The sequence below is a fragment of the Micromonospora sp. ZG13 genome (genome assembly GCF_059359355.1).
Genome location: NZ_JCADBQ010000002.1, coordinates 283,218 through 340,888, shown reverse-complemented (window position 1 = coordinate 340,888; position 57,671 = coordinate 283,218). Strand labels below are relative to the sequence as shown.

The 57,671-nt window shown below is 73.2% G+C and carries 48 protein-coding genes, 1 pseudogene and 1 riboswitch (2 of these 50 cut by a window edge); of the genes and pseudogenes, 23 read left to right on the top strand and 26 right to left on the bottom strand.

What is annotated here, in order from left to right; all coding sequences use genetic code 11:
• Positions 1-408, top strand: partial view of a phytoene/squalene synthase family protein gene (locus AC5L34_RS05430; protein ID WP_494823956.1) — the final stretch only. Its footprint begins 531 nt before the window's first position; the window shows 408 of its 939 coding nt (coding positions 532-939); its start codon lies off the left edge, out of view; it ends in the stop codon at positions 406-408.
• Positions 409-478: 70 nt separating this feature from the next.
• Here AC5L34_RS05430 and AC5L34_RS05425 read toward each other — a convergent pair whose 3' ends face one another.
• Positions 479-1,543 carry a serine hydrolase domain-containing protein gene (locus AC5L34_RS05425; RefSeq protein WP_441173715.1) on the bottom strand — a complete coding sequence of 355 codons (1,065 nt, stop codon included), beginning with the start codon at positions 1,541-1,543 and terminating at the stop codon, positions 479-481.
• Positions 1,544-1,635: 92 nt separating this feature from the next.
• Here AC5L34_RS05425 and AC5L34_RS05420 point away from each other — a divergent pair, with 92 nt between their 5' ends.
• The 8 genes from AC5L34_RS05420 (at position 1,636) to AC5L34_RS05385 (ending at position 16,836) form a co-directional block, all read left to right on the top strand.
• Positions 1,636-3,090, top strand: a complete 1,455-nt coding sequence (locus tag AC5L34_RS05420) for a dihydrolipoyl dehydrogenase family protein (RefSeq protein WP_441173714.1) — start codon at positions 1,636-1,638, stop codon at positions 3,088-3,090.
• Positions 3,091-3,201: 111 nt separating this feature from the next.
• Positions 3,202-4,203, top strand: coding sequence for a LacI family DNA-binding transcriptional regulator (locus AC5L34_RS05415; protein ID WP_363892374.1), 1,002 nt, complete (start codon positions 3,202-3,204; stop codon positions 4,201-4,203).
• Positions 4,204-4,898: 695 nt separating this feature from the next.
• The gene (locus AC5L34_RS05410; protein ID WP_441173713.1) at positions 4,899-6,278 is read left to right on the top strand and encodes an ABC transporter substrate-binding protein; all 1,380 of its coding nucleotides are present in this window, start codon (positions 4,899-4,901) and stop codon (positions 6,276-6,278) included.
• A gap of 80 nt (positions 6,279-6,358) precedes the next feature.
• Complete coding sequence (locus AC5L34_RS05405) at positions 6,359-7,318, top strand: carbohydrate ABC transporter permease (protein WP_441173712.1); 960 nt, start codon at positions 6,359-6,361, stop codon at positions 7,316-7,318.
• Between the two features lie 12 nt (positions 7,319-7,330).
• Positions 7,331-8,218 (top strand): carbohydrate ABC transporter permease, encoded by an 888-nt coding sequence (locus tag AC5L34_RS05400; protein ID WP_441173711.1) that lies wholly within the window; start codon positions 7,331-7,333, stop codon positions 8,216-8,218.
• A gap of 102 nt (positions 8,219-8,320) precedes the next feature.
• On the top strand, positions 8,321-9,997 hold the full coding sequence (locus AC5L34_RS05395) for a glycoside hydrolase family 13 protein (RefSeq protein WP_494823954.1): 1,677 nt from the start codon (positions 8,321-8,323) through the stop codon (positions 9,995-9,997).
• A gap of 141 nt (positions 9,998-10,138) precedes the next feature.
• Positions 10,139-13,006, top strand: coding sequence for a galactose-binding domain-containing protein (locus tag AC5L34_RS05390; protein WP_494823952.1), 2,868 nt, complete (start codon positions 10,139-10,141; stop codon positions 13,004-13,006).
• Between the two features lie 137 nt (positions 13,007-13,143).
• Positions 13,144-16,836: a discoidin domain-containing protein gene (locus AC5L34_RS05385; protein ID WP_494823950.1), complete on the top strand. Its 3,693-nt coding sequence runs from the start codon at positions 13,144-13,146 to the stop codon at positions 16,834-16,836.
• Positions 16,837-17,051: 215 nt separating this feature from the next.
• Here the strand turns inward: AC5L34_RS05385 and AC5L34_RS05380 are convergent, their stop codons facing one another.
• Both AC5L34_RS05380 and AC5L34_RS05375 read right to left on the bottom strand, forming a co-directional pair.
• Positions 17,052-17,816 (bottom strand): crotonase/enoyl-CoA hydratase family protein, encoded by a 765-nt coding sequence (locus AC5L34_RS05380; RefSeq protein WP_441173707.1) that lies wholly within the window; start codon positions 17,814-17,816, stop codon positions 17,052-17,054.
• A 42-nt stretch (positions 17,817-17,858) separates the two neighbouring features.
• Positions 17,859-18,776, bottom strand: coding sequence for an EamA family transporter (locus tag AC5L34_RS05375; RefSeq protein ID WP_441173706.1), 918 nt, complete (start codon positions 18,774-18,776; stop codon positions 17,859-17,861).
• A gap of 121 nt (positions 18,777-18,897) precedes the next feature.
• Positions 18,898-19,072, top strand: a riboswitch (cobalamin riboswitch).
• Positions 19,073-19,122: 50 nt separating this feature from the next.
• Here AC5L34_RS05375 and bluB point away from each other — a divergent pair.
• Together bluB and AC5L34_RS05365 are read left to right on the top strand one after the other, a co-directional pair.
• Positions 19,123-19,752, top strand: a complete 630-nt coding sequence (gene bluB / locus AC5L34_RS05370; protein ID WP_494823948.1) for a 5,6-dimethylbenzimidazole synthase — start codon at positions 19,123-19,125, stop codon at positions 19,750-19,752.
• Between the two features lie 109 nt (positions 19,753-19,861).
• Entirely contained in the window at positions 19,862-20,713 is an 852-nt protein-coding gene (locus AC5L34_RS05365) for a Rieske (2Fe-2S) protein (RefSeq protein ID WP_441173704.1), read from the top strand.
• 444 nt (positions 20,714-21,157) lie between these two features.
• On the opposite strand, the pseudogene AC5L34_RS05360 reads toward AC5L34_RS05365, so the two are convergent.
• The 12 genes and pseudogenes from AC5L34_RS05360 to AC5L34_RS05305 form a co-directional block, all read right to left on the bottom strand.
• Positions 21,158-22,165, bottom strand: a pseudogene (locus AC5L34_RS05360) (LysM peptidoglycan-binding domain-containing protein); the annotation flags it as partial.
• Between the two features lie 15 nt (positions 22,166-22,180).
• Positions 22,181-22,612, bottom strand: coding sequence for a pilus assembly protein TadG-related protein (locus tag AC5L34_RS05355; RefSeq protein WP_441173703.1), 432 nt, complete (start codon positions 22,610-22,612; stop codon positions 22,181-22,183).
• Positions 22,609-23,088 (bottom strand): TadE/TadG family type IV pilus assembly protein, encoded by a 480-nt coding sequence (locus AC5L34_RS05350; protein ID WP_494823946.1) that lies wholly within the window; start codon positions 23,086-23,088, stop codon positions 22,609-22,611. The genes AC5L34_RS05355 and AC5L34_RS05350 overlap by 4 nt, the downstream gene beginning before the upstream one ends.
• Complete coding sequence (locus AC5L34_RS05345) at positions 23,073-23,501, bottom strand: TadE/TadG family type IV pilus assembly protein (RefSeq protein ID WP_494824199.1); 429 nt, start codon at positions 23,499-23,501, stop codon at positions 23,073-23,075. The genes AC5L34_RS05350 and AC5L34_RS05345 overlap by 16 nt, the downstream gene beginning before the upstream one ends.
• Before the next feature lie 69 nt (positions 23,502-23,570).
• A complete protein-coding gene (locus AC5L34_RS05340) occupies positions 23,571-23,774 on the bottom strand; it encodes a hypothetical protein (protein ID WP_250102226.1) in 204 nt (67 codons plus the stop codon).
• Between the two features lie 26 nt (positions 23,775-23,800).
• Positions 23,801-24,673 (bottom strand): type II secretion system F family protein, encoded by an 873-nt coding sequence (locus AC5L34_RS05335; protein WP_494824197.1) that lies wholly within the window; start codon positions 24,671-24,673, stop codon positions 23,801-23,803.
• A gap of 8 nt (positions 24,674-24,681) precedes the next feature.
• Positions 24,682-25,629 (bottom strand): type II secretion system F family protein, encoded by a 948-nt coding sequence (locus AC5L34_RS05330; RefSeq protein ID WP_441173701.1) that lies wholly within the window; start codon positions 25,627-25,629, stop codon positions 24,682-24,684.
• Complete coding sequence (locus AC5L34_RS05325) at positions 25,590-27,125, bottom strand: TadA family conjugal transfer-associated ATPase (RefSeq protein ID WP_441173700.1); 1,536 nt, start codon at positions 27,123-27,125, stop codon at positions 25,590-25,592. The genes AC5L34_RS05330 and AC5L34_RS05325 overlap by 40 nt, the downstream gene beginning before the upstream one ends.
• On the bottom strand, positions 27,115-27,915 hold the full coding sequence (locus tag AC5L34_RS05320; protein WP_441173699.1) for a CpaE/TadZ family protein: 801 nt from the start codon (positions 27,913-27,915) through the stop codon (positions 27,115-27,117). Before AC5L34_RS05320 ends, AC5L34_RS05325 begins: the two co-directional genes overlap by 11 nt.
• Positions 27,916-27,917: 2 nt before the next feature.
• Complete coding sequence (locus tag AC5L34_RS05315) at positions 27,918-28,577, bottom strand: SAF domain-containing protein (RefSeq protein ID WP_494823944.1); 660 nt, start codon at positions 28,575-28,577, stop codon at positions 27,918-27,920.
• Entirely contained in the window at positions 28,574-29,560 is a 987-nt protein-coding gene (locus AC5L34_RS05310; RefSeq protein ID WP_494824196.1) for a hypothetical protein, read from the bottom strand. Before AC5L34_RS05310 ends, AC5L34_RS05315 begins: the two co-directional genes overlap by 4 nt.
• Positions 29,561-29,574: 14 nt before the next feature.
• Positions 29,575-30,141, bottom strand: a complete 567-nt coding sequence (locus tag AC5L34_RS05305) for a hypothetical protein (RefSeq protein WP_441173697.1) — start codon at positions 30,139-30,141, stop codon at positions 29,575-29,577.
• Between the two features lie 613 nt (positions 30,142-30,754).
• Between AC5L34_RS05305 and AC5L34_RS05300 the strand changes: the two genes are divergently transcribed.
• On the top strand, positions 30,755-31,507 hold the full coding sequence (locus AC5L34_RS05300; protein WP_494824194.1) for a prepilin peptidase: 753 nt from the start codon (positions 30,755-30,757) through the stop codon (positions 31,505-31,507).
• A gap of 68 nt (positions 31,508-31,575) precedes the next feature.
• Here the strand turns inward: AC5L34_RS05300 and AC5L34_RS05295 are convergent, their stop codons facing one another.
• Entirely contained in the window at positions 31,576-32,214 is a 639-nt protein-coding gene (locus AC5L34_RS05295) for a phosphatase PAP2 family protein (protein WP_441173696.1), read from the bottom strand.
• Positions 32,215-32,386: 172 nt separating this feature from the next.
• Between AC5L34_RS05295 and AC5L34_RS05290 the strand changes: the two genes are divergently transcribed.
• Positions 32,387-34,792, top strand: coding sequence for a glycoside hydrolase family 65 protein (locus AC5L34_RS05290; protein ID WP_494823941.1), 2,406 nt, complete (start codon positions 32,387-32,389; stop codon positions 34,790-34,792).
• Positions 34,793-34,824: 32 nt separating this feature from the next.
• Positions 34,825-35,316, top strand: a complete 492-nt coding sequence (locus AC5L34_RS05285; RefSeq protein WP_494823940.1) for a GNAT family N-acetyltransferase — start codon at positions 34,825-34,827, stop codon at positions 35,314-35,316.
• Here AC5L34_RS05285 and AC5L34_RS05280 read toward each other — a convergent pair.
• A complete protein-coding gene (locus AC5L34_RS05280; RefSeq protein ID WP_089002580.1) occupies positions 35,260-35,766 on the bottom strand; it encodes a DUF8243 domain-containing protein in 507 nt (168 codons plus the stop codon). The genes AC5L34_RS05285 and AC5L34_RS05280 overlap by 57 nt on opposite strands.
• Positions 35,767-35,888: 122 nt before the next feature.
• Entirely contained in the window at positions 35,889-36,497 is a 609-nt protein-coding gene (locus AC5L34_RS05275; RefSeq protein ID WP_494823938.1) for a TetR/AcrR family transcriptional regulator, read from the bottom strand.
• Positions 36,498-36,616: 119 nt separating this feature from the next.
• Between AC5L34_RS05275 and AC5L34_RS05270 the strand changes: the two genes are divergently transcribed.
• From AC5L34_RS05270 to AC5L34_RS05255, 4 genes are all read left to right on the top strand, one after another.
• A complete protein-coding gene (locus AC5L34_RS05270) occupies positions 36,617-37,483 on the top strand; it encodes an SDR family NAD(P)-dependent oxidoreductase (RefSeq protein WP_494823936.1) in 867 nt (288 codons plus the stop codon).
• Positions 37,484-37,633: 150 nt separating this feature from the next.
• A complete protein-coding gene (locus AC5L34_RS05265; protein WP_494823935.1) occupies positions 37,634-39,133 on the top strand; it encodes a SulP family inorganic anion transporter in 1,500 nt (499 codons plus the stop codon).
• Between the two features lie 164 nt (positions 39,134-39,297).
• Positions 39,298-39,684 (top strand): MerR family transcriptional regulator, encoded by a 387-nt coding sequence (locus AC5L34_RS05260; RefSeq protein ID WP_494823933.1) that lies wholly within the window; start codon positions 39,298-39,300, stop codon positions 39,682-39,684.
• A gap of 146 nt (positions 39,685-39,830) precedes the next feature.
• Positions 39,831-40,499: a hypothetical protein gene (locus AC5L34_RS05255; RefSeq protein WP_441173691.1), complete on the top strand. Its 669-nt coding sequence runs from the start codon at positions 39,831-39,833 to the stop codon at positions 40,497-40,499.
• Positions 40,500-40,559: 60 nt separating this feature from the next.
• On the opposite strand, the gene AC5L34_RS05250 is transcribed toward AC5L34_RS05255, so the two are convergent.
• The 7 genes from AC5L34_RS05250 to AC5L34_RS05220 all read right to left on the bottom strand — a co-directional run bounded on the left by AC5L34_RS05250 (position 40,560) and on the right by AC5L34_RS05220 (position 48,103).
• Positions 40,560-41,486 (bottom strand): oxidoreductase, encoded by a 927-nt coding sequence (locus tag AC5L34_RS05250; protein ID WP_441173690.1) that lies wholly within the window; start codon positions 41,484-41,486, stop codon positions 40,560-40,562.
• A gap of 158 nt (positions 41,487-41,644) precedes the next feature.
• A complete protein-coding gene (locus tag AC5L34_RS05245; protein ID WP_441173689.1) occupies positions 41,645-42,391 on the bottom strand; it encodes an SDR family NAD(P)-dependent oxidoreductase in 747 nt (248 codons plus the stop codon).
• Positions 42,392-42,421: 30 nt separating this feature from the next.
• Positions 42,422-42,616 (bottom strand): ferredoxin, encoded by a 195-nt coding sequence (locus tag AC5L34_RS05240; RefSeq protein ID WP_089003763.1) that lies wholly within the window; start codon positions 42,614-42,616, stop codon positions 42,422-42,424.
• A gap of 17 nt (positions 42,617-42,633) precedes the next feature.
• A complete protein-coding gene (locus AC5L34_RS05235; RefSeq protein ID WP_357716998.1) occupies positions 42,634-43,875 on the bottom strand; it encodes a cytochrome P450 in 1,242 nt (413 codons plus the stop codon).
• Positions 43,876-44,020: 145 nt separating this feature from the next.
• Positions 44,021-44,851 carry an alpha/beta fold hydrolase gene (locus tag AC5L34_RS05230; RefSeq protein ID WP_494824193.1) on the bottom strand — a complete coding sequence of 277 codons (831 nt, stop codon included), beginning with the start codon at positions 44,849-44,851 and terminating at the stop codon, positions 44,021-44,023.
• Positions 44,852-44,873: 22 nt separating this feature from the next.
• Entirely contained in the window at positions 44,874-46,148 is a 1,275-nt protein-coding gene (locus tag AC5L34_RS05225; RefSeq protein WP_494823931.1) for a nucleotide disphospho-sugar-binding domain-containing protein, read from the bottom strand.
• A gap of 281 nt (positions 46,149-46,429) precedes the next feature.
• Complete coding sequence (locus tag AC5L34_RS05220; protein WP_494823929.1) at positions 46,430-48,103, bottom strand: (2,3-dihydroxybenzoyl)adenylate synthase; 1,674 nt, start codon at positions 48,101-48,103, stop codon at positions 46,430-46,432.
• Positions 48,104-48,647: 544 nt separating this feature from the next.
• On the opposite strand from AC5L34_RS05220, the gene AC5L34_RS05215 reads away from it, so the two are divergent.
• The 4 genes from AC5L34_RS05215 (at position 48,648) to AC5L34_RS05200 (ending at position 55,871) form a co-directional block, all read left to right on the top strand.
• The gene (locus AC5L34_RS05215) at positions 48,648-53,975 is read left to right on the top strand and encodes a type I polyketide synthase (protein ID WP_494823928.1); all 5,328 of its coding nucleotides are present in this window, start codon (positions 48,648-48,650) and stop codon (positions 53,973-53,975) included.
• A gap of 370 nt (positions 53,976-54,345) precedes the next feature.
• Positions 54,346-54,810, top strand: a complete 465-nt coding sequence (locus AC5L34_RS05210; protein ID WP_357716983.1) for an SgcJ/EcaC family oxidoreductase — start codon at positions 54,346-54,348, stop codon at positions 54,808-54,810.
• Between the two features lie 25 nt (positions 54,811-54,835).
• Positions 54,836-55,291 (top strand): SgcJ/EcaC family oxidoreductase, encoded by a 456-nt coding sequence (locus AC5L34_RS05205; RefSeq protein WP_357716980.1) that lies wholly within the window; start codon positions 54,836-54,838, stop codon positions 55,289-55,291.
• A gap of 100 nt (positions 55,292-55,391) precedes the next feature.
• Positions 55,392-55,871, top strand: coding sequence for an SgcJ/EcaC family oxidoreductase (locus AC5L34_RS05200; protein ID WP_494823926.1), 480 nt, complete (start codon positions 55,392-55,394; stop codon positions 55,869-55,871).
• 215 nt (positions 55,872-56,086) lie between these two features.
• On the opposite strand, the gene AC5L34_RS05195 is transcribed toward AC5L34_RS05200, so the two are convergent.
• Positions 56,087-56,458: a YciI family protein gene (locus tag AC5L34_RS05195; protein ID WP_441173684.1), complete on the bottom strand. Its 372-nt coding sequence runs from the start codon at positions 56,456-56,458 to the stop codon at positions 56,087-56,089.
• Between the two features lie 115 nt (positions 56,459-56,573).
• On the opposite strand from AC5L34_RS05195, the gene AC5L34_RS05190 reads away from it, so the two are divergent.
• Positions 56,574-57,671, top strand: partial view of a DHA2 family efflux MFS transporter permease subunit gene (locus AC5L34_RS05190; RefSeq protein WP_494823925.1) — the 5' portion only. 423 nt of this gene lie beyond the right edge of the window; 1,098 of the gene's 1,521 nt are visible here — the first part of the coding sequence; the start codon lies at positions 56,574-56,576; its stop codon lies off the right edge, out of view.

Below are 57,671 nucleotides of genomic sequence, written 5' to 3'. Positions count from 1 at the left end.
CTCGATCGGGGGCGCACCTACCTGCCCGACGACGACCTGGCCCTGTTCGGCGTCACCCGCGAGGAATTGGCCGAGGCGCGCGCCCGGGGCCGGGCCACGCCGCGGATCCGGGAGCTGATCGCGTACGAGGTGAGCCGCGCCCAGGCGCACTACACCGCGGCGGCCCCCGGGATCACCCTGCTGGCGCCCGCCTCGCAGGCCTGCATGCGCACCGCGTACGCGCTCTACGGCGGGATCCTCGACGAGGTGGCCGCGCGGGACTACGACGTCTTCGCCGACCGGGCGCTGGTGCCGCAGCGCCGCCGGCTGACGGTGGCCGCCCGCGCCCTGATCACCCCCGCCGGCACCCCCGTGGTGATCCCCGGACCCGCGCTGGCGCCCGGCCCGCCGATCCCGTCCACCCCGTGACGGTCCCCTGCCGCTGACCGGCCACCCCCGGTTCGTCGGAGGCGACCGGATGGTCAGCGGTGGGCGACCGTCAGAGGCAGGAGTGCAGGGCCTCCACCAGGGTGTCGACGCGGTCGTGGTCGGCCAGGCGCGAGGTGGCGTAGGCGAAGGTGTAGCCGCGCCCGGGGTCGGCCCAGGCGGAGCTGCCGCCGATCCCGCCCATGCCCCAGCTGCCGTCCTCCTCCCACTGCATGCCCAGCGTCCACCGGGTACGCCGGCCGAGCAGCAGGTCGTCGCCGTCGTACTGGACCCGGGTCGCCTCAGCCACCAGCTCCCGGCTGAACAGCCGCACCCCGTCGAGGACGCCGCCGGCGAGCAGGCCCGCGTACAGGCGGGCCAGGGCGCCGGCGGTCGAGTGCAGGTTGACTGCCGGCACCTCGGCGCCGCGCCAGAGCGGGCTGTTCACCACCGTCAGGTCCCGGCCGCCGGGCGGGTTGTCCAGCGCCCGTGCCCAGAGCGAACCCGGCTCCCCGGCGACCCGATCCGGCCAGCCCGGATCGCCGTAGCGCAGCTCGGCGCAGCGCCGCTGGTCCGCCTCGCCGAGACCGAAGCCGAGGTCCAGCCGCCACGGACCGGCGATCTCCTCGGCCAGGAAGCGGCCCACCGACCGCCCGTCGACCCGCCGCACCAGCTCGCCCACCAGGTGCCCGTACGTCCAGGCGTGCTCGCCCGCGACGGACCCGGGCGGCCACTCGGGCTCGGCGGCGGCGAGGTCGGCGCAGAGCAGGTCCCAGTCGGCGACGGCGGCGGCCGGCCGGGGCACCGGGAACGCCGGCAGCCCGGCGGTGTGCGTCAGCACCTGGCGGACGGTGGCCGGGGCGCGGAAGCCGGGCCAGTGCTCGGCGACGGCGTCGTCCAGGTCGAGCCGGCCCCGGTCGACCAGCGCCAGCAGGCAGAGGGCGGCCACCGGCTTGGCGACGGAGTAGACGTTCACCAGCGTGTCCGGCAGCCACGGCCGTCCCGGTGACCGCTCGCCGCCGACGACGTCGACCACGGGCTCGCCGTCGTACCAGATCGCCAGGCCGGCCCCGGTCTCCCGGCCCTCGGCGAGCAGTTCGGCGAAGCGGTCGTGGACGGCGGAGAAGCGTGCGCGCATCCGGCCACGGTAGGAGGTCGGGACGTCGGCGGGCAGCGCAATTCCGGCGCGGCCGGCTGGCCGGCCGCCGGGCGGTGCGCGATGCTGGCGGCATGGCTGATCCGGAACTGGTGGACGTGGTCGTGGTCGGGCTCGGGGTCGGCGGCGAGGAGGTGGCCGGGCGGCTCGCCGAGGCGGGGCTGAGCGTCGTCGGCGTCGAGCGCGACCTGGTCGGCGGGGAGTGCCCCTACTGGGGGTGCGTGCCGAGCAAGATGATGATCCGCGCGGCCAACGCGATCGCCGAGGCCCGCCGCGTCGACGGGCTCGCCGGCTCCACCGAGGTGCGGCCCGACTGGGCACCGGTGGCGAGGCGGATCCGCGAGGAGGCCACCGACACCTGGGACGACACCGTGGCGGTGCAGCGGTTCACCGGCAAGGGCGGCCGGTTCGTCCGGGGCACCGCCCGACTCGACGGCCCCGGCCGGGTGCGCGTGGGCGAGCGGGTCTTCCAGGCCCGGCACGGGATCGTGCTCGGCACGGGCACCAGGCCGTCCGTGCCGCCGGTCGACGGCCTGGCCGACACGCCGTACTGGACCAACCGGCAGGCGATCGAGGTCGAGGAGCTGCCGGAGTCGCTGCTGGTGCTGGGCGGCGGCGCGATCGGGCTGGAGCTGGCGCAGGTCTTCGCCCGGTTCGGCGTACGGGTCACCGTGGTCGAGGCGCTGGACCGGGTGCTCGCCCTCGAGGAGCCGGAGGCGTCCGAGGTGGCTGCCGCCGCGCTGCGCGCCGACGGGGTGGAGATCCACACCGGGGTACGGGCGGAGCGGGTCGGCCACGACGGGCGCGCCTTCACCCTGCGCGGGGCGGGTGGGGCGGAGTTCACCGCCGATCGGCTGCTGGTGGTGACGGGCCGCCGGGCGCACCTGGACGAGCTGGGTCTGGACACCGTCGGGGTGGACGCCGGCCGGCGCTACCTGACCGTGGACGACCGGCTGCACGTGACCGAGGGGATCTGGGCGGTCGGCGACGTCACCGGCGAGGGGGCGTTCACGCACGTCGCGATGTACCAGGCCGGGATCGTCGTCGCCGACGTGCTCGACCACGCCCGGCGCGCCGACGCCGGGGCCGATCCCAGCGGCACCGCGAGCGCGACGGGTGGCGCGGCGGGTACCGGGGCGGGCGGTTCCGCTCGTGCGGTGCCGCGTGCCGACTACCGGGCGCTGCCCCGGGTGACGTTCACCGACCCCGAGGTCGGCGCGGTCGGCCTCACCGAGCACCAGGCCCGGGAGCGGGGCGTCAACGTGCAGGTCGGCCTGGCCCGGTTGCCGTCGTCGGCCCGGGGCTGGATCCACAAGGCCGGCAACGAGGGCTTCGTCAAGCTGGTGGCGGACGCCGACGAGGGCGTGCTGATCGGCGCGACCTCGGTGGGGCCGGCCGGCGGCGAGGTGCTCTCCGCGCTGGTGGTGGCGGTGCACGCGGCCGTGCCGCTCGCCCGGCTCCGGCAGATGATCTACGCGTATCCGACCTTCCACCGGGCGATCGAGGACGCGTTGCGCGACATGTCCTGACCGGACCGGACCGTCGGGCTGCCGGCTGAGGGACAGGGCGCGGCAGCGGAAAGCAGTCGCTCGACAGACGGCTGCTCATTTCTTGCAAGGCGATGACGTACGATTGCGGCCGTGACGAAGCGGTTGACCGAGGTTGCCAAGAAGGCGGGCGTCAGCGAGGCCACCGTCAGCCGGGTGCTCAACGGCCGGGACGGGGTCTCCGAGGCGACCCGGACGGCGGTGCTGACCGCGCTGGACGTGCTCGGCTACGAGCGGCCCACCAAGCTGCGCGGGGAGCGGGCCCGGCTGGTCGGGCTGGTGCTGCCCGAGTTGCAGAACCCGATCTTCCCGGCGCTCGCCGAGGTGGTCACCGGATCGCTCGCCCAACGCGGCTTCACCCCGGCGCTCTGCGCCCGCACCATCGGCGGCGTCTCCGAGATGGACTACGTGGAGATGCTCCTGGACCACCAGGTCTCCGGCGTGATCTTCGCGGGCGGTTCGTACGCGCTCGCCGACGCCCGGCACGACCACTACCGCCGGCTGACCGACCGGGGCCTGCCGGTGGTGCTGGTCAACGCGGGCGTGGACGAGCTGGGCTTCCCCCGGGTCTCCACGGACGACGCCGTGGCGGTGGAGCAGGCGTACGGGCACCTGCGCTCGCTCGGTCACGACCGGATCGGGATGGTGCTCGGTCCGGAGGGCCACGTGCCGTCCCGGCGCAAGTTGGACGCGATGGCGCGGGCGGCGGGCTGGGGCGACGACACGACGTACGTCGAGCGCTCCAGCTTCTCCATGGAGGGTGCGCGGGTCGCCGCGACGAAGCTGGTCGAGCGGGGCGTGACCGGCATCATCTGCGCCAGCGACGTGCTGGCCCTGGGCGCCATCCGGGCCGCCCGGCGGCTGGGCCGCGTGGTGCCGACCGACGTGTCGGTGGTGGGCTTCGACGACTCCGCGTTCATGACCTGCACCGACCCGCCGTTGACCACGGTGCGCCAGCCGATCGAGACGATGGGACAGGCCGCGGTGGACCTGCTGGTCACCCAGATCGAGGGTGTCGGCGTGCTGCACGACGAGCTGCTGTTCGAGCCCGAACTCGTCGTACGGGGCTCCACCGCGCCCGCCCCGGGTCGCTGATCCGGATCCGCTCCGGCCCGGTCACCGGCCGCAGTTCCCGTCGCCGACCGATCCCCCTGAACGTCGACTGACCCCTCCGGTCGCGGGCTGCCAGCCCGGCCGCCGAACGACGCTTTGGCCGTCGACTGCTGCTCGCAATCGGCGGCTTCTTCGCGTTGCTACGTCGCCGCCGACGGCCGGCGGCAGACCGTCTGTGGCGTCTGTCCGCCGTCCGTCCGGCGTCCGTCCGGCGTCTGTTTCGCGTCGGCGGGGGCCGTCCCGCGTGGCTGGCGCTGTCTCGCGTCGCCGGGGGCCGTCCCGCGTGCCTGGGGGCCGTCGCGCTCCACGGGGTGCGCGTATCGCGCCGACCGCCCCTGTCCGCCCGTGGACGCCGGCCCAACCCGGGCCCCGGGCTGGGCGCTGGTCCGAACCAGGGGCCCAGCGCGGATCAAAGGGGCGAAGCCTCTCAATCCGATAGCGTTCCAAGATCCTGTTCGAATCTGACGTCATACAGTCGCTGCTTTTCAGATTGGAATCGAAACCTTGCTGGAACAAGTCCACATAGCTACAGTGACTCCACTCACACCTGGCCCCGACGCACCTGGCGGGGGCAGGTCGCATGGCAGACGCAGATCAATGACGGCGCTCGGCCCGGGTGACGACCACCTCGGCTCGGCGCACGTCATGGAGACACCCGTTCCCGAAGGGATGGACAGATGTCCGTACCGCAGTACCGGAAGGCCGCGGCCTTGGCGCTCGCGGCCGGCCTGGGGCTCACCCTTGCGGCTTGCTCCACCAAGAGCGACGACGCGACGAGCGCAGCCGGTGGCAAGGTCACCATCACCGTCGACTGTCAGCCGGTCGGCTCCCAGAAAGAGCTGTTGAAGAACTGGAACGACGACGTCGCCGAGTTCCAGCGGCAGAACCCCGACATCGTCGTCAGGAGCGTGAGCGTCGGCGAGCAGTGCAACAACCCGCCGGACTTCACCGCCCGCCTGGCCGGCGGCACCGTCACCGACCTGTTCTACGGGTACATGACCGACCTCCAGCAGGTGCTGGACTCCGGCCAGGCGATGGACATCACCGAGTACGCCAACAAGGACACGATCCCCACCTGGGACAGCGTCGACCCGGCGCTCAAGGAGGTCTTCAGCGACGGCGGCAAGCTCTACGCCGTCCCCGCGAAGAACTACTCGATGGGCCTGGTCTACAACAAGGTCCTGTTCCAGCAGGCGGGGCTCGACCCGAACACCCCGCCCAAGGCGTGGCCCGAGGTGCGGGCGGCCGCCAAGAAGATCTCCGCCCTCGGCAACGGCATCGCCGGCTACTCCGAGTACAGCGCCGGCAACACCGGCGGCTGGCACTTCACCTCCCTGCTCTACTCGCAGGGCGGGCAGGTGCTGACCGAGGACGGCAAGAAGGCCGACTTCAACAACGCGATGGGCAGGCAGGTCCTGCAGAACCTCAAGGACATGCGGTACGGCGACAACAGCATGGGCAGCCGCCAGTTGCTGCAGTGGGGCGACCTGCTGACCAACGCCGCCGCCGGCAAGGTGGGCATGTTCATCGGCGCGCCGGACGCCACCCAGGCGATCGTCAGCCAGTTCCAGGGCAAGTTCCAGGACTGGGCGATGGCCCCGCTACCCGGCCAGGACGGCCCGGCGAAGGCGACGCTCGGTGGCGGCGAGGGCTACTTCTTCAAGAAGGGCCTCTCCCCGGAGCAGGTCAAGGCCGGCCTGAAGTGGATCGCGTACCAGAAGCTGACGCCGGGCAAGGGCCAGTTCGACTACGTGCGGGCCAAGCCGCAGAACTACCCGGTCGGCCTGCCCCAGCCGCTGCTCTTCGCGAACGGCAGCGACGCGCAGAAGCAGGAACTCGAGCTGCGCAAGGCGAACGCGAACGTCGACACCGCGAACTTCGCGCTCTTCGAGGCCGGCCCGGTCCCGATCAAGGGCGAACCCCGTAACGCGCAGGCGATCTACGCGGTGCTCGACGCGGCGATGTCCGGGGTCCTGACCAACCCGAACGCGAACATCGACGCGCTGCTGAAGACGGCCGAGGACAAGGTCAACAAGCTCCTCGCCGCGGAGAGCTGACCCGACGGGCGTGGGGGCCGGTGCGCCGGCCCCCGCCCCTCGGCAGCACACGTCCGGTCACCGATTCACCAGGAGTTGCCTTGGCGATCCTCTCCGCCCCGGGGACCACCACCTCAGACACGGGTCGTCCCACGTCGCCGTCGCCGGCGGGGCCGCGGCGTACGAGCCTCGGCCGCAAGGTGCGGGACAACCTCACCGGCCACGCGTTCCTCATCGGGGCGGTGCTCTGCTTCGCGATGTTCTCCTGGTACCCCATGATCCGCGGCGTCGTGATGAGCTTCCAGCGCACCCGACGCGGCGAGACCACCTGGGTGGGCTGGGACAACTACACCCGCATCATCGACGACCCGAGTTTCTGGACCGCCTGGAAGAACACGTTCACCTTCACGGTTCTCGCGCTCGTCCTGGGCTACGTGGTGCCGTTCTTCGTGGCGATCCTGCTCAACGAGTTCCGCCACGCCAAGGGCTACCTGCGGATCCTGGTCTACCTGCCGGTGATGCTGCCGCCGGCCTCGGCGCTGTTCCTGTTCAAGTTCTACGCGTACGACCCCAGCGACGCGGGACTCTTCAACGCGATCCTCAAGGCGCTGCACCTGCCGACGTCGCAGTGGATGCAGTCCCCCGAGATGACGATGCCCGCCATGGTGCTCGCGTCGACGTGGATGAACATGGGCAGCGCGGTGCTGATCTACCTGGCGGCGCTGCAGAACATCCCCGGCGAACTCTACGAGGCCGCCGAGCTCGACGGCGCCGGGCTCTGGCGGCGGATCCTGCACGTGACCGTCCCGCAGACCCGGCTGATCCTCGCGCTGCTGGCGATGCTCCAGATCGTCGCCACCATGCAGCTCTTCATCGAGCCGCTGATCCTCGCCAACGGCGCGGGCGCGGAGGACTCGGCGACCTCCGTCGCGTACCTCATCTATCAGCACGGGTTCTTCCAGAACGATCTCAACGGCGCCGCCGCGCTCGGCGTGATCATGCTCGTGGTGCTGGCCGGCTTCTCCGCCGTCTACGTGCGGCTGACCGCGAAACAGGACTAGGACGGACGAGGAATGGCACAGGACTCCGGAACCCGGACACTCGTCTCCCACGCCCAGCTCAGGCGGGGGCGCGGCAGGATCGTCTACTGGGCGCTGCTGGCCGTCGTCGTCGCGGGATTCACGCTCGTCTTCCTCGGGCCGCTCTACTGGATGGTCACCGGCGCGCTCAAGTCCGGCCAGGAGATCGCGCAGACCCCGCCGTCGCTGTTCCCGCAGGACCCCCAGTGGCAGAACTACGCCGACGCGTGGCACAACCTCGACCTCGCCAAACTGCTGTTCAACACGTTCTACTACGCGACCGGCGCGGTGCTGTTCCAACTCGTCCTCGACACCGCCGCGGCGTACTCCCTGTCGAAGCTCCGGCCGATCTTCGGCAACGTGATCCTCGGCCTGATGCTGGCGACGCTGATGATCCCGGCGATGGTCCTCATCGTCCCGCAGTACGTGACCGTGATCGACCTGCCGATCCTGCACGTCAACCTGCTCGACTCGCCGTTCGCGATCTGGCTGCCCCTGGTCGCGAACGCGTTCAACATCTTCCTGCTGAAGCGGTTCTTCGACTCGATCCCGGAGGACCTGATGGCGGCGGCGCTGATGGACGGGGCGACCCCGCTGCGCACGCTCTGGTCGATCGTCCTGCCGATGTCGCGCCCGATCCTCGGCGTGGTCTCGATCTTCGCCGTGACGGCGGTCTGGAAGGACTTCCTCTGGCCGAAGCTGGTGATGCCGTCGCCCGAGACGCGGACGGTCAGCGTCGGCATCTACGCCTTCTCCGGCGGTACGCCCATGAACGTGGTGATCGCGGCGTCGGTCATCGCCGCCATCCCGACCGTCGTCATCTTCCTGATCTTCCAGCGCAACATCATGTCCGGCCTCACCACGGGCAGCCTCAAGGGATAGCTCCCGGCGCAATCTCCCCGCGGCGGACAACGACCGTCCAACCCGGGGCCACCTCAAGGTCCGGCGAACCCGCCGACGCACTGACGCAGAAAGCAGGTGCTCGTGTCCACAGCAGACAACGGTCCGTGGTGGCGTGGAGCGGTGATCTACCAGGTGTACCCACGGAGCTTCGCCGACGGCGACGGCGACGGCATCGGCGACATCGCCGGCATCCGGTCCCGGCTGGACCACCTGTCCGCGCTGGGCGTCGACGCGATCTGGTTCAGCCCCTGGTACCCCTCCCCGATGGCCGACGCCGGCTACGACGTGGCCGACTACCGCGACATCGACCCGGTCTTCGGCACGCTGGCCGAGGCGGAGGCGCTGATCGCGGAGGCGCACGCCGTCGGCATCAGGACCATCGTCGACGTGGTGCCGAACCACTGCTCCGACCGGCACCCCTGGTTCCAGGCGGCGCTCGCCGGCGGGCCGGGCGCACCCGAGCGGGAACTGTTCTGGTTCCGTCCCGGCCGGGGCCCGAACGGCGAGCGGCGGCCCACCGACTGGGTCGGCGAGTTCGGCGGCGAGACGTGGACCCGGACCACGAACCCGGACGGCACCCCCGGGGACTGGTACCTGCACCTGTTCGCCCCCGAGCAGCCGGACTTCAACTGGGAGCACCCCCGGGTGCGGGCGGAGTTCGAGGACATCCTCCGGTTCTGGTTCGACCGGGGGGTCGACGGCATCCGGATCGACTCGGCCGGGCTACTGGTCAAGGACGGGACGCTGCCGGAGACCCTGCCGGACCGGCCGCACCCGTTCCGCGACCTCGACGGGGTGCACGAGATCTACCGCGACTGGCGGCGTATCGCCGACGGGTACCCCGGCGACCGGGCACTGATCGGCGAGGTGTGGATGCCGGACCGGCAGCGGTTCGCCAACTACCTGCGCCCCGACGAGCTGCACGCGGCGTTCAACTTCGACTTCCTCGGCTGCGCCTGGGACGCCTCGGCGCTCCGCGAGAGCATCGACGGGACGCTGAGCGCGCACGCGCTGGTCGGCGCCCCCGCCACCTGGGTGCTCTCCAACCACGACGTCACCCGGCACGTCACCCGCTACGGCCGGACGGACACCACGTTCAGCTTCGCCGCCAAGCGCGAGGGGATCCCCACCGACCTGGAGCTGGGCACCCGCCGGGCGCGGGCCGCCGCGCTGCTGTCGCTGTCGCTGCCCGGCGCCGCCTACGTCTACCAGGGCGAGGAGTTGGGCCTCTGGGAGGTCGAGGACATCCCCCGTGAGCTGCGGCAGGACCCCATGCATGTCCGCTCCGGCGGGGTCGATCCCGGCCGGGACGGCTGCCGCGTACCGATCCCGTGGTCCGGCGAGACGCCGCCGTTCGGCTTCAGCCCCGACGACGCGACGGCCGCGCCCTGGCTGCCCCAGCCGGCCGACTGGAAGGACCGCACCGCCAGCGCCCAGACCGGCGACGCCCACTCGATGCTGGAGCTGTACCGGGCCGCCCTCGCCATCCGCCGCACCGAGTCGGCACTCGGCGACGGGAAGCTGAGCTGGCTGCCCGCCCCCGAGGGGGTGCTCGCCTTCCGGCGGGCACCCGGCTTCGCCTGCCTCGTCAATCTCTCGGACGCGGCGGTGCCGCTGCCGCCCCACACCGACCGGCTGCTGGCCAGCGGGCCGCTCGACGACGACCGGTTGCCCCCGGACACCGCCGTCTGGCTGCGTACCGCCGAGGCGACACCCGCCCCGACGGCCGCGACGGACACGCGGCCCGCGCCGGCCTGACCGACGGTCGCCGGCGGCCCGTCCCGGCCGCCGGTACCGCCCACCCCGCCGGCCCGCGCCGGCCGAGGCCGACAGGGAGGTACGCGCACCGCACCGCACGACACGGGGGACCTGGCCATCCAAGGAAAGGGAGCGCCGCTCATGGCCGACCACACCACCGGGCACCACCAGCGAAGACGCCGCATCCGCGCGGGGCTCGCCGCCCTCACCGGAACCGCCCTCGCCGCCGCCTCGATCTCCGTCGTCGCGCTGACCACCACCGCGACCCCGGCCCGCGCGGCGGGACTCTCGCCGTTCGACATCCCGGGACGGGGCGCCACCGTCCCGTTCGTCGAGCAGGAGGCGGAGGAGGTCGCGCACACCGGCATGAGGATCGGCCCGGACCGGCGCTACGGCACGCTGCCGTCCGAGGCGTCCGGCCGGGAGGCCGTCACCCTCGACGCCGTCGGGGAGTACGTCGAGTTCACCCTGACCGCGCCCGCCAACGCGGTGACCTTCCGCTACAGCCTGCCGGACAACGCCGCCGGCACCGGCCGGGACGCCAGCATCGACCTGCGGGCCAACGGCACGCTGGTCAAGGCGGTGCCGGTCACCTCGCGGTACGGCTGGTACTACGGCGGCTACCCGTTCAACAACAACCCGGGCGACACCAACCCGCACCACTTCTACGACGAGACCCGGACGATGTTCGGGACCACGTACCCGGCCGGCACGAAGATCCGGCTCCAGGTCTCCTCGACCGCCCAGTCGCCGACGTTCACCATCGACCTGGCCGACTTCGAGCTGGTCGGCGGCCCCGTCGCGAAGCCGACCGGCGTGCTCGACGTGGTCACCGACTTCGGCGCCGACCCGACGGGCGCGACCGACTCGACCGCCAAGTTCCAGGCGGCGGTGGACGCCGGCCGGGCCCAGGGGCGGGCCGTCTGGATCCCGACCGGCACGTTCACCCTCTTCGACCACGTCGTGGTGGACGGGGTGACGCTGCGCGGGGCGGGCCCGTGGTACTCGGTGCTCGGCGGGCGGCACCCGACCGACCGCAAGCGGGCCGCCGGCATCTACGGCAAGTACGTCCCCGGCGGCGGCTACAGCGGCGAGATCCGGCCGCACGAGGCCGGCGGTCCCAGCCGCAACGTCACGCTGCGCGACTTCGCCATCATCGGCGACATCCGGGAACGGGTGGACGAGGACCAGGTCAACGCCATCGGCGGAGCGATGTCGAACTCGGTGGTCGACAACGTCTGGATGCAGCACACCAAGGTCGGGGCCTGGATGGACGGCCCGATGGACAACTTCACCATCCGCAACAGCCGGATCCTCGACCAGACCGCCGACGGGGTGAACTTCCACTGGGGCGTCACCAACTCCACGGTGTCCAACACGTTCGTACGCAACACGGGCGACGACGCCCTCGCCATGTGGGCGCAGAGCGTGCCGAACGTCAACAACTCCTTCACCCGCAACACGATCGGCGTGACGATCCTCGCCAACCACCTGGTGACGTACGGCGGGCGGGACATCAGGATCACCGACAACGTCACGGCCGACTCGGTCACCAACGGCGGCGGCATCCACGTCGCCAACCGCTACCCCGGCGTCACCGGCCCGACCGCCGTCTCCGGGACGATCACCGTCGCCCGTAACACCCTGATCCGCAACGGCAACTCGGACTACAACTGGCGCTTCGGCGTCGGCGCGATCTGGTTCTCCGCGCTCAACGAGCCCATCCAGGGTGCGGCGATCAACGTCACCGACACCGACATCCTGGACAGCTCGTACGCGGCGCTGCACTGGATCGAGGGGCAGACCAGCGGGATCAGCTTCACCAACGTGCGCATCGACGGCGCGGGCACGTACGCCCTCCAGGTGCAGGCGCCCAGCCAGGTGTCCTTCACCAACGTGCGGGCCACCGGGATCGCCCAGGCCAACCCGATGCACAACTGCGTCGGCAGCGGCTTCCAGATCACCCAGGGCACCGGCAACTCCGGCTGGTACACGGCGACGCCGTACTGCGGGCCGTGGCCCGAGCCGCAGTGGGGCGGCGGACCGACCAGCCCGCCCCCGACGACGACGCCGCCGACCACCGCGCCCCCGACCACCCCGCCGCCTACCACCCCGCCGCCGACCGGCGGGAACCTGGCGCAGGGCCGGCCGGCGACCGCGTCCAGCACCAACCAGAACTACGGCGCGGCGAACGCGGTGGACGGCAACGCGGCCAGCTACTGGGAGAGCGCCAACAACGCGTTCCCGCAGTCGCTGACCGTCGACCTGGGCGCGGCGCGCACCGTCGACCGGGTGGTGCTGAGGCTGCCCGCCGGCTGGGAGCGCCGGACCCAGACGTTGTCGGTGCTCGGCTCGACCGACGGCTCCTCGTGGGCCACCCTCGCCGGGTCGGCCGGGCGTACGTTCGACCCGGCCGGCGGCAACGCGGTGTCGATCAGCGTGCCGGCCGGCGAGCGCCGGTTCGTCCGGGTCACCGTCACCGGCAACACGGGCTGGCCGGCGGCGCAGCTCTCCGAGTTCGAGGTGTACGGCGGCGGCCCCACCACCCCGCCGCCCACGACCCCGCCACCGACGACCCCGCCGCCGACCAACGGGAACCTGGCGCTCGGCCGACCCGCCGCGGGAACCAGCCACGCCGACGTGTACGTGGCGGCCAACGCGGTCGACGGCAACCCGAACACCTACTGGGAGAGCGCCAACAACGCGTTCCCGCAGTCGCTGACGGTGGACCTGGGCGCCAACCGGTCGGTGTCCCGGGTCGTGCTGAAGCTCCCGCCGTCCTCGGCGTGGCAGACCCGCACCCAGACGCTGTCGGTGCTCGCCTCCACCACCGGCTCGTCGTTCACCACCCTGAAGGCCTCCGCCGGCCACACCTTCGACCCGGCCAGCGGCAACACGGTCACCATGACCTTCGCGGCGACCAGCCAGCGGTACCTGCGGCTGACGTTCACCGGCAACAGCGCCTGGCCCGCCGGCCAGCTCAGCGAGTTCGAGGTCTACTCCGGCTAGCCCGGTGGCCCGGCGCAGCGCCGCCCCGACCCCCCTCCCGCACCGTCCCCACCTGTCGCGGCACGACGGGCGTACCCCTGCGCCCGTCACCGGGCAACGCACCCGCACCCCACCCCCGAAAGAGGTGTAGCGACACCATGTCCAGACTCGGCACCAGACCCGGGACCGCGCCGACCGGCGCGCGCCGTCCCGTCCCCCGGTCCATCCGCCCGGCCAACCGACGGCTGCTCGCCGGCGTGCTCGCCGGGCTGCTCCTCACCGCCGTCCCGGCCGTGACCCCGGCGGCCGCCGCGCCACCGGCGGACCCGGCCGCGACCGCCGCCCGCGCCGCCCTGCTCGCCGGGCTCTCCGCCACCATGAGCGCCAGCAGCCACAACCAGAACTACGTGGCGGGCAACGCCAACGACGGCAACGCCGACACCTACTGGGAGAGCGCCAACAACGCGTTCCCGCAGTGGATCCAGGCCGACCTCGGTGCCACCGTCAGCGTCGACCGGGTGGTGCTCAAGCTGCCGCCGTCGTCGGCCTGGCAGACCCGCACCCAGACGCTGTCGGTGCTCGGCTCCACCAACGGCTCGTCGTTCAGCACCCTCAAGGCGGCCGGCGGCCACACCTTCAACCCGGCCACCGGCAACACCGTCACCGTCAACTTCACCGCGACCAGCACCCGGTACGTCCGGGTACAGGTCACCGGCAACACCGGCTGGCCGGCCGCCCAGTTCTCCGAGGTCGAGGTCTACGGCGCCGCCGGCAACCCCGACACCCAGGCGCCCAGCGTCCCGGGCAGCCTCGCGTACACCCAGCCCGCCAGCGGACAGATCCGGCTGACCTGGTCCGCGTCGACCGACAACGTCGGGGTGACCGGGTACGACGTCTACGCCAACGGCGCGCTGCGCGGCAGCGTCAACGGGTCCACGCTGACGTACACCGACAGCCAGCCGGACAGCGCCACGGTCTCCTACCACGTCCGGGCCCGGGACGCGGCCGGCAACCAGTCGGCGAACAGCAACACCGTGACCCGGACCGGCACCGGCAACCCGCCCGTCGGCACCAACCTGGCGGTCGGCAAGCCCATCACCGCCTCCGGGCACGTGCACACGTTCGTGGCGAGCAACGCCAACGACAACAACGTGGCCACCTACTGGGAGGGCAACGGCAACCCGAGCACGCTGACCGTGCAGCTCGGCGCCAACGCCAACCTCAGCCAGGTCGTGCTCAAGCTGAACCCGGACTCCGCCTGGGGGGCGCGTACCCAGAACATCACCGTGCTCGGCCGGGACCAGGGCTCCTCGACCTTCACCACCCGGGTCGGTGCCGCGAACTACAGCTTCAACCCGACCAGCGGCAACACGGTGACCATCCCGGTCTCCGGCGCGGCGGCCGACGTGCGGCTCTCGATCGCCTCGAACACCGGCGCCCCGGCCGGCCAGGTCGCCGAGTTCCAGGTCATCGGCACCCCCGCGCCGAACCCGGACCTGACCGTGACCGGCATGTCGTTCAGCCCGTCCGCGCCCGTGGAGACGAGCACCGTCACGCTCTCGGCCACCGTCCGCAACGCCGGCTCGGCGGCCTCCGGCGCCACCAACGTCAACTTCTACCTCGGCACCAACCGGGTGGGCACCGCGCCGGTCGGCGGCCTGGCGGCGGGCGCCTCGACCACGGTCACCGCCAACATCGGCACCCGGGACGCGGGCAGCTACCCGCTGAGCGCGAAGGTCGACGAGTCGAACAGCGTCGTCGAGCAGGACGACACCAACAACAGCTACACCAACCCGGGCCCGCTGGTGGTCAGCCCGGTCGCCAGCTCCGACCTGGTCGCCTCGGCGATCGCCTGGTCGCCCGGCACCCCCGCCGCCGGCAACACGGTCAGCTTCTCGGTGTCGATCCGCAACGCCGGCAGCATCGCCTCCGCGTCCGGCGCGCACGGCATCACGCTCACCGTACTCAACGAGGCGGGCACGGTCGTCCGTACCCTGACCGGCTCGTACTCCGGCGTGATCAACGCCGGGGCCACGGTCGGCCCGGTCAACCTGGGCACCTGGACGGCCGCGAACGGCAAGTACACCGTCCGGGTGGTGCTCGCGGCCGACGGCAACGAGCTGCCGGTCAAGCAGGCCAACAACACCAGCGATCGCGCGCTCTTCGTGGGGCGCGGCGCCAACATGCCGTACGACATGTACGAGGCCGAGGACGGCGTGGTCGGTGGCGGCGCCAGCGTCGTCGGGCCGAACCGGACCGTCGGCGACCTCGCCGGTGAGGCGTCCGGCCGGCGGGCGGTGACCCTCAACTCGACCGGCAGCTACGTCGAGTGGACCACCCGGGCCAGCACGAACACCCTGGTCACCCGCTTCTCCATCCCGGACGCCCCGGGCGGCGGCGGCATCAACTCGACGCTGAACGTCTACGTCAACGGCAGCTTCCACAAGGCCATCGACCTGACGTCCCGGTACGCCTGGCTCTACGGCAACGAGGCCAGCCCGGGCAACTCGCCGAGCGCGGGCGGACCGCGGCACATCTACGACGAAGCCAACGTCATGCTCAACTCCACGGTGCCGGCCGGCAGCCGGATCCGGCTCCAGAAGGACCCGGCCAACACCACCACGTACGCCATCGACTTCATCAACACCGAGCAGGTGGCGCCGATCGCGAACCCGGACCCGGCGCGCTACACCACGCCGACCGGCTTCACCCACTCCGACGTGCAGAACGCCCTGGACCGGGTGCGGATGGACACCACCGGCAACCTGGTCGGGGTGTACCTGCCGGCGGGCAACTACTCCACCGCCAGCAAGTTCCAGGTGTACGGCAAGGCGGTCAAGGTGACCGGCGCGGGGCCCTGGTACACCCGGTTCAACGCGCCGTCCGCGCAGGACAACACCGACATCGGGTTCCGGGCCGAGAACTCGGCGGCCGGATCGTCCTTCGCGAACTTCGCCTACTTCGGCAACTACACGTCGCGGATCGACGGGCCGGGCAAGGTGTTCGACTTCGCCAACGTGTCGAACATCGTGATCGACAACATCTGGAACGAGCACATGGTGTGCCTCTACTGGGGCGCGAACACGGACCACATGACGATCAAGAACTCCCGGATCCGGAACATGTTCGCCGACGGCATCAACATGACCAACGGGAGCACCAACAACCTGGTCAGCAACAACGACGCCCGGGCCACCGGTGACGACAGCTTCGCGCTGTTCTCGGCGATCGACGCGGGCGGCGCGGACATGAAGGACAACATCTACGAGAACCTGACCTCGACCCTGACCTGGCGGGCCGCCGGCGTGGCCGTCTACGGCGGCTACGGCAACACGTTCCGCAACATCTACATCGCGGACACGCTGGTGTACTCCGGCATCACCATCAGCTCGCTCGACTTCGGCTACCCGATGAACGGCTTCGGCGCCAGCCCGCCCACCCGGTTCGAGAACATCTCGATCGTGCGGGCCGGCGGGCACTTCTGGGGCGCGCAGACCTTCCCGGCGATCTGGGTCTTCTCCGCCTCGAAGGTGTTCCAGGGCATCCGGGTCAGCGACGTCGACATCGTCGACCCGACCTACAGCGGCATCATGTTCCAGACCAACTACGTCGGTGGGCAGCCGCAGTTCCCGATCACCGACACGGTCTTCACCAACGTCTCCATCAGCGGCGCCCGTAAGAGCGGTGACGCCTACGACGCGAAGTCCGGCTTCGGCATCTGGGCCAACCAGATGCCGGAGGCGGGGCAGGGCCCGGCCGTCGGGTCGGTCACCTTCAACAACCTGCGGCTGAGCAACAACGCGGTGGACATCCAGAACACCACCTCGACGTTCACCATCAACCGCAACTGACCCGCCCCGGCCGCCCGTGGTGGCGGCCGGGACCCCGGGCGGTGCGGCCACCGAACGCGCGGTGGCCGCACCGCCCGGCCCCGTCCGGCCTCCCGCCCGGCCGTCGGCGTGGCGCGCGCTGGTCGCGCCTTCGCCGATCAGTGGGCGGGGCGCGGTGCCGGCCGGACCTTCGCCCGGTCAGTGGGCCGGGGCGTGCCAGCCGGGCCTTGCCCTGGTCAGTAGGCCGGGGCGCCGTGCCGGCCGGCGCCGGCGGCGAACCGGGCCGCCCCGGCGGCGGCGTCGGCGGCCAGCGAGTCCATCCCGTACGCCAGCTCGCCCGCCATCGCCTCAGGCTCGGGCAGGCCGGCGCCGGCGAGCAGCGCCGCCCGGTCGTTGCGCAGGCAGGTCTGCGGGTGCCGGGCGATCTCGGCCGCCAGCCGCTCGGCCGCCGCCCGGGACTCACCCGGCGCGACCAGCCGGTTCACCAGCCCCATGGCGTACGCCTCCTCGGCCGGCACCGGACGGCCGGTGAGGATCAGGTCCATGGCCCGGCTCTCGCCGATCAGCCGGGGCAGTCGGACCGTGCCCCCGTCGATCAGCGGCACCCCCCAGCGGCGGCAGAACACCCCGAGCACCGCGTCGGACTCGGCGACCCGCAGGTCGCACCAGAGCGCCAGTTCCAACCCGCCGGCCACCGCGTGCCCGGAGATCGCGGCGATCACCGGCTTGCCGAGCGTCATCCGGGTCGGGCCCATCGGGCCGTCCCCCTGCGCCTCGACCCGGTTGCCGCTCGGCGTGCCGATGGCCTTCAGGTCGGCCCCGGCGCAGAACGTGCCGCCGGCCCCCCAGAGCACCGCCACGGAGGCGTCGGGGTCGGCCTCGAAGGCACGGAACGCGTCGGCCAGCGCCCGGGCCGTCGGCCCGTCGACCGCGTTGCGGGCCGCCGGGCGGTCCAGGATCACCGTGGTCACCGCCGCGGCGCGTTCGACGCGTACGCCCATTCCGACAGCATGCCCCCGGCGGTGCCGGCGGCGCCAGGGGTGTCAGCGCGGGGCGGGCCGGGCCGGGCGGACCAGGGTGGCGCCCAGCGCGGCGCCGACCACGCAGGCCACCCCGGCGGCCTGCGGCCAGGCCAGCAGTTCGCCCAGCAGCACCAGCCCGACCAGCGCGCCGATCGCCGGCTCCAGGCTGAGCAGGATCGCGAAGACGCGGGCCGGCATCCGGCGCAGCGCCGCCATCTCCGCCGAGTACGGCAGCACCGACGACAGCAGCGCCACCGCCGCGCCCAGCGCGAGGGTCCACGGGTCGAGCAGGGCCGTGCCGCTGCCGGCGACCCCGAACGGCAGCACGGCCAGCGCGGCGACGGCCATCCCCAGCGCGAGGCCCCGGCTGCCCGGCACCCGGGCGCTGACCGCCTTGCCGAGCAGCACGTAGCCGGCCCAGCCCACCGCGACGGCCACGCAGCACAGCAGCCCCAGCCGGTCCACCCCCGTCCCGCCGAGCCCGCTGATCAGCAGCACCCCGCCGCCGGCCAGCGCCGCCCATGCCACGTCGGCGAGCCGGCGGCTGGCGGCCAGCGACACCAGCAGCGGCCCGGCGAAGCCGATGGTGACCGCGACGCCCAACGGCACCCGGTCCAGGGCCGCGTAGAAGGCGAGGTTCATCACCGCCAGGGCCAGCCCGAACGCCGCGACCAGACCGGCGGTACACCAGCCCAGGCGCAGCCCCGGCCGGGCAAGGACGAGCAGGATGAGCGCGGCGAAGCCGAGCCGCAGCGTGGTGGTGCCGCTCGCACTGGTGCTGCCGAAGAGCTGCTTGGCGACGGCCGCGCCGACCTGGGTGGAGAGCATGCCGAGCAGCATCAGCAGCGGGGGCGGCACGGCCCGGGGCTGCCCCAGCGCGAGCGTCAGTCGGGTCGCCGGTCGACCGGCCGGCAGCGGGCGGGAGGAGAGTGCGTACACGCGGACCACAGTGGTACCGGAGCGTGCGGCCCGCGACCGGATTTTCACTGCTGCGGGTGCAGTGCGCCGCCCGCCGGACCGGGGCGGGCCGGGCGGCGCTAGCATCGCCGACGGCACGATCATGTGAGGTGCCCCGCGCGAGCGGGGAGAATCGGGAAGCCGGTGCGAATCCGGCACGGGCCCGCCGCGGTGACCGGGGAGCCACCGTCCACGCGTACGCGCAGCCACTGGCCCGCCCGGGCCGGGAAGGCGGACGGCCAGGCGTCGATCCGGGAGTCCGAAGACCGGCCTCGCGTCCGGTGCCCGCGTCCGGCGTGGCGTGGGCCGAGCGCAGCGGGAGCCTGCCTTGGATCTGTACGACGTCATCCACCGCCGTCGGGACGTACGCGCCCAGTTCACCGGGGCGCCGGTGCCCGAGGAGACGCTGCACCGGGTGCTGGCGGCGGCGCACGCCGCGCCGAGCGTCGGCTACTCGCAGCCCTGGGACTTCGTCGTGGTGCGCGACCCGGAGCTGCGCCGCCGGTTCCACGAGCACGTGCACACCGAGCGGGACGCCTTCGCCGCGACGCTCGACGGGGAGGCGGCCGAGCGGTTCGCCCGCATCAAGATCGACGGTGTCCTGGAGTCGACGCTGTCGGTGGTGGTCACCCACGACCAGGCCCGGGGCGGCCCCGCCGTGCTCGGCCGGCACGCCATCGCCGACACCGGGCTCTACTCGACCTGCCTCGCCATCCAGAACCTCTGGCTCGCCGCGACCGCCGAGGGGCTCGGGGTGGGCTGGGTGTCGTTCTACCGGGAGCCCTGGCTCGCCGAGCTGCTCGGCATCCCCGACGGGATCCGGCCGGTGGCGTGGCTCTGCCTCGGGCCGGTCACCCACTTCGAGGCGGTACCCGACCTCGCCCGGCACGGCTGGCGGCAGAAGCGCCCGCTGGTCGAGGCGATCCACCACGACCGCTGGGCGGCACGGGAGCGCTGACCTCGGTGGGGGCGTCCCGTTACGGGCCGGCGGGGCGCTCCTCACGTACCGCTGCGGATCCGTCACCGCCGACCGGTTTGCGGCGGCTCCTGCCGGGAAGTCGGTACGGGTGCGAGCACTCCTGACGAAGATCGAACAGGCATCCGGTCTGGACCGGGTCGGCGACCGGTTGCAGCGCGCCGTCCAGGCCACCCTCCGACCGCAGCGGGTCCGTGACCTGCTGCACGGCGTGTGGCTGGGCCATCCGCTGCACCCGGCGATGGTGCAGGTGCCGGTCGGGGCGTGGATCAGCACGGCGGTGCTGGACCTCATGCCGGGGCAGCGCCGGGCCGCCACCACGCTCTGCGCGGTGGGCACCGTCAGCGCCCTCCCGGCCGCCGTCGCCGGCCTCAACGACTGGGCGGCACTGGCCCGCGACCAGCGGCGGGTCGGCCTGGTGCACGCCGCGTCCAACAGCGTCGGCCTGGCGTTCTACGCCGGCTCGGTGGCCGCCCGGATGACCGGCCGGCACAACCTCGGCCGTACGCTCGGCTTCCTCGGGCTCGGTGCGGCCAGCATGGGGGCGTACATCGGGGGGCACCTCGCGTACAAGCAGGGCGCCCAGGTCAACCAGAGCATCTCCGAGCTGCACCGGATGAGCGACGGGTGGCACTCCCTCGCCGACATGGCCACCCTGCCGCAGCGTCAACTGATCACCCGGGAGGTCGACGACGTCTCGGTGATCCTCTACCGGCACGGCGACGAGGTGACCGTCATGCTGGAGCGCTGCCCGCACCAGAGCGGTCCGCTGGGCGAGGGCGAGGTGCAGGAGATCGACGGGCACGCGTGCGTGGTCTGCCCGTGGCACGGCAGCGCGTTCCGCCTCAACGGCGGCGAGGTGGTGCACGGCCCGTCCGGCAACGACCAGCAGGTCCTGCCGACCCGCATCGTCGACGGCGTCCTGGAGACCCGTCTTCCCTGACCGGCCCCGGCCGCCGGCACCTCCGGCCACGGCCTTCCGGCCGCCGCGCCCCGGCTTCCCGGCCGCTGGCGGCCCCGGCCTTCCCGGTGTCGATCAAAAAGGTTCGGGTCACGGGCGGCGGTGACGGCCGATCGAGGTGTCGCGGGCCGAGCCCGGGTGGGCCCGGCCGGCCGGCGGGTTGGCGACGGGCTGGACGGGGCCGTGACGGGTGCCCGCGGTCAGTTCGTCGTAGGCGTCGGCGCCGGTGGCCGCACCGGGGGCGGGCGTGATCGCGCGACCGTGGCCGGTGGGGTGCGCGGAACCCTGACCGGTCGGGCGTACGTAGGTGCCGGTGCCCGTACCGCCCCGGCCGACCCCGATCGTGCTGCCGTACGCGGTGGTGGCGGCACCCCGGTGACCCGCGCCGCGCTGGGTCGTGGTGGTGCCCCGGCGAGCGGTGGCGCCCCGGCGGGCGGCGGTCGTGACCCGGCCCGCGCCGGCCGGTACGTGACCCGGGCGGCGACGTAGGCCCAGGACCGCGCCGATCTGCGCGCCGACGATGCTCGCGACCGCCAGGACGGCGGAGACCGCGAGAGGCCGGTTCACCCGATCGGGGTCGCCGGCCCGGGCGGCTCCCACCGTCACGGTCGGGGCCTCACCGGCGTTCGTTCCCGCAGGGGGCGGCACGGGGGCCTCGGCTGCCGGCGGAGGCGGCGTCGCCCGCTCCGGGGCAGCCTGCCCAGGTGCCGGGCGAGCGGGTGCCGGGCGAGCGGGCTCGGGTGGGGTCGGGCGGGCGACGAGGCGGCCGGTGGCGTGCCGGCGGGCACCCCGGTCCTCGGCGTCCCCGGGCAGCTTCAGCAGCTGACCCGGGTGGATCCGGTCGGGGTCGCCGAGCCGGTTCAGCTCGGCCAGCTCCCGGTAGTCGGCGAACCCGTCCAGGTAACGCCGGGCTACGGCGCCCAGGTGGTCGCCCCGGGCCACCCGGTAGACCGCCTGAGCGTCGTCGGAGGTGACCGGGGCGGACGAGGCGACCGTTGCCGGCGCCGCCGGCAGGGCGTACGGGCCGGTCATCGCCGTCGCGGCGCTCGCCGCCGGGCTGGCCGCGAGGATCAGCGCGACCGAACCGACCAGCGCGGCGGCGGCCCGCTGCTGGCGACTCATCCCGGGCAGCCGGGGCGCGGGTCGGCGCAGCGTCTGCGCGCCGAGCTCGACCAGCACGGAGAAGGCGAACGTGGCCCAGCCGAACCAGCCGGCCAGCGCCAGCGCCCGCAGGAAGAGCCGCCCGTCGTCGCGGCTGGTCAGCGTCGAGCCGACCTCGGCGAGGGTGGGCAGGTGGTCGGGCAGCGGATTGCCGGCGAGGGCGAGCAGCGCCACCGGCGCGCCGACCAGCACCGCGCAGAGCACGACGAGCGCGCCGAACCCGGTCAGGATGCGTCCGGTCCGCCGTACGGCGGAACGCCCCGATGCGGCCATGGCTGCCTTCCCTTCCTACGGTGCCCCGGTGAGCGGCCGCGCGGTCGCCTCGCCGGAGACGGTGACGGTCTCGTCGAAGCCGAACAGGCCGAGCATGGCTCGGCGGTGCGTGACGGTGACGCGTACCCGGACCCGGGTCTCACCGTCGACGACCGGGAAGCTGACGGCGTGGCCGGCGGCGCCGGCGGCGGACAGATAGTCGGCGACGGCCCGGCGGGCCTGGGGACGGTTGATCCGGGTCGGCCCGCCCTCGATGGCGGTGGCCCGGTCGATGGCCTGGCCCCCGGCGCGGGCGGCCTCGGCCGCGAGGTTGTCGGCCCGCTGCAACGTACGCAGCTGGCCCGCGCCGTCGAAGGCCAGGCCGATGACGGAGAGCACGCCGACCATCGCCACGGCGAGGAAGACGCTCACCCGGCCCTGGTCGTGCCGGCCGGCCGTGGCGGTCATCCCCGGCTCCGGTAGCGGTCCAGCGGCGACGTGAAGCTCGCCGACACGCGCTTGCTCGCGGGCATCCCCGGCAGGACGGACAGGCGCAGGTCCCCGTAGGAGACCGTGCACGCGATGCGGACCGTGACCGAGGCGTCCTGCCCGGCCGGGCTGCGGAACGCCGCGTCGAAGCTGGTGGGGGCGCCGCGCACCGCGCCGCTGAACGTCACCTCGGGAGTGCCGGCGCAGTTCAGGCCGCGCCAGTCGAGCTGCCGGCGGGCCGCGTCCCGGGCCCCGGCGCGGGCGGTACGGGCGTCGCGGGAGATCGAGGCGGCGCGGGCGGCGTCGTGGGCGGCGGCGTCGATCGCCTCGGCGGCCACGGCCGTACGCCCGGCGACGCCGGCCAGGACGATCAACGCGATGAAGGCCGGGGCGAGCACCGCCACCTCGATCGAGACCGAGCCCCGCTCGGCGGTACGGCTCACGGCGTCGTCCACCGTTCCACGGTCCCGTGCGCGGTCTGGCGTACGGGGAAGCTGACCCCGGGGACGACCGACAGGGACCGACCACGCACCGTGCAGGTCACCTCGGTCGCGGCGGTCAGGCAGCTCGGTGCGGGATCCTCCCAGCCGACCAGCCAGCCGCCCGAGGCCCGCAGGAACCGGACGGCGCGGGCCTCACCGGCCCCCGCCGGCGCCTGGTGCAGCCGCTGCGCGTTGACCCCGCTCTGCGCGGCGTTGAGCGCCGTGGAGCGGGCGACGAACCAGGCCGCAGTCTGGATCGAGGCGAAGAGCAGCAGCAGGATCGCCGGCATGGCCACCGCCAGCTCGACCGGGTTGGCCCCCCGTTCGGCCCCGCCGGCCCCGAGCCGCCGGACGGCGTCCGCGCCGAACCCCCGGAGGGTGGCCAGGGCGGTACGCCGGGCGACGGTGGCCGCCCGGCGTACCGGGGTGGGGTCCGCTCGGCGCACGGCCCGGCGTTACTTCGGGTCCTGGTGGGTGGGGATGTTGTCCATCCAGTCGTTGGCGGCGCCGAGGGCGGCGGCGGTGACCGCCATCGCGACGGCGACCAGACCGAAGATGATCACTGCGGTGGGTACGGGGCTGTCGCCCCGCTCGCCGTCCTCGCGCAGCTCGGCCAGGCGTGTCGTCAGCGCGACGTGCAGGCGGGTGATGACGGACATGACGTGCTCCTTCTCTCGGGGTCGGATCACAGGCGGGCGATGAACGGATAGACGGCGAAGCCGAGCAGGACGAAGACCAGCAGCGCCCCGGGGATGTCGAGCCGGCTGGTCACCCCCTCGGCCCGGGCCAGGTTGTCGGTGCGGATCTGGTCGCGCAGCGAGTCGGCGCGGCTGCGCAGGGTCTCGTGCACCTGCGCGCCCTCGCTGCCCGAGGCGCGCATGATCGCGCCGACGTCGCCCAGTTCCGGGATACCGATCCGGTCTGCGAGGTCGCGCAGCTCGTCCCACGGCGAGTGCATCTGCATCTGCGCGATCCGCAGGGCCTCGGAGATGCGGTCGAAGACCCAGCCGTCGCAGACCGCCGCCGCCCGTTCCAGCGACTGCACCGGCCCGTGCGCGGCGGAGAGTTGGAGGGCGACGAGGTCGAGGTAGGTGCAGACCGCCTGGCGGAACTCGTCGCGCGCCTTGTCCGCCCGGTCCAGCACCGACCGGTGCGCGACGAGGGCGCAGAGCAGCGCCAGCCCGAGGCTGCCGAGCACGGGTACGACCACCGGCAGCCGGACGCCGACGGCGAACAGGGTGACGCCGAGCAGCGTCGGCGCGGCGAGCCCGATCAGCGCGGAGAGCAGCATCGACAGGGCGTACTGCTCGGGCGACCGGTCGATCAGGGCGAGCTGTCGGTGCGGTGGCCGCAGCCAGCGGGACAGCCCGGTGAGCCACTCCAGCCGCCGGTCGGCGGGCGCGGTGAGCTGCCCGACGCCGGCCGGTTGGTGCAGCCGGCGCAGCGCGGGCCCGAGCGCGGGGGTGGCCGGCACCAGCTCGCGGACCACCAGGAAGGCGCCCAGCCCGACCGTCGCCCCGGCGCAGACGGCGACGGCGAGCTGCCAGTTGAGGACCACGGAACCGATCACGCGAGCACCTCTTCCGGTTCCGGGGCCGGCAGGAAGCGCGCGGGCCGGCGCGGCTGGCTCATCGACCGCACCCAGGCCAGCAGGCCGACGAAGGCCGCGCCGAGCGCCGCCATCACGAGCTGCCCGAAGGGCGTGCCGTACGGGCTGATGTATTCGGTGTTGAGCAGCCCGTACGCGACGGTGGCCAGGGTCATCCCGGTGAGGAAGCGGACCGCGAAGCGGGGCTGGGTGCGCTTCGCCTCGATCTCGCGGCGGGTGGCGACCTCGGCCGCCGCCGCGTGCGCGATCGAGCCGAGCACGTCGCCGAGGCGTTCGCCCCGGTCGGTCACGTGCAGGATCAGCGCCGCCACCACCTGGTCGCAGACCGGGTCGCCGATATCGTCGGCGAAGGCGAGCAGCGCGGAGCGGGCCAGCCAGCCGGCCTGGAGACGGGCGGCGAGCAGCCGTACCTCCTCCTGGATCTCCTCCGGCGCGGTGGTGACCGTGCCGATGATGGTCTGCTGGAGCCCCTGGCCCGTGGCGGAGACGTCCTTGAGTCGGCGGGTCCACTCGCCGACCGCCTCGATACGGGCGATGGCTCGCTGCTCGGCCTTGCCGACGGAGAACAGCCACGGGGTGCCCGGGACGGCCACCGCGACCAGCAGCCCGACCACCGGCAGTCCGGTGACGAGGAAGGCCAGCGCGCCCGCGACCAGGGCGCCGACCAGCAGTGCCTGGTGGGCCCGCTGTTCGCGCGGGTTGGCGCTCGGGCCCTTCCACAGCCGGCCCAGGCCCCGGCCCGCGCCGGGTCCGCCGCCGGGCGGTCGGCGGGTGCCGACCAGCGCGACGACCGCCAGCAGCAGCCCCGCGACGCAGGCGGCCCCGGAGGCCACCGCGACGAGTTCGACGTTGTCCAGCACCGACGTCACCGCCGTCCGAGCCGGGTGTGCCGGGGCCGCCGCCACGCGCCCGTGCCGGCCTCGATCCACCGGCTGAGCAGCCGGGCGTCGTAGCCGACGCGCAGGAGCTGGGCGCGGATCCGCTCGGGCAGGTGCCGGGGTACGGCCCGACCGTCCGGCCCGGGCCCGAACACCTGGGTGGTGGTGATCCGGTTGCCGTCGCCGACGCCGATGACCTCTTCGACGTGCGAGACGAAGCGGTGCTTGCGCCCGCCGATCGCGGTCTCGTCCTCGACGGTGACGTAGACGATCAGGTCGAGCGCGTTGCCGGCCATCCGGCGGGCCTGGTCGACGGTCATCTCCCGGCCGTGTGCGAGCGCCAGCTCGATGATCCGCTCGCTGACCCCGGCGGGCGTACGGGCGTGGATGGTGCACATCGAACCGCGGCTGGTCGTCATGGCCTGGAGCATCGGGACGATCTCCCGGGACCGGACCTCGCCGACGATGATCCGCAGCACGCCCATCCGCAGGGAGACCGGGATCAGGTCGGCGATGCTCACCTCGCCGGCCGGGCGGCCGTCCGCCCCGCGCTCGCCGTGCCCCTCCCGGGCCTCGAAGCTCATCACCGCCCGGTGCTTGAGCCGGCGGCGGGCCGGCAGCAGCTCGCGGCTCTCCTCCAGCAGCACGTACGGCTCGTCGGCCGGGATCTCGTCCATCAGCGCCCGGATCACGGTCGTCTTCCCGGCGCCCGCGAGGCCCGCCACCATGATGTTCAGCCCGGCGCGCATGGACGCGCGGAGGAAGTCGCGCACCAGCGGGTCGACCATCTCGTCCAGGTCGCCCCGGCCACCGGCGAGGTCGTCGAGGCTCACGTCGAGGGTGTTGTGCTTGCGGATCACCGCGTACGGGCGGTGGCTGACCAGGAACACCGCGGCGAGCCGGCTGCCGTCGGGCAGTTGCAGGTCGAGGGTGGGCTTGGAGGTCGACAGCGAACGCTCGGTGGCCCCGGCCCGGCGGGCCGCCGCCTGGAGGATCTCCACCAGCTCGTCGTCGCTGTCGGCGATCGGCTCCACCCAGTCGACCCCGCCGCCGTGCCGGGTGACGCGCACCTGGTCGCAGCCGAGGATGTGCACCTCCTCGATGGTGTCGTCGACCAGCAGCGTCTGGAGGCGGCCGAGCCCGGCCAGCTCGGCGGTCACCTGGTCGAGCAGGATCCGCTCCTCGCCGGCCGCCATCGGGGTGCCGGCCCGGCGCACCGCGTCGGCGTACTCGGCCACCACCGTCACCGCGAGCCGGGCGCGCTCGGTGTCCTCCTCGTCGACGGTGAACTCCCGCCCGCGCTGCCACAGGGCGAGCCGTTCGCTGAGTTCCCGGCGCAGCTCGCGGACCACCTGGAAGTCGACCCGGGCGCGGGGCGGGGGCTGCTCCGGCCGCGGCGCGGTGACCGGCACCGGAAGCGGCACGGGATGGTGGCGCCCGTTGGGCGGGGCCAGCGGCGGGGCGGTCGAGGTGGCGCCGGGCGGCTGTCGGCGGGGGTCGCCGGAGACCGGTTCAAACCGCATCCGGTACCCCCTGCGACACGGGCCAGGCCAGCCGGGCGCGCCGGCGTTCCAGCAGCGCCCCGACCGGCACCTCCAGGGCCCCGGCCGCGCGCATCAGGGGCCGCCCGGCCCGCACCGTGCCGCCGAGGCTGAGCACCTCGGCCGTACGCGGGTCGTGCGGCAACCGGGCGATGACCGGCAGCCGCAGGGCCTTGCTGACCTCCCCGCTGCCGTGGCCGTCGCCGACCAGCAGCAGGCGCAGGGTGCCCGACGGCACCCGGTGCTCGGCGAAGTCCCGCTCGATCGTCCTGACCATCGCCCGGGTGCCGGAGAGGTCGGGGAGTCGGGCGCCGCTGACCACCAGCACCACCGAGGCGGCGCGCAGGACGGGCCACGGTGGACCGACGACGTGCAGCCGCCCGCAGTCCACCACCACGTCGTACGGCGGGTCGCCGCCCTCCAGGGCGCCGAAGAAGTCGGCGAACCGCTGCCAGAGCGGGATGACGCTGCCGGCCTGGACGGGATCGACGACGCCGGGCAGCAGCAGCCGCTCCCGCTTCGGCGCGTCCAGGTCGACCAGCTGCGACCAGAACGCCGACTCCAGGTTGCCGTCGCGTAGTTCCCCGACCGCCAACTCGCCGATGCCCCGGGGGCCGTCGAGCGCGCCGCCCAGGTAGCCGGCGAGGATCGAGCCGCCGGCCGGGTCGCACTCGGCCAGCACCAGCCGCCGGTGCCAGCTCAGGGCGCAGGCCAGGGCGGTGGTGGTGACGCCCGGCGAGCCCTTCGCCGACACCAGCGCGATGATCGCCATCCTCAGGCCGCCTCGGTCAGTACGAGGGCGATGCGCTCCTGGCTGGACAACGCGACGACGGCCGGCACGTCCCGGACGGCGAGCGCCAGGTAGACCACCACCTCGTCGTCCCGGTCGGACGTGACGGCGTCGATGACCGTCGCCTCGAACCGGGTGGCGGCGCCGGCCGGGCGGTCGTCGTTGCCGTCCGGCGTGCTCACGAGCAGGACCTTGTCGCCCGGGTGGAGCCTGCGGGCGGGCACCTCGGCGGGGCCCAGTCCCAGCGCGAGCTGCTGCTGACCGGGCCCGAGCAGCGGGGCGTCGGTGAGCTGGGCCATGGTCAGCAGCGTGCCGGGGGTCAGCGACACGGCGGCCCGCTTGCCGACCACCTCGTCGAGCCGGCCGGCGGGCACCGGGGACAGCCCCTGACCGCCGGCCACCTGCACCGGGACCAGGTCGTCGGCGCTGATCTGCCGGCCGACCTCGACCGGCCGGGCCACCGCCAGGTAGCTGCCGGTGGCGCGTACCGAGGTGACCGCGAACGCCGCCCCGAGGCCGCCGAGGGCGATCAGCAGCACGGCCAGGCCGAGCAGCCCGGGCCGCATCCGGCGCTGCCGGACCACCCTGGGCGGGGCGACCGGCGCGTCCACCGGTCCCGTTCCGTTGCGGGTCGCCACACTCATTGAGCCACCACCTGTAGTTCGTTGATCCGGACCGGCACCGTGCCCGTCGTCCGGTTGACCGGGATGACCCCGTTCTGACCGCCGCCCTCCCAGGTCACCGTCCAGTACGTCGTGGCGCGTACCCGGTAGTCGCCGGCCTTCGGGTAGCCGCTGTGGTAACCGCAGTCGGGGGACCGGCGACCGGCGAGCGGGCCGTCGGCCCGGTACGGGGTGCCGGCGCCCCGGCAGGTGACCTTCCGGCCGTCGCCCATGTCCCAGACGATCCGGTCGAACGTCGCCGTGATCCGTACGGTCAGACCCCGGTCGGTCTCCGACGCCTGCTGGACCGGCCCGAAGTACTTCCGCTCGTCGTTCCTGCCCCACATCCAGACCGGCAGCCCGACCAGGCCGGGACCGTTGCTGCGGCGGGGGGCGACCGCGATCCGGGGCGCCGCGATGGTGATCTTCGCCAGCGCCCGGCGGGCGAGTTCCTCGGGGTCGGGCGGTGCGCCGAAGCCGGGCGGCGGGGTGTCCCGCAGGACGTTGGTCTGGGTGCCGGTGTCGCCGCCGTTGCAGGTGCGCGTGTACCACCGCTGGCCCTCGGGTGCCTCGGGCTGCGGCTCGGCGATCTTGTAGTAGCAGCCGTCGCCGTTGTTGAACCAGCCGAGCACGTCGTCGTAGCACTTGACGGTGCGGCCGTTCCACTGGCACTTGCCGCCGCCGCCCCCGCCACCCGGGTCGCCGCCCCCGCCGTCGCCCCCGCCGCCGGGGTCGCCGGGGTCGCCAGGGGTGCCGGGGTCGTCGTCCCAGACGCTGCAGTCGCTCTGCCCCGGCGGACACTCCGCGCCGGGGTCCGCACGCCCGGCGGCGATCGCGGGCACGGCCGCCCCGAGCGCCAGCAGCAGGGCCAGGCCGGCGCCCGTGAGCGACCGGCGGGCCGCCCCGCCCCGGCCGTGCGTCGGATCGCCGGGCTCCGTCCGGCGTCCGTCCCCGGCGGTACGGATCCGTCCCGCCCGCGTCAGCACGGCAGGTCCTCGTGGGAGACGCCGGCGTTGATCAGCCAGCGACCGTCCGGGAAGCGGGTGGCGGTGGCGGTGGCCAGGTGCCGCGTGCCGCCGGTGCCGGGCACGACCCGCTTGTCCCTGGCGTAGACCAGCCGGTAGCCGGTGGCGTCCAGGCAGTCCTGGATCTCCACGGTGGGCGGGCTCGAATCCAGGCTCACCGAGGTCACGGTGGGGTCGGAGACCAACGTGCCGGTACGCATCGCGCCGTGCTCCTTCGCCTCGCGGATGGTCAGCCGGACCCGGGTCAGCAGCGGGTCGGCGAGGAACCGGGGCAACTCCGGATGGTGGGGATCGCCGCGTCCGCTCGCCGCGCGCGAGGCGGCGAGATATCCGGCGTACGCCTCCAGCGCCGCCCTCCTCGCCGCCTGTTCGTCGGCGGCCGGGCGGGTGGGGGCGGGTGCGTCCCCGGCGGTCGCCGCGCCCGGGTCCGGTCCGGGCTCGACGCCGCAGGCCGGGGCCGCGCCGAGCGCCGCGATGGCGAGCAGGCAGGTTGCCCATCGGCCGAACCGCCGTCCGCGCACGTCGTGCCTCCTCGGTGGGGACCCGGGGCCGGCGTGCCGACCTCCGGGCATGCGGCGGCGCGCCCGGAAGAGGTCGTCCGGACCTGTCGGAAAGCGCCGCTGCATTTACCCTTGTGGATCTATACGAATGCGATGTCCCGCTTCGTCTCGTCGTCTCGATGTGGGTTGCACCACACCCAAGGGGCGAGCATAGGCTGACGTTCGCCGATGCAACAGAGGCAATTCAATCGAACACCGTGAGTGATGAAGGGTGGTGGCGGCGGGTGGTAGCGGCTGGTGGGGGCGGGCGGTGCGGCGGGGGTCGGCGGGGCGGCCGGCGTGACGACGGCGTGGAAACCGCGCGCTGCGGGCAGAGCGGCATCGTGGCGGCGGGCTGTTGTCCCGGACGTGGCGGCTGGTCCGATCCGTCCCCCAGCGAATCGCACCGATATTCCGTTCGCATGGGATTCCCGCGCGGGTCGGTGCGCCATTTCCGCGCGCGGCGCGGTGCGGCGCGCGGGAGGGGCGGGGGTCGCCTCACCTGTCACTCGTCGGCACCTGGCCCGCTACCCTTCGTGTTCGTGTCCGGCGCGGCGGTCGGGGGGCGCTCGTGGCGCTGACCGGGCCACCGACGGTGGCGGGGCCGACCGCGCCGAAGCCCCCCGCGCGCGGGGGGCCGCTGCTCGCCGCGCTCGCGCTCGCCCCGGCGCTCCGACTCGCCGCGATCCGGCACGCCGTACCGCCGGGGGTGGCGGTCCGGACCGGGTGCGACAGGTGCGGCGCCCCGATCGGGCTGGCCCGGCCCTGGCCGGCGCTCGGCCCGACGGCCCGGTGCGGGCGGTGCGGGGCGCGCGTCGGCCCGCCGCCCGGCGCGGTGGAGTTCGCCGTCGTGGCGGCCGTCGGGGCGCTGGTGCTGCTCGGGCCGTCCGCCCCCGTGCTGGCGGCCACGGCCTGGTGGCTGGCCTGGGCGATCCCGCTGGTCTTCGTCGACGCGGCCGTGCGCCGGCTGCCGGACCGGCTCACCTGGCCCGCCGCGGGCGGGACCTGGCTGCTGCTGGGGCTGGCCGCCTTCGCGGGGGCCGGCCCGGGGCCCTGGCTGCGCGCCACAACGGCCGGCGTCGCGCTGGCGCTCTTCTTCGCCTCCACCACGCTGCTGCTCGGCCGGCGCGGGTTCGGCCTCGGCGACGCCAAGTTGGCGCTCGGCGTCGGCGCGCTGCTGGGCTGGTACGGCTGGGCCGTGCCGGTGGCCGGGCTGGTGTGCGCCCTGCTGCTCTCCGGGGCGGTGGGTATCGCGCTGCTGGCCACCCGCCGCGTCGGCTGGCGCAGCGACCTCCCCTTCGGCCCGTTCCTCGTCCTCGGCGCCCTCGCCGCCCTCCTCCTGCTCTGATCCGCCCTCCGCAGGCCGCCCTCCGCCCTGCGGGCGCAGGCCGCCCCGGTTCCGCGTACCCGCTGCGGTCAGCGGCGGGACGTCGGGGAGGCCGGGTCGCGGACGGGACGCTCCGCCTGGCGGGCGCGGCGGTGCAGCAGCCCGGCGGCGGGGCGCGCGAACAGCGGCGTGAGCAGCGCGGCGAACAGGGCGCCGAGCAGGACGCCGGCGAGCACGTCGTGCGGGTAGTGCACGCCGACGAAGGTGCGGGAGAACGCGGCCAGCGCCGCCAACGGCAGCGCCACCAGCCCGACGCGGCGGGACAGCAGCAGCGTCGCCACCGCCAGTCCGCCCGCGATGGTGGAGTGGTTGCTGGGGAACGACCAGTCGCCCGTCGGCGGGCACTCGCCGGCGATGATGGCGAGCTCGGTGGCGAGAGCCCGGCAGGGGCGTTCCTGGTCGACCACCGTCTTCAACAGCTCGCTGCACCCGTACGCGAGCACCACCGGCGCGGGCGACACCAGAGCGTACGCCCGGTCGCGCGGCCCGCCGCCGAGCCGGGACACGGCGGCGATCAGCCACAGCGCGCCGAGCAGCAGGATCGCGCCCTCGGTGAAGTGCTCGGCGAACCACTGCACCGGTTGCGGGGTGTCGGCGGCGAAGTCGACGATGTCCTGGTACCACTCGACACTGATCTCCGGAACATCCGGTGTGTCCACATCAACCATGATTCACCTCACCGATCGTTCATACCTCGTTTAGCTCCCAGACAACCCTGGAACATCTGGAAGTCGGGCGCAGTGTGCATTGGTCGGGGGACGACCCCGACCTTCGTCTCAGCGACCTCTCAGCCCGGTCTGCTTCGATTGGCCCCGGTACGTCGGACTCCCTGGAGGCGCAGTGCACGACACCCCCATCGCCGATCGGCCGCCGACCGGACCGGCCACGGGGGACGACGAGGCCTGGCGGATCCGGCGTACGGAGGGGGACATGGACCGCCTCGCCGAGACCGAGTCGATCTTCGCGTTGGGCAACGGCTGGGTCGGCTGGCGCGGCACCCTGGACGAGGGCAGGCCCTACGGGATGCCCGGCACCTACCTCAACGGCTTCCACGAGCGGCGCGAACTCGACTACCCCGAGGACGGCTACGCCTTCCCCCAGTTCAGCGACACGGTGATCAGCGCGCCGAACGCGGCCCTGATCCGGCTCTGGGTCGGCGGCGAGCCGCTGGACGTGCGCACCGGCACCCTGCGCACCCACGAGCGGGTGCTCGACCTGCGGGCCGGCGTGGTCGAGCGGCACACCGAGTGGATCTCACCGGCCGGGCACGGCGTACGCGTGCGCAGCGTCCGGCTCGTCTCCCTGGCCCGGCGCCCGGTGGCCGCCGTCCGGTGGTCCGTCGAGCCGCTGGACGACGCGGTCGAGGTGCGGGTCTGCGCCGACCTGCTCGCCAACGAGCGGGTGCCGGAGCGCTCCGACGACCCCCGCGCCGCCTCCGTGATCACCGACCCGCTGACCGCCGAGTACCGGCACTCCGACGGGTACGACGGCGTCCTCGTCCACCGCACCGGGCACAGCGAGCAGCGGGTCGCCGTGGCCGTCGCGCACGACGTGCGGGCCCCGGACGGCTTCGCCCCCGGCGTCGACTGCACCCCCGACCGGCTGCGCCTCACGCTGGTCGGGACGCTGCGCGCCGGGGAGCGGCTGCAACTGACCAAGTTCGCCGCGTACGAGTGCACCCCGGTGGACGCCGTGCCCCCGGCGGAGCTGGCCCGCCAGGTCGTGGCGGAGGCGGACGCGGCCCGCGCGGAGGGCTTCGACGCGCTGCTGGCCGGCCAGCGCGCGGCGCTGGACGTGGCCTGGCAGACCGCCGACGTGCAGCTCGACGGCGACGACGAACTCCAGCAGGCCATCCGGTTCTCGGTGTTCCACCTGCTCCAGGCGGGCCGGGCGGACGGCGACCGGACCATCCCCGCCAAGGGCCTGACCGGCAACGGCTACGACGGGCACGTGCTCTGGGACACCGAGGGCTACGTGCTGCCCGTGCTGACCTACCTCGACCCGCCGCTGGCCCGCTCGGCGCTGCGCTGGCGGCACGCCCACCTGCCGGAGGCCCGCGAGCGCGCGGCGGAGCTGCGGCTGACCGGGGCGAGCTTCCCGTGGCGCACCCTCGGCGGGCGGGAGTGCTCCGGCTACTGGCCGGCCGGCACGGCCGGGCTGCACCTCAACGCCGACGTCGCCGACGCGGTGCTGCGCTACGTCGCCGCCACCGGCGACGAGGAGTTCCTCGCCGGGGCCGGGCTGGAGCTGCTGGTCGAGACGGCCCGGCTCTGGCACGGCTTCGGCCACTGGTCCGACACGGGCACCTTCCACCTGCACGGCGTGACCGGTCCCGACGAGTACAGCGCCCTGGTCGACGACAACCTCTTCACCAACCTGATGGCCCGGCGCAACCTGCGCGGCGCCGCCGACGCCGCCGAGCGGCACCCCGAGGCGGCGGCCCGGCTCGGGGTCGAGGCGGCCGAGGTGTCGGCCTGGCGCGCGGCGGCCGACGCGGTGTTCATCCCGTACGACCGCAAGCGCGGGGTGCACCAGCAGTCGGCCGGCTTCACCGAGCAGCCGGAGTGGGACTTCGCCAACACCTTCGACGACGACTACCCGCTGCTGCTGCACTTTCCCTACCTGGAGCTGTACCGCAAGCAGGTGGTCAAGCAGGCTGACCTGGTGCTCGCCATGCAGCGCTGCCCGGGGGAGTTCACGGCCGACGAGAAGGCCCGCAACTTCGCCTACTACGAGGCGCGCACCGTGCGGGACTCGTCGCTGTCGGCCGCCCCGCAGGCCGTGCTCGCCGCCGAGGTCGGGCACCTCGACCTGGCGTACGACCTGTTCGCCGAGTCGGTGCTCCAGGACCTGGCGGACCTGGGCGACAAGACCGGCGACGGGCTGCACCTGGCGTCGCTGGCCGGGGCGTGGCTGGCCCTGGTGCAGGGCTTCGGCGGGCTGCGCGACGACCGGGGGGTGCTCTCCTTCGACCCCCGGCTGCCGGCGGCGATCGATCGGCTGGCCTTCAGCCTGCGCTGGCACGGCCACCGGCTGCGGGTCACCCTGACCTCCGGCGAGGCCCGCTACGAGCTGCCGGACGCCGACCCGGGGACCGGCATCGAGGTGTGGCACCACGGCGAGCCACTGCGGGTCACCGGCGCCGGGCCGGTGACCCGGCCGATGCCCGAGGTGCCCGATCCGGGGCCGGAGCCGCCCTCCCCGCCCGGCCGCCGCCCCACCCGCCGCTCCGCCGGCGACCGCTGAGGCGGGACGGCGCGGCTGGGTAGGGTGGCGCGGTGTCGGATCTCCAGCGGCTCGCCGCCCACCACGCCGCCGCGCTGCTGCGATTCGAGCGCGAGAACCGGCAGTGGTTCGCGCGGTCGGTGCCGGACCGGGACGACGCGTACTTCGCCGACTTCGCCGCGCGGCACGCGGGGCTGCTCGCCGAGCAGGAGACCGGCGGCTGCCACTTCCACGTCCTGGTCGAGCCGGACGGGTCGGTGCTGGGCCGGTTCAACCTGGTCGACGTCGCCGACGGCGGGGCCGAGCTGGGCTACCGGGTGGCCGAGCGGGCCGCCGGGCGCGGGGTGGCGACCGACGGCGTGCGCCGCGTCGTGGCACTGGCCCGCCAGGCGTACGGGCTGCGCCGGCTGACCGCCGAGACCACGCTGGACAACGCGGGCTCGCTGGCGGTGCTCCGGCGTACCGGCTTCACGCCGGTCGGCGAGGTGTCACTCGACGGGCGCCCCGGGCTGCGGTTCGCCCGCGGGCTGACGGCCGACGACTGACGCGCCGGACATCCGCTGCCGCACGGTCTCCAGCGCCTCGAAGGCGTACGCCCAGTTGTGGCACTTGAAGCTGCGCAGCCCCTCGATCGCGGTGCGGCAGTCGGTGCAGCGCACCCCGGCGATCGCGTCCGGCACCTCCGTGTTGACGTACCGGCGGTCGCCCAGGATGACCGTCGCGATCATCATCCGGTCGTGCACGCCCGAGAGGGCGGAGGAGACGATGTCGTACCAGTTCACCCGGCGGCCGCACTTCGGGCAGTCCGGCTGGTCGCCGCTGACCCACAGCGGGGCGCCGATGCTGCGCAGCGGCATGCCGAGCAGCTTCTCGATCCGCCGTACGTCCGACTCCGGGGTCGTCCACCGGTGCCGGCCGGGCAGCGAGGCGGGCGAGTCGTAGACGGCGCGGAACAGGACCGGGTCGACCTCCACGGTCTCGCGCTGACTGGTCATCGGCATGCCTCCTCCACGGTCGGTGCCCGCACCATCGTGGCGGGTGGGGCACGTACGACCGGATCAACGACGACCGGGGGTCCGGTGTTGTGTCCGTCCGGCGGCGCGGGGCCGGCCCAGGTCTACGCCTCGCGGGGACGTAGGCCGCGCAGCGCGGTGTCCACCACCTGGTCGGCGTACCCGTGCGTCAGCGGGCCGGTGCGGTGGAGCCACCGGTTGAGGAGCGGACCGAAGATCAGGTCGACGGCCACGTCGAGGTCGACGTCCTCGGCGAGCTGGCCCGCGCGGCGGGCGGCGCGCAGGCGCTCCTTCTTCAGCTCCCGCATGGGCCCGTCCAGCCGCGTCGCGTAGTCGGCGGCCAGCGCCGGGTCGTGGACGATCTCGGTGTGCAGGGCGCGCATGGGCAGGTCGTAGCGCGGGTCGTGCAGCTCGTCGACGGTGGCCCGCAGGACCAGCTTCAGGTCGGCCGCCAGGTCGCCGGTGTCCGGTAGGGCGCCGCCCTGGCCGTCGTCGGTCGTGAGGGCGAGGAAGGCGTCGAAGAGCAGCGCGCCCTTCGACGGCCACCAGCGGTAGATCGTCTGCTTGCCGACCCCGGCGGCGGCGGCGATGCCCTCGATGCTCAGCTTCGCGTAGCCCACTTCGCCGACGAGGTCGAAGGCGGCGGCGAGGATGGCGCGGCGGGCGGTCTCGCTGCGTCGGCTGGAGTCGGGGGCGACCTTCGGCGTGGGCACGGGGCCCAATCTAGCAAGCGGTGAGACGAGACGGTCCGTCTTGACAGTGCAGGTCCGTCGGGTAGTGTCAGCCCTCTCAGCAAGACGAGACGGTCCGTCTCGCCAAGGAGGAAACAGGCATGGAAGCCTCAGTCACCGCCGTACCGCGCGTCTGGTTCGTCACCGGGGCCAGCCGCGGCCTCGGTCGCGCCTTCACCGAGGCCGCGCTCGCCGCCGGCGACCGGGTCGTCGGCGCGGCCCGGGACGTCTCGCCGCTCGACGACCTCGCCGCCCGGCACCCCGACCGCCTGCTGGCGGCGCGCCTCGACGTCACCGACCGCGCGGCGGTCGTCGACGTCGTCGACCGGGCGGTACGGCACTTCGGCCGCCTCGACGTCGTCGTGAACAACGCCGGAGCGCTCTTCATGGGCATGGTGGAGGAGTCCACCGAGGCCGAGGCCCGCGCCCAACTGGACCTCAACTTCTTCGGCGCGCTCTGGGTCAGCCAGGCCGTCCTGCCGCACCTGCGCGCCCAGGGCGGCGGGCACGTCGTGCAGGTCTCCAGCATCGGCGCGCTCGGCGGTTTCCCCAGCACCGGGCTCTACAGCGCGAGCAAGTTCGCGCTGGAGGGCATGAGCGAGGCGCTGGCCGCCGAGGCCGCCCGCTTCGGCGTCAAGGTCACCATCGTCCAGCCGGGCGGGTACTGGACCGACCTCTACGCCCGCAGCACGACGGCCGCCCCGAACCCCGCGTACGACCCGCTGCGGGAGGAGCTGGCGCGGCAGTGGGCCGAGGGGTCGATCGACAGCGAACCCCGGCTGGCCGCCGAGGCGCTCATGAAGCTCGTCGCCAGCGACGACCCGCCGCTGCGGCTGCTGCTGGGCAGCATGGTGTACGACCTCGCCTTCGATATCTCGAAGCGACGCATGGACGTCTGGGCCGGCTGGGAAGAGGTGAGCCGTGCCGCCGAGCAGGCGGTCCCGGCCCCGGGCGCCGGGCCGACCTGATCTCCGGGGCGCGCCGCCGGGCATGGGAGTACGTGCCGCGCGGTACGTACCGGTGGTGATGATCGCCACGCGGGAGGGAACTCTTCCGTAACGGAAGAGTAGGGTCCGTCGGGTCGCCGCGCCGTACGCCCTCCGAGTGGAAATGGCTGTATGTCCCCTGTGCTGTCCCTGGCCTCCCGCCCGCGCCTGTCCCGCCCGTCCTGGCTGTCCCCGAAGGTGTTCCGCACCGAGGTCCTCGCCGGCCTGGTCGTCGCCCTGGCGTTGATCCCGGAGGCGATCTCCTTCTCGATCCTGGCCGGGGTCGACCCCCGGGTGGGCCTCTTCGCCTCGTTCACGATGGCCGTGACCATCGCGATCTGCGGCGGCCGCCCGGCGATGATCTCCGCCGCCACCGGTGCCATCGCCCTGGTCGTGGCGCCCCTCGCCAGGGAGCACGGCCTCGACCACCTGATCGCCGCGGTGATCCTCGGCGGCGCGATCCAGATCCTGCTGGCCGTGCTCGGGGTGGCGAAGCTGATGCGGTTCATCCCGCGCAGTGTGATGGTCGGCTTCGTCAACGCCCTGGCCATCCTGATCTTCGCCGCCCAGGTGCCGCACCTGCTCGGCGTGCCGTGGCTGGTGTACCCGCTCGTGGCGGTCGCGCTGGCGATCATGGTGGGGCTGCCCCGGCTCACCCGGGCCGTCCCGGCGCCGCTGGTCGCCATCGTGGTGCTGACCGTGGTCACGGCGACGACCCACCTGGCGGTGCCGACGGTGGGCGACGAGGGGGCGCTGCCGGACAGCCTGCCAACGCTCGGCCTGCCGCAGATCCCCTGGACCATGGACACCCTGGCCCTGATCGCCCCGTACGCCCTGGGGATCGCGCTGGTCGGGCTCATGGAGTCGCTGATGACCGCGAAGCTGGTCGACGACATCACCGACACCCCGTCCAGCAAGACCCGGGAGTCGTGGGGACAGGGCGTGGCGAACATCGTCACCGGGTTCTTCGGTGGCATGGGCGGCTGCGCCATGATCGGCCAGACGATGATCAACGTGAAGGCGTCCGGTGCCCGTACGCGGCTGTCGACCTTCCTGGCCGGCGTCCTCCTGCTGATCCTGGTGGTCGCGCTCGGCGACGTGGTCGCGGTGATCCCGATGGCCGCCCTGGTCGCCGTGATGGTCATCGTCGCGGTGTCGACGTTCGACTGGCACTCGGTCGCCCCGGCCACGCTGCGGCGGATGCCGTACGGCGAGACGACCGTCATGGTGACGACCGTCGTCACCACCCTGGCCACCCACAACCTCGCCGTCGGCGTCGTCGTCGGCGTACTCACCGCGATGGTGGTCTTCGCCCGCCGGGTCGCCCACCTGGTGGAGGTCACCAGCGTCCTCGACCCCGACGGGACGACCCGGATCTACTCGGTGCACGGCGAGCTGTTCTTCGCCTCCAGCAACGACCTGGTCGGCCAGTTCGACTACGCCAACGACCCCGACAGCGTGGTCATCGACATGACGCACGCCCACGTCTGGGACGCCTCCTCCGTCGCCGCGCTCGACGCCGTCACCACCAAGTACGCCGCCCGCGGCAAGACCGTGGAGATCGTCGAGCTGAACCGTCCCAGCGCCCACATCCACGGCACCCTCGCCGGCCGGCTCGGCGTCGGCCACTGATGGCCGCCGGCAACCGTACGGCCGGCCCGCAGCCGGTCCGCGGCCCGGCTGCGGAGCCCGTCGGCGATGCGGCTGCGGCCCCCGTCCCCGGCCCGGCTGCTGCCCCCGACCCCGGCCCAGGCGCGGTGGTGGAGCCCGTCGGCGGTGCGCCCGAAGGGCGGCTGATGCAGATCGGTGAGGCCGCCGAGCGGGTGGGGCTGAGCATCCGCACCATCCGGCACTACGAGGACGTCGGCCTGATCGTCCCCTCGGCCCGCAGCGACGGCGGGTTCCGCCTCTACACCGCACCCGACCTCGACCGGCTCGCCGTGGTCAAGCGGATGAAGCCGCTCGGCTTCAGCCTCGACGAGATGCGCGACCTGCTCGCCGTCCTCGACGCCCTCGACACCGCCGAGGGCGCCGACCGGGCGGCGCTGCTCGACCGGCTCGGCATGTTCCACGCCGCCGCCACCGCGCGCGTCGGCGCGCTACGCGACCAGCTCGCCATGGCCGGGGGCTTCGCCGACACGCTGCGCGACCGGCTGCACCAGCACGGCGGCCCGCGTACCTGAACGGACCTCGTCCGGCCCGGGCCGGCTCCCGCGAGCCGGCCCGCTCTCCCCGCTCCGGCCCGCCGTCCCCGCCGTCCCGCTCCACATAGGAGCCTTGTGGCGGGGGCGCACTACGCTCCGGGCGACCTGAAGGAGAGGGAAGATCAATGCGTAGGACCCTGTTGCCCGTCGCGGCTCTCGCCCTGGTGGCGGCGCTGAGCGGTTGCGTCACCATCACCGCACCGGCGGACGACCCGGAGCCGGTGGCCTCCGGACAACCGACGGTCAGCACCGGCGTGGCGGACGACGGGACCGCGGACCCGGCGCCGTCGGCCGCACCGGACACACCCGGAGCGCCCGCCACGCTGCGGGCCCTCACCTGCGAGCAGCTCAAGACCGCCGCACTGGGCAACGGGACCGAGCGGTACAACGGCTACGCCGAACCGATCCCGCTGGTCGACGGCATGTGGTCCGGCGAGGACGGCACCGTCGTCCACATGCAACAGCCCTGCGCCATCGGCGACCTGACCGGCGACGAGGCGGCCGACGCGCTGGTCCCGGTGCTGATGGACGGGGGCGGGACCGGCAAGTTCTGGCAGATCGTCATGTACGGCAACATCGACGGTCGGCCCGTCTACGTCACGATGGTCGACATCGGCGACCGGACGCCCGTCGAGTCCGTCTCGATCAGCTCCCGGCGGGCTACGGTGGTCTACCTGACCCGCCCCGAGGACGCGTCCGCGGCGGAGGTCGCCGTCAGGCGTACGGCCGTCTACCAGCTCAGCGGCAGCCGGCTCGTCGAGGTCAGCCACACGGACACGCCCTACACGCCCTGAGGGCGCGGCCCGGAACGGCACCACCGACGGCCGGGGCCATGCCCCGGCCGTCGGTGCCGCTCAGGCCAACGCGTCGAGGGCGGCCACCTCCGCCTCGGACAGGCGCAGCCCACCGGCGGCCAGGTTCTCCTCGAGATGAGCCACCGAACTGGTACCGGGAATCACCAGGATCGTCGGCGAATGGGCCAACAACCAAGCGATCGAGACCTGGGCCCGGGTCGCCTGGTGCGCGTCGGCGATCCGGTCCAGGACCTTGGCCCGGGCCCGGTCGAGGGTCGGTCCGAAGGGCAGGCCACGCCCGCCGGGGCCGAGCGTGCCCGCCGCGAGCGGGAAGTACGGCACGAAGGCGACGCCGTTCTCCTCGCACAGCCGCAGCACGTCCGCGCTGCCCCGGTCGAGCAGGTTGAACCGGTTCTGCACGGCCACCACCGGGGTCGTGGCCAGTGCCTGGCGAAGTTGCCCGGTGGTGACCCCGCTGAGCCCGAGGGCGCCGATCACCCCCTGCTCGCGCAGCTCGACCAGGGCGGCGACGGACTCGCCGAAGGCGTCCCGACCGGCCGGGAGGAGCCCGTCACCACCCACCCGCAGGTAGACCAGCTCCAGCCGGTCCTTGCCCAGTCGGGCGAGGTTCTGCTCGACCTGCGTACGGAGCTGGTCGGGCGAACCGGCCGGCCGCCAGTCGCCCCGGCCGTCCCGGACGACACCGACCTTGGTGCCGATCACCAGGTCGTCCCGGTACGGGTGCAGGGCCTCGCGGATCAGCTCGTTGGCGACGTGCGGCCCGTAGAAGTCGCTGGTGTCGATGTAGTCGACGCCCAGCTCGACGGCGCGTCGCAGCACCGCCAGCGCGGCGCGTCGGTCCCTCGGCGGTCCCCAGCAGCCCGGCCCGGGGAGCTGCATGACCCCGAACCCCAGGCGGTTGACGTCCAGCTCGCTTCCCAACCGCAGCCGACCGGGGGCCTCCGTGGGCCTGTTCGTCAGAGTCACAGTGGCTCCTCAACGCTGTCTCTCCATGTCCGATGGACATCATCCACCACCCATGGTGACCCTTCGGGGACCTTCGGCGACCGGGTGCCGCCGTGGGCGCCGTCGGGTCTCCCGGCGGTCGGTGCCGGCCCGTCGGGCGGGCCGGCACCGCCGCACGGTCAGAGACGTACCAGTCCGCCGTCGGCCATGATCGTCTGGCCGGTGACGAACGCGGAGTCGTCGCCGGCCAGGAAGAGCACGGTGCCCACGACGTCCTCGGCCTCGCCGGGACGCTTGATCGCCTGGAGCCCGCTGACGTGCTGGAGGGCGCCGTCGCCGATGACGCTCTCCGCCAGGCCCGGCGTCCGGGACAGGGTGGGACCGACCGCGTTGACGGTGATGCCGAACGAGGCGACGTCGCTGGCCAGCGCCCGGGTGAAGCCGATGGACCCCATCTTGCTGGCGATGTAGTGGGTGAAGCCCGGCAGGGCGAGCCCGACCGAGTTCGAGGTGATGTTGATGATCCGGCCCCACCGGGCCTCGCACATGTGGTCCAGGACGGCCTTGGTCATCAGGAACTGCGAGTCGAGGTTGACCGCCATCACCCGACGCCACGCGTCGTAGTCCAGCTTGAAGACGTTCTTCGCCGGATAGATGCCGGCGTTGTTGACCAGGATGTCGCACCGGCCCATCCGCTCGGTGACCTGCTGGCCGATCCGGCGTACGTCGTCGGGGTCCGACACGTCGCCGATGAGGCCGACGGCCTTGCGGCCCTCGGCCTCGATCATGCCGACGGTCTCGACCGGATCGACGATGTCGACGGCGACCACGTCCGCGCCCCGGTGGGCCAGGGCCCGGCAGATCGCCTGCCCGATGCCCCGGCCGGCACCGCTGACCACGGCGACTCTTCCCTCGAAGCCTGTCATCACACCCTCGTTCAGCCTGTGGGACAGGCGCTAGTCGTCGGTCAGGGTCAGTGCCCCGGACGGGCACAGGTCCACGGCGGTGCGGGACTTCGCCGCCAGTTCGCCCTCGGGCAGCGTCCGCCGGAGCACGACCCGCCCGTCGTCGCCCTGGTCGAAGAGTTCCGGGGTCGACAGGGCGCACTGCCCGGCCCCGACGCACAGTTCACGGTCCACGACGAGCCGCATCTCCTGCTGCCTCCCGGTCACCACGTCACCGGCACCCGGTCGACGCCGTAGATGTTGGAGTCCCTCTTGAACGGCAGTTCGTCCACGTCGACGGCCAGCCGTAGCCCGGGGATGCGGGTGAAGAGCGTCCGGAACACGATCTCCAGTTCGGCCCGGGCCAGGTTCTGGCCGATGCACTGGTGGATGCCGTACCCGAACGCCATGTGGTTGCGGGCGCCCCGGCGGACGTTGAGCATGCCGGGGTCGGGGAAGGTCGTCTCGTCCCAGTTGGCCGAGGCGAACGACAGCAGCAGCCCCTCCCCGGCGGCGATGGTCACCCCGCCGACCTCGATGTCGGCGGTGGCCACCCGGGGGAGGGCGTCGACGACGCTGAAGTACCGCAGCAGTTCCTCCACCGCCAGCCCCATCGCCGACGGGTCGGCGGTGACCTCGGCCAGCTGGTCGGGGTTCGCCAGCAGGCCGGCCACCCCGAGGGAGATCATGCTGGCGGTGGTCTCGAAGCCCGCGACCAGCAGCAGCATGGCCAGGCCGACCAGCATGTCGTGGTCGAACAGCGGCGTCTCGCGGTTCTGGAGGATCAGGCGGCCGAGCAGGTCGTCGGTGGGCTCGGCCTCCTTCGCGCTGACCAGCCGGTTGACGTAGTCACGCAGTTCGCTGCTGGTGTCCTGGCGCTCCTGGGCGGAGACGTTGCGGCGCAGTTGCGCGTTGGCGCTGCGCTCGATCAGTTCCCGGTCGGCGTACGGCATGCCGAGCAGCGTGCAGATGGCGGTGGACGGTACGGGCAGGGACAGCGCCGTCACGATGTCCGCCGGCTTCGGCCCGGCGAGCATCTCGTCGACGCACCGGTCCACGGTGTGCTGGATGTGCGGCCGCATCTCCTGCGCCCGGCGGAGGGTGAACTCCCGGATCAGCATCCGCCGCTGCGGCCCGTGCTCCGGCTGGTCGAGCCCGATCAGCGAGCGCCCGACGGCGGCGATGTTGCGCCGGGTCTGCGGGGTCACCGACTCGGTCAGCGGCATGTTCGGGTGATGACGGTTCGAGCTGATCCGGGGGTCGACCAGCAGCCGCCGGACGTCGGCGTACCGGGTGATCAGCCAGGCGAGCTGGCCGTCCGGCACCCGGACGAGGCTGACCGGCTCCTTGGCGCGGAGCTCCACGTACTCCTCGGGCGGATCGAACGGGCAGGTGCGGGTCATCGGGAAGTCAGGCGCGTCGACGGTGGACGCCGTGGCCCCGGCGCCCGGTGTGTCGATGGTCATGATCGTCTCTTTCTGTGGCCGTGGTTCAACGCGGAACGGCGAGGGCCGGGGGCCGCTCGCCGGGCGGTGGCTGTCGGTGGGTGCGACCGGCACGCCGGTCGGCGGCGGAGGACGAGACACCCCCGCCGCCGACCGGTCGTACGGGCTAGCCCGGGTGCGCGGCCAGGTGTTCGAGCAGGACGGTGGACAGGCGCTCCGGGGCCTCCTCCGGGATCCAGTGCGACACGCCCTCGAACGTCTCGAACCGGTAGGGAGCCGACACCCAGTCGCCCGTGCCCTTCGCCGCCGCCGGCCCCACGCCGGCGTCGGCGGTGCTCCACACGTACAGCGTGGGCACGGTGACGGTGCCGGCCTCAACCTCCTCGGGACGGGTCGCCCGGTACCAGTTGAGCATCGCCGTCGCCGCCCCGGGCGCGGCGATCCGCGCCACGTACTCCTCCAGCTTCTCGGCCGGCACCGCCCGCGCCAGCATCTGACGGACGCCGGCGGCGTCGTTCGCGAGCAGCATCTGCTCGCCCTGACCGGGTTGACGGAACATCGCCAGGTACGCCGAACGGCGCTGCTGATCCTCGTCGTCGCGCAGCGCGTCGCCGAACGGGCGGGGATGCGGGACCGACACCGCGGTCAGCGTCCGCAGCCGATCCGGGTGCCGGTCGGCCAGCGCCCAGGCCACCGCGGCTCCCCAGTCGTGCCCGACCAGGTCGAACCGCGCCCAGCCGAGGCCGTCGGCGATCCGCAGCACGTCGGCGACGAGTTCGTCCATCCGGTAGGCGTCGCTCTCGTCCGGCCGCACCCCGGGCGAGTAGCCGCGCTGGTCCGGGGCGACGGCGCGGTGACCGGCGTCGGCCAGGGCGGCGAGCTGGTGGTCCCACTCCCGGGCGCCCTGCGGAAATCCGTGCAGCAGCAGCACCGGCCGCCCGTCCCCGGGCCCGGCGGCGAGCGCGTCGAAGGTGCCCACCGTCGTCGGGATCCGCAGTTGTTCCGTCACAACACTCACCTCAACTGGTCGTCGGGCCGGCCCCGTACTCCCTGGTCAGCTTCTCCAGGACGGGAATGATGTCGTTCGGCGTCGGTACGCCGGTGATCTCCCTGCGCAGCCGCTCCGAGTTCTCCCGGAACGACGGGTCCTTCAGGACCAGGGCCAGGTCCTCGGCGAGGGCCTCCTTGGTGAGGTGGTCCGCGTCGGCCACGAAGCGGCCCGCGCCCTGCTGTTGCAGCCCGTTGGCGTGGGCGACCGGACCCCACCACTGGAAACCCCAGTGGGTGCCGGGAATGATCAGCTGTGGCACGGCGCAGTCGAGCGCGGTGGAGAAGGTGCCCGCGCCGCCGTGGTGCACCACCGCCGAGCAGGTGGGCAGCAGCACGCTCAGCGGGACGAAGTCGACCACCCGGACGTTGCTGGGGAGCCGGTCCACGGTGGCGAGCTGCTTCGCGTTGAACGTGGCGATCACCTCGGCGTCGATGCCGCTGACGGCGTCCAGCAGATCGGAGGTGGGCGCCTCGGTCCCACGGCCGTTGCGGTGCGACTCGCCGAGGGTCAGGCAGACGCGGGGTCGCTCCTGCGGCTGGCGCAACCAGTCGGGGATCCGGGCGGGCGGGTTGAAGGGGATGGGCCGGATCGGCACGAAGTGTGGCCCCTCCGGCCGCCACTGCCAGGGCGGCATCGGGTCGATGCTCCACTGGCCGACCGCGACGTCCTCGTCGAAGCGTGAGCCGTACCCCTCCAGCACGGGCGCCAGCCAGTCGCGCAGCGGGTCGCCCTCGCCGCGGGTGGCCTGCCGGAGCTGCGTGATCGCGTCCGGGCCCATCATGATCCGGGCCTGGGCGACCCCGCACACCTTCGCGGCGACGGGTGCCGCGTAGACCATGGAGTCCCAGAGCACCAGGTCCGGCTGCCAGGCCCGGATCAGGTCGACCAGGTCGGCGATCATCGCCTCGGTGGAGAAGAGCGCGAACCCCCACGACGCCCGGGACAGCTTCTCCAGCGCCCCGTCGCGGCTCAGGTCCTGCTGGAGCGGCATCTCCTGACGCTCGCCGGGGGCCATCACGATGGGCTGGGCCTCGTCGGCCCGCCGCCCCGGATAGAAGTCGGGCATCGCCGTACGGACCTGGCCGACCTCGGTCGGAACGAAGCCGGCGGCCATGATGGCGTCGGCGATCTCGGGTTGGCTCGCGATGCGGACCTCGTGCCCGGCTGTCCGTAGCGCCCAGGCCAACGGCGCCATGATGTGCAGGTGTGCCCTGTTGGCGTGCGGTACGAACAGGACCTTCATCCGGTCTCCTTGACTATGGTGTCCAACCGTCGACAGGCGTGGCCTCGGGTGCGTGGCGCCGACGCGAGGGGGCGGCACCCGGCCGGCGGGATCGCCGCCCGGTCGGCGACGTCGCGCCGTCCCATGATCTCGGTCAACCGCTGAGCGCACATCTCCTCGAATGCCTTTCTCGGAGCGGCTTTGGCCCGCTTACCTGCGGAAGTTGGACGACTACAGTAGGTGATCGGTCGAATCGCACTTTAGGAGTTGACAGCCGGACGGGGGCAGCCGGGGCGCCCGGCTCAGCCGGCGGCGAGCCGCCGGGCGATGTCGGCGCGGAGCGCCTTCTTGTTGATCTTCCCGACGGGGGTGACCGGCAGCTCGTCGACGACCTCCAACCGCTCCGGAAGCTTGAAGTGGGCGACACCGGCGCGCTCCATCAGGGCACGTACGTCCCCGAGCGACACCTGCCGGCCCGGCTGCGGCGCGACGTACAGGCAGACCCGCTCGCCCAGCTCGGCGTCGGGCATGGCCACCGCCGCGGCCAGCCGTACGCCGTCGAGCTGGTACGCGAAGTTCTCCACCTCCTCGGCCGAGATCTTCTCGCCGCCACGGTTGATGAGGTCCTTGTCCCGGCCCTCGACGACCAGGTTGCCGTCCGGACGCAGGCGGACGATGTCGCCCGTGCGATACCAGCCGTCGGGGCTGTACGCCAGGGCGGTCAGCTCCGGCGTGCGGTAGTAGCCGCGAGGCGTGTACGGGCCCCGGGTCAGCAGCACCCCCGGCTCGCCCGGCGGCACCGGGGCGCCGTCCTCGTCCACCAGCACGAGTTCGTCGGCGGGGCAGATCGGGCGGCCCTGGGTGTGCCAGATGACCTCCGGCGGGTCGTCCGGGCGGGTCATGCAGAGCAGCCCCTCGGCCATGCCGTACACCTGTTGCAGGCGGCAGCCGAGGGTCGGCGTGATCCGGACGGCGACGCTGTCCGCGAGCCGGGACCCGGCGGCCTGTAGCAGCCGCAGCGACCCGAGGTCGTGGCTGACGTCCTCCTCCCGGTACTCCAACCACCGCTGCACGGCCGCCGGCACCAGCGAGGTGAACGTCACCCGCTCCTGCTCGATCGTCTCGAAGGCCCGCTTCGGCGCCGGGGAGGGGAGGATGACGACCCGGCCTCCCACGAGGAGCGTGCCGAGGATGCCCGGCCCCGCCATCGGGTAGCCGTGAGCGAGCGGCAGGACGGCGAGGCACACCGTGCTCCGGTCCAGACCGCAGATCTCGGCGGCCCGGCCCGCCATGTACGCGTAGTCGTTGTGGGTCCTGGCGATGAGCTTGGGAATCCCCGTGGTGCCGCCCGAGAGCAGGAACAGGGCGACCGCCGTGCCGTCCGGGGCGGTGCCGTCGAGCTCCCGGCGCGCTCGCGCCACGTCGTCGGCGGGCCGGCACAACCGAGCCAGGTCGACGCTGTCGGGACGCAGGTGGGTGCCGCTCACGAGCACGTGCCGCAGGGTGTCCGACCCGGCGGCCACCTCGTGCGCCAACTCCTGGTGGTCGAAGCCCTTGACCTCGTCCGCCACCACGATCGCCCGGGCCCCGGTGAGTTCGGCCATGGCGGTGAGCTCCCGCCGGCGGTGCGCCGGCAGGGCCATCACCGGAAGGGCGCCGAGCCGGAAGCAGGCCACCATCAGGACCACGAACTCCCAGCAGTTCGGCAGCTGCACGATGATCCGGTCGTCGGCGCCGATGCCGAGGGCGCGCAGCCGGGTCGCGGCCCCGTCCGCCCGTGCCGTCAGGTCCCCGAAGGTCAGCCGCGTCGCGCCGTCGACCAGGCAGACCGCCTCGGGGTCGGCGTCCGCGGCGGCGTAGAGGTGGGCGCCCAGCGGGCGGCCCGACCAGAAGCCGTCCGCGACGTAGCGGGCCGCCACGTCCTCCGGCCAGGGGACGACGTCCGCGCGGGTCGGCCGGATCGGGTGCGTAGACATCTCGTCCTCCTGCGGCGTAAGGGATCCGCGCGGTCGGCGGGGTGCGTGCCGGTCGACGCGCCGAATGCGCCGGTCTCCGTGAGGAAACGGTACGGACCGATGCGCCCGGAGCCTTCTCCTGAAATGCTCGGCCCGGTGACCGCAATCTCCGACAAGAATCGAATGGGGGCGCGGACTCCCGTTCGGTCGGGCGGTGGTGGTGCGCATTCTCGCGCCGAAGTGGGCCGCCCGGCACATCGCACACAGGAAGATGCTGGGCCGATCCGCCCGCACACATGATGTGTCGCAGTCAATGTCGGTGTCCGCCCCTGTCGATGCGATCCGTGGGCTGGGGGAATCTGCTTCGACGGTGACCAGCTCGCGGCCGGTGCGAGCGCGGGCGGTGCCGCCGGGCCCGGTGGCCCGCCCGCCGGACGGCGGCCACCGCACCGACGCTTTCCGTGGCCCTGACAACGGCGGAACCGATGACAATTCCGAACGGTGGTAATCACTGGATTCGATCCTGCAAGCGGATCCGGTCGGTGACTGGGAGAGGAGCCTGGACGTGAGCCAGGATCGGGAGATTTCTGACGCAGTGGCTATCGTCGGCATGAGTTGCCGATTCGCCCCTGACCTTGACTCCCCGGAGAAGTTCTGGGAGTTTCTGGCCGGCGGCCACAGCGCCGTTAGCGAGATGCCGGACAAGCGCTGGGAGCCGTACGCCTCAACCAGCCCGCAGGCGACGGCGATCATGCGCCGGACGACCCGCCTGGGCTCGTTCCTCAAGGACATCGAGGGTTTCGACGCCGACTTCTTCGGAATCTCTCCCCGCGAGGCGGACTTCCTCGACCCGCAGCAGCGCATCGTCTTGGAGCTGTCCTGGGAGGCGCTCGCGGACGCCGGCATCCCGCCGATGTCGCTGCGCGGGAGCGACGCCGGCGTCTTCGTCGCCGCGAACTCGAACGACTACGGCCGGCGCCTGTTGGAGGACATCCCGCGCACCGGGGCGTACGCGGTCAACGGCACCACCTACTACGGCATCGCGAACCGGGTCTCGTACTTCCTGGACCTGCGCGGGCCGAGCCTGGCCGTCGACACCGCCTGCGCCGGTTCGCTGACCGCCCTGCACATGGCCTGCCAGAGCCTGCGCGAGGGCGAGACGCCGGTGGCGATCGTCGGTGGCATCAACATCATGGCCACCCCCGCGCTGTTCGTCGCGCTCGACGCGGCCGGCGCGACGGCGCCGGACGGGCGGAGCAAGGCCTTCGACAAGGATGCCGACGGCTACGGCCGCGGCGAGGGCGCCGGCGTGGTGGTGCTGAAGCGCCTGGTGGACGCCCTGAGCGACGGTGACCGGGTGCTGGCCGTCATCCGTGGCAGCGGCGTCTTCCAGGACGGCCGCTCCGACGGCATGATGGCCCCGAACGGCACGGCCCAGGAGCACATGCTGCGGCGGACCTACGCGCGGGCCGGCATCGCGCCGGAGACGGTCGACTACGTGGAGGCGCACGGCACCGGCACGCCGGTCGGCGACCGGGAGGAGGCACAGGCCCTCGCCGCCGTCTTCGGTGCCGACCGGCCGGCCGACGACCCGTGCCTGATCGGTTCGGTGAAGCCGAACATCGGCCACGTGGAGGCCGGCTCCGGGATCGCCGGAGTGATCAAGACGGTGCTGGCGCTGCGGCACGAGGAGATCCCGCCGAGCCTGCACCGGGAGCCGAACCCGGACTTCGACTGGGTCGGCTCCGGGCTGCGCCTGGTCGGCGCGCCGAAGCCCTGGCCCACCGGCGGTGAGCCGCGCCGGGCGGGGGTCTCCAGCTACGGCGTCGGTGGTTCGATCTCCCACATCATCGTCGAGGAGGCGCCGGCGGTCACCGCCGAGCCGACGGACGCGTCCGAGGGGGCCGGGCTCCAGCGCGAGCTGGCGGTGTTCCCGGTGTCCGCGATGTCGGAGGCCGGGCTCGCCGGGATGGCCGCCCGGACGGCCGACTGGCTGGAGGCCAACCCGACGGTGGCGCTGGCCTCGGTCGGGCACACCCTCTCCCAGCGTCGCTCGCACCTGGCGCAGCGCGCCGCCGTGGTGGCCGGCTCCACCCGTGAGCTGGCCGAGCGGCTCCGCGCGCTGGCCGACGGGCAGCGCTCGCCCGGCGTGGTCACGGCACGCGTCGCCGCCGGCGAGTCGTCCCCCGTGGTCTGGGTCTTCTCCGGGCACGGGTCGCAGTGGCCCGGCATGGGCCAGCAGTTGCTGCGCGACGAGCCGGTGTTCGCCGAGACCATCGACGCCCTGGCCGACGTGTTCCGGGACGAGATCGGCTGGACCCCCCGGGAGGCCCTCGCGTCGGGAGGCCCGTGGAGCAGCTACGAGGTGCAGGCGCTGACCTTCGCCACACAGGTGGGTCTCGCCGAGGTGTGGCGGCGGCACGGGGTCAGCCCGGGCGCGGTCATCGGCCACTCGGTGGGCGAGATCGCGGCCGCCGTCGCGGCCGGCAGCCTGGACATGATCGAGGCCGCGCGGTTCGCCTGCCGGCGGGCCACGGCCCTGCGGCGGCTCCAGGGACAGGGCGGCATGGCGCTCGTCGGCCTCTCCTTCGCCGACGCGCAGGCGCGCCTCGCCGGGCGTACGGAGGTCGTCGCCGCGATCTCCGCCAGCCCCGAGTCGACCGTCGTCTCCGGTGACCGGGAGGTCGTCGAGCGGCTGGCCGAGGAGTGGCGCGGCGAGGGCCTGGGGGTCTGGCGGGTCGACACCGACATCGCCTTCCACAGCCCGCACGTCGACGCGATCGTGGCGGAGGTCGCCGACGCCGCCCGCGAGCTGACCGTCCGGCCCGCCCGGGTCGATCTCTACAGCACCGCCATGACGGACCCGCGGTCGACCGCCGCGCGGGACAGCGACTACTGGGCGGCCAACCTGCGCCAGCCGGTACGGTTCGCCGAGGCGGTGGAGGCCGCGCTCGCCGACGGCCACCGGCTCTTCCTGGAGATCTCGTCGCACCCGGTGGTGACCCACTCGATCCGGGAGAGCCTGGAGCGGGCCGGGGTGGAGGAGGCCACCGTCATCCACTCCCTGCGCCGGGAGACGAACGAGACCGAGACGCTGCTGGGCAGCCTCGCCGAGCTGCACTGCCACGGGGCGGCGGTCGACTGGTCGCGGGAGCACCCGGCCGGTGAGCTGGTCGACCTGCCCGCGATGGCCTGGCAGCACCGGCCCTACTGGATCTTCCCGGAGGCGCACGCCGACGCCGGCCCGGGTGGCGGCCACGACCCGGACAAGCACAGCCTGCTCGGTGGTCGGATGACGGTCAGCGGGGCGCCGCCGCGCCAGGTGTGGCAGACCCACCTCGACATGGACAGCCGGCCGTACCCGCTGGACCACGAGGTGGTGGACGTCGAGATCACCCCGGCGGCCGTCATCATCAACAGCTTCGCCCTGGCGGCGGAGCAGGACGGCCGGCTGCCGGGCCTGGCCGACATCGTGCTGCGTACGCCGTTGGCGGTGGCGCCGCCGCGGATCGTCCAGATCGTCCTGTCGGAGAACACCGCCCGGCTGGCGACCCGGATCGCGGGTCAGGGCGACAGCGCGAGCGAGGACGAGGAGTACGAGTGGATCACGCACTCCACCGCAACCATCGACTGGAGCACGGACCTGGTCGAGGGACGGGTGGACGGCGGCGCGGTCAAGGCCCGCTGCCCGGAGGAGTGGTCGTGGCAGCGGGTCGACGACATGTTCCGGCGGATGGGCGTCGGCGGGTACGCCTTCCCGTGGGACGTGCACGAGCTGCGCCGCAACGGCACCGAGCAGCTGGCGGAGATCACCATCGTGCCGCCGCCGGCGGAGCGGGCCACCAGCTGGGCGCACGTGATCGACGGCGCGCTGACCATCAGCGCCGTGCTGGTGACCCCCGAGTACGCCCGGCACCAGTGGATGTCCTCGCACATCGACTCGGTCGTCTTCCGGGGGGACCCGCCGGCGAAGATCACCGTGCACTCGGTGCGGTCGCCCCGCTCGCCGGAGGACACCGTGGACGTGTCCGTCGCCGACGAGACCGGCCGGGTCGTCTGCCAGGTACGCGGGCTGCGCTTCTCGGCGATCTCGGACGAGGACAGCTCGGTCGCGGCGCCCCGGGAGCTGGTGCACGAGATGGTGTGGCGCCCGATGGAGCTGACCGACGACAGCATCGCGCAGGAGCTGACCCGGCTGGCCGTGGTCGGCACCGGCGCCGGCGCCGACGGGCTGGCCGCGCGCCTGATCGGCGCGGGGCTGGACACCCGCCAGGTCGCCACGCCGGACGACCTCGCCTTCCTGCCCGTCTCCGAGCTGGACGCGGTGCTGGTGGTGCCGGCGGCGGGCCAGCCCGACGAGGCACCCGAGGAGGCGGCCGAGCGCTGCGGCTGGACGCTGATCCGCTCCGCGCAGGCCCTGATCGAGGCGAAGGCGGCCAGCGGGGACCCGAGCGCTCCGCTGCCCAGGCTGTGGCCCGTCACCCAGGGGGTCCGGGACGCCGCCGCGGAGAGCGCGCTGGCGCACGGCCCGATGTGGGGTATCGCCCGCATCATCGCGGGTGAGCAGCCGGACATGTGGGGCGGAGTCCTGGACGTCGACGCCGTCGACGGGGACACCGTCGAGAAGATCATGCTGGTCCTCCGGCAGCTCGGCGGGAGCGAGGACGTCATCTCGGTCCGGGCCGACGGGGTGTCGGTGGCCCGGCTGAGTCAGATCGAGCGCCCCTCCGACGGGGCGGCCCTCCAGTGCCGGCCGACCGACACGTACCTGATCACCGGCGGCCTCGGGGTGCTCGGCCTGATGGTCGCCCGCTGGCTGGCCGACCGGGGCGCCCGCCGGATCCTGCTGGCCGGCCGGCGGGGTCTGCCGCCGCGCGCGGAGTGGGGACGGGAGCAGAACAACCAGACCCGCCGGCAGATCGAGGGCGTGCTGGAACTCGAGGCGCTCGGCGTCACCGTCCGCGCCCTGGCGCTGGACATCACCGACGCCGACGAGGTCGCGGCGGCCCTCGACCCCGCCTCGCACGGGATGCCGCCGGTCCGGGGCATCGTGCACGCCGCGGGCGTGGTGCGCGACGCCATGGTCGACAAGGTCGACCGGGAGGGGCTCCGGGACGTGCTCGGCCCCAAGGTGCACGGCGCGATGGTGCTGCACCGGCTCTTCCCCCCGGGGTCGCTGGACTTCTTCGTGATGTTCTCCTCCTGCGGGCAGTTCACCCGGCTGACCGGCCAGACGACCTACGCGGCGGCGAACTCGTTCCTCGACGCGCTGGCCGCCCACCGGCACGCCAGCGGGCACCACGAGACGACCAGTCTCGGCTGGACGTCGTGGCGCGGGGTGGGGATGTCCCAGTCCATCTCCACCACGATGATGGAGGCCAACTCGCGGGGCCTGGACGCGGTCTCGGTGACCGAGGCGTTCCGGGCCTGGGCGTTCGCGGACCGGTTCGACACCCCGTACCAGGCCATCCTGCGGGTGCTGCCGACGCCGCCCAACGCGCCCCGGATGCCGATGCTGCGGGAGCTGACCGCGACCAGGTCGGAGACCGGCGACGTCGAGGCGCAGGGACCGGTCGTCGACTGGAGCCTGCCGGAGGAGGAGCTGCGGGCGCAGGTGACGGCGGACGTACGCGAGCAGGCCGCCGCCGAACTCAACCTGGCCCCCGCCGACCTCGAACTGCGGCGCCCGCTGGTCGAACTGGGGGTGGACTCGGTGATGACGGTCGCGCTGCGGGTGCGGCTCCAGCGCCGCTACGGGCTGGACCTGCCGCCGAACATCCTGTGGAACAAGCCGACCATCACCGCGCTCGCCGAGCACATCATCGACGCGCTCCGGCCGGCCGCCGACGCGGAGCCCGTCCCGGCGGGCGCGGCCGGGGCCCCGGCCGCCTAGGGCCCCGGTCGGGGTCGGTGCCGGGCCCGCACCGACCTGACGGGCTCCGCGCGCCGGAGTCCGACAGGTAGCGAGGTCTCCGGTGGAGGGTTGCGTTCGACCCTCCACCGGAGACCTTCGCGTACGCCACGAGCAGGCACGACGCCGAAGTGGACCGGTGCCGGAGCCGTCGCTGCGGCGGTCGATTCAATGGCTGCCGTGCGCGTCGGCATTGGCCGAAGAATGGTTCCTCCCTCCCGCCCTACGGTTCGCACGGAGAAAGATGTCCGTCCCCACCACAAGCGTGAGGATGGTGGTGGAGAAACGGATTACGCCGGCCGACCGGCGCTGTCCGGTCTCGCATCTCGTTATAGGAGAAGGGGTCACCGAAATGTCCACGACCACCGCTCAGAAGAAATCCCTCGACGCCTATTACGGGCCCTTCACCAGTGATCTGGAGAAGGAGGTCCTCAGCGTGCCGCTGCGCCTGGTTGGGGCGTGGTCCCACAACGACGCCGACGGGGTGGCCGACGTCTTCACCGAGGACGGGATCCTCATCCTTCCCGGTGACGTCTACAAGAAGGGCCGGGACGAGATCCGCTCGTTCATGGCCGCCGCGTACGCCGGCCCGTTCAAGGGCACCGGGGTGACCGGCAACCCCGTCGACCTGCGCATCGTCTCCGACGACGTGGCCCTCATCCGTACCCACGGCGGGATCCTCGCGGCCGGGCAGGCCGAGATCGCGCCCGAGCTGGCCGTGCGGTCCACCTGGGTCACGGTGAAGAAGGACGGTCAGTGGCAGCTCGCCGGCTACCAGAACAGCCCGCGCGGCGAGGGCGCCACCCTGCGCTGGTGACCGATCCGAGGAGAAGGAGAGCAGGATGAGCAACGACGCCGCAGCGCTCGTGGCCGGGGCCAAGGAGTGGGCGACGCTGTACGGGGACTACTCCAACGGTGAGGAGGGTGCCGTCCTCACCGCGCCGCTGAGGTTCCGCGCCGCCTGGGCGGCCAACGACTCCGGGGCGCTGGCCGACATGTTCGTCGAGAACGGCAGTTTCCTCGCCGGCGACCGGCAGCTGATGAACCGCGAGGAGATCCGCTCGTACATGGCGGAGGCATTCGCCGGCGGACTCAAGGGGTCGAGGTTGGTCACCGACGTCCGGGAGATCCGGATGCTGACCGATTCCGTCGCCATCGCCATCACCGACGGCGGCATCATTCCGGACGGTCAGGAATCGCTCGGCGACGCGGACCGGATCCGCATCATGTGGGTGGCCGTCAAGCAGAACGGCGACTGGCGGCTCGCCTCGTACCAGAGCAGCCCGGTGACGGGCTGACCGGTACGCGGACCGCACCGGGTCATTTCCGGAATCGATCTTTCGATGGTGGCATCGACCGCCGTCACCACCGGGACAGTCACGACAGGAGAGAGGGTCCATGACCACGAAGGCACGGTGGGGCGACGCCTCGACGCTGCTCGCCAAGGCCGGTGTCCAGGAGGACACCTCCTACTACGGTCAGTTCACCGCCCCGGACGAGAAGGCGGCGCTGACGGCGTGCATGCGCGTCCAGGCGGCCTGGGCGGCGAACGACGCGGACGCGTTCGCCGAGGTGTTCACCGACAACGGCAGCCTGCTGATGCAGGACAACCAGCTGGTCAGCCGTGAGGAGATCCGGGAGTACATGGCCCAGGGCTTCGCGGGCGGCCTCAAGGGCGCGCGGGTGAAGGGCTGGCCCATCGAGGTCACGTTCCTCTCCGAGGACGTCGCCATGGTCGTCACCGAGGGCGGCATCATCATGGCGGGGGACACGGACATCGCGTCGGAGAACCTCATCAGGGCCACCTGGGTGATCGTCCGGCAGCCGGACGGCCAGGTGAGGCTGGTGTTGCACCAGAGCAGCCCGGTCAAGGGCTGATCCGTCGCCGGTCGGTGCCCGCGCGCCGACCGGCTCAGTCCACCCGTTGCGGGGCCGTGGTGACGGCTGCACGAAGTCGTCACCACGGCCCCGTCGTGTCCACCCCGCCCGCGAGGCGGCTCCGCCCGACGTGCCGTACGCCCGGGGGTGGTCGCCGCGGACGGACAGGGACCCGCGGCACGTGGTGCCGCGGGTCCCTGCGGTGCGGACGGACGTCACATGTCCGGGCCGCCGGCGCTGAGGACCGGGCGCACCTCGACCATGCCGAAGTTGGCCTCCGGGATCCGGGCGGCGTGCTCGACGGCCTTCTCGATGCTGTCGCACTCGATCAGGTAGAAGCCGGCGACGTACTCCTTGACCTCGGGGAAGGGGCCGTCGGTGGTGCTCACCTGACCGTCCTTGACCAGGACCCGCTTGGCCTGGCTCTGGTCGGCCAGCGCGTCGGACACGATCAGCTCGCCCGACTCGGAGAGGTCCCCGACGAGGGACATGTGCGCCTTCATGCCCACCGCCTGCTCGGCCTCGGACATGTTCTGCCAGGCGTCCCGGGTCTGCTTGTTGTGGTTGATCAGGATCATGTACTTCATTGCTTGCCTCCCGTGGGGCTGGACGAACCTTCCACCCCCATGTCGAAACCGATCCCGCAGCTTCGACATGCAGACGGATGCACTTGAAAGTGCGCCGACGTCGAGGGAGGTCTACATGAGCACCGGTACAACACCGCGCCGGGACGACGCGCCGAGTGCGCCCGAGGAGGGCACGGATCCGCGCCGGTGGCGCGCGCTCGCCCTGCTCGGGTTCGTCCAGTTCATGTTCGTGATCGACATGACCGTGGTGAACGTGGCTCTGCCCCGGATCCAGGACGATCTCGGGATGTCGCGGGCCGGCCTGGCCTGGGTCGTCAACGGCTACGTGCTCATGGCCGGTGGTCTGCTGCTCTTCGGCGGCCGGCTGGCCGACCTGTTCGGCCGTCGGCGCATCTTCATGACCGGTGTGGTGATCTTCGCCGTCGCCTCGGTCACGTCCGGCGCCGCGATGAACTCCGAGATGCTGATCTTCAGCCGCTTCCTCCAGGGCGTCGGTGAGGCGATCGCGGCCCCCGCCGCGCTGGGCATGGTCTTCCTGCTCTTCTCCGAGCCGGCCGACCGGGTCAAGGCGGTCGGCATCTGGGGTGGTCTCTCGGGCATCGCCGGGACCCTGGGGCCGGTGGTCGGTGGCCTCATCGCCAACGACACGAGCTGGCGCTGGATCTTCTACATCAACGTGCCGGTCACCATCTTCGCGCTGATCATGGTGCCCCGGCTGGTCTCGGAGACCAGGATGGAGCGCCGTGGCCAGCGGCTGGACTTCACCGGCATGCTGACCGCGACCGGTGGTCTGGTGGCCATCGTCTACGGCCTGTTGCAGGCCGCCGAGCGGTCGTGGGGCGCCTGGCAGGTGCTCGTGCCGCTGCTCGGTGGTGTCGCGCTGCTCGGGCTCATGGTCCTGATCGAGGCGCGCGCCTCGGCGCCGCTGATCCCGCTGCGGTTCTTCGCCAACCGCACCCGCGCCGTGGGTTACCTGGTCGGTCTCGCACTGTCCTGCGCGTTCTTCGGGTTCACCTTCCTGGTGACCCTCTTCGAGCAGCAGGTGCTCGGCTACTCGCCGCTCAAGGGCGGGCTGTCCTTCATCCCGGTCGGCCTCGGCATCGCCTTCGGCGTCGGCCTGTCCACCGGGATGATCCCGAAGCTCGGCGTGAAGCCGGTGATCATCATCGGTCTCGTCGGCGCCTCCGCCGGCCTCATCTACACCAGCATGATC

Excerpts from the sequence above, each read along its gene's own strand:
- AC5L34_RS05315 (WP_494823944.1), bottom strand. The coding sequence starts at position 28,577 with ATGAGTGTGGCGACCCGCAACGGAACGGGACCGGTGGACGCGCCGGTC.
- AC5L34_RS05245 (WP_441173689.1), bottom strand. The coding sequence starts at position 42,391 with ATGACAGGCTTCGAGGGAAGAGTCGCCGTGGTCAGCGGTGCCGGCCGG.
- AC5L34_RS05225 (WP_494823931.1), bottom strand. The coding sequence starts at position 46,148 with ATGAAGGTCCTGTTCGTACCGCACGCCAACAGGGCACACCTGCACATC.
- AC5L34_RS05320 (WP_441173699.1), bottom strand. The coding sequence starts at position 27,915 with ATGGCGATCATCGCGCTGGTGTCGGCGAAGGGCTCGCCGGGCGTCACC.
- AC5L34_RS05380 (WP_441173707.1), bottom strand. The coding sequence starts at position 17,816 with ATGGGCGTACGCGTCGAACGCGCCGCGGCGGTGACCACGGTGATCCTG.
- AC5L34_RS05265 (WP_494823935.1), top strand. The coding sequence starts at position 37,634 with ATGTCCCCTGTGCTGTCCCTGGCCTCCCGCCCGCGCCTGTCCCGCCCG.
- AC5L34_RS05425 (WP_441173715.1), bottom strand. The coding sequence starts at position 1,543 with ATGCGCGCACGCTTCTCCGCCGTCCACGACCGCTTCGCCGAACTGCTC.
- AC5L34_RS05195 (WP_441173684.1), bottom strand. The coding sequence starts at position 56,458 with ATGAAGTACATGATCCTGATCAACCACAACAAGCAGACCCGGGACGCC.
- AC5L34_RS05355 (WP_441173703.1), bottom strand. The coding sequence starts at position 22,612 with ATGACCGCCACGGCCGGCCGGCACGACCAGGGCCGGGTGAGCGTCTTC.
- AC5L34_RS05325 (WP_441173700.1), bottom strand. The coding sequence starts at position 27,125 with ATGCGGTTTGAACCGGTCTCCGGCGACCCCCGCCGACAGCCGCCCGGC.
- AC5L34_RS05280 (WP_089002580.1), bottom strand. The coding sequence starts at position 35,766 with ATGACCAGTCAGCGCGAGACCGTGGAGGTCGACCCGGTCCTGTTCCGC.
- AC5L34_RS05235 (WP_357716998.1), bottom strand. The coding sequence starts at position 43,875 with ATGACCATCGACACACCGGGCGCCGGGGCCACGGCGTCCACCGTCGAC.
- AC5L34_RS05205 (WP_357716980.1), top strand. The coding sequence starts at position 54,836 with ATGAGCAACGACGCCGCAGCGCTCGTGGCCGGGGCCAAGGAGTGGGCG.
- AC5L34_RS05260 (WP_494823933.1), top strand. The coding sequence starts at position 39,298 with ATGCAGATCGGTGAGGCCGCCGAGCGGGTGGGGCTGAGCATCCGCACC.
- AC5L34_RS05255 (WP_441173691.1), top strand. The coding sequence starts at position 39,831 with ATGCGTAGGACCCTGTTGCCCGTCGCGGCTCTCGCCCTGGTGGCGGCG.
- AC5L34_RS05410 (WP_441173713.1), top strand. The coding sequence starts at position 4,899 with ATGTCCGTACCGCAGTACCGGAAGGCCGCGGCCTTGGCGCTCGCGGCC.
- AC5L34_RS05420 (WP_441173714.1), top strand. The coding sequence starts at position 1,636 with ATGGCTGATCCGGAACTGGTGGACGTGGTCGTGGTCGGGCTCGGGGTC.
- AC5L34_RS05340 (WP_250102226.1), bottom strand. The coding sequence starts at position 23,774 with ATGTCCGTCATCACCCGCCTGCACGTCGCGCTGACGACACGCCTGGCC.
- AC5L34_RS05210 (WP_357716983.1), top strand. The coding sequence starts at position 54,346 with ATGTCCACGACCACCGCTCAGAAGAAATCCCTCGACGCCTATTACGGG.
- AC5L34_RS05400 (WP_441173711.1), top strand. The coding sequence starts at position 7,331 with ATGGCACAGGACTCCGGAACCCGGACACTCGTCTCCCACGCCCAGCTC.
- AC5L34_RS05240 (WP_089003763.1), bottom strand. The coding sequence starts at position 42,616 with ATGCGGCTCGTCGTGGACCGTGAACTGTGCGTCGGGGCCGGGCAGTGC.
- AC5L34_RS05390 (WP_494823952.1), top strand. The coding sequence starts at position 10,139 with ATGGCCGACCACACCACCGGGCACCACCAGCGAAGACGCCGCATCCGC.
- AC5L34_RS05295 (WP_441173696.1), bottom strand. The coding sequence starts at position 32,214 with ATGGTTGATGTGGACACACCGGATGTTCCGGAGATCAGTGTCGAGTGG.
- AC5L34_RS05385 (WP_494823950.1), top strand. The coding sequence starts at position 13,144 with ATGTCCAGACTCGGCACCAGACCCGGGACCGCGCCGACCGGCGCGCGC.
- AC5L34_RS05270 (WP_494823936.1), top strand. The coding sequence starts at position 36,617 with ATGGAAGCCTCAGTCACCGCCGTACCGCGCGTCTGGTTCGTCACCGGG.
- AC5L34_RS05220 (WP_494823929.1), bottom strand. The coding sequence starts at position 48,103 with ATGTCTACGCACCCGATCCGGCCGACCCGCGCGGACGTCGTCCCCTGG.
- AC5L34_RS05200 (WP_494823926.1), top strand. The coding sequence starts at position 55,392 with ATGACCACGAAGGCACGGTGGGGCGACGCCTCGACGCTGCTCGCCAAG.